Annotated in this window: 47 protein-coding genes and 1 pseudogene; 27 read left to right on the plus strand and 21 right to left on the minus strand. The window is 44.6% G+C overall.

All coding sequences use genetic code 11. From position 1 onward, the window contains the following. Window positions 1–38: 38 nt before the first annotated feature. The 3 genes from TW81_RS10740 to TW81_RS10745 form a co-directional block, all read right to left on the minus strand. A complete protein-coding gene (locus TW81_RS10740; protein ID WP_045955721.1) occupies window positions 39–2,399 on the minus strand; it encodes a Lon protease family protein in 2,361 nt (786 codons plus the stop codon). 365 nt (window positions 2,400–2,764) lie between these two features. Next, window positions 2,765–2,938 (minus strand): hypothetical protein, encoded by a 174-nt coding sequence (locus TW81_RS19275; protein ID WP_156980945.1) that lies wholly within the window; start codon window positions 2,936–2,938, stop codon window positions 2,765–2,767. A 107-nt stretch (window positions 2,939–3,045) separates the two neighbouring features. Next, the gene (locus TW81_RS10745; RefSeq protein ID WP_045955722.1) at window positions 3,046–3,945 is read right to left on the minus strand and encodes a LysR family transcriptional regulator; all 900 of its coding nucleotides are present in this window, start codon (window positions 3,943–3,945) and stop codon (window positions 3,046–3,048) included. Window positions 3,946–4,096: 151 nt separating this feature from the next. On the opposite strand from TW81_RS10745, the gene lldD reads away from it, so the two are divergent. The 3 genes from lldD to TW81_RS10760 all read left to right on the plus strand — a co-directional run bounded on the left by lldD (window position 4,097) and on the right by TW81_RS10760 (window position 8,943). Further along, window positions 4,097–5,236, plus strand: a complete 1,140-nt coding sequence (lldD, locus tag TW81_RS10750) for an FMN-dependent L-lactate dehydrogenase LldD (protein ID WP_045955723.1) — start codon at window positions 4,097–4,099, stop codon at window positions 5,234–5,236. A gap of 100 nt (window positions 5,237–5,336) precedes the next feature. Next, window positions 5,337–8,174: an FAD-binding and (Fe-S)-binding domain-containing protein gene (locus TW81_RS10755; protein ID WP_045955724.1), complete on the plus strand. Its 2,838-nt coding sequence runs from the start codon at window positions 5,337–5,339 to the stop codon at window positions 8,172–8,174. Between the two features lie 151 nt (window positions 8,175–8,325). Further along, window positions 8,326–8,943, plus strand: a complete 618-nt coding sequence (locus tag TW81_RS10760; RefSeq protein WP_045956017.1) for a PGAP1-like alpha/beta domain-containing protein — start codon at window positions 8,326–8,328, stop codon at window positions 8,941–8,943. Between the two features lie 55 nt (window positions 8,944–8,998). On the opposite strand, the gene TW81_RS10765 is transcribed toward TW81_RS10760, so the two are convergent. Further along, window positions 8,999–10,756 carry a sigma-54-dependent Fis family transcriptional regulator gene (locus TW81_RS10765; RefSeq protein ID WP_045956018.1) on the minus strand — a complete coding sequence of 586 codons (1,758 nt, stop codon included), beginning with the start codon at window positions 10,754–10,756 and terminating at the stop codon, window positions 8,999–9,001. Window positions 10,757–11,011: 255 nt separating this feature from the next. Here TW81_RS10765 and exaC point away from each other — a divergent pair, with 255 nt between their 5' ends. Then, window positions 11,012–12,532, plus strand: a complete 1,521-nt coding sequence (gene exaC, locus TW81_RS10770; RefSeq protein ID WP_045955725.1) for an acetaldehyde dehydrogenase ExaC — start codon at window positions 11,012–11,014, stop codon at window positions 12,530–12,532. A 105-nt stretch (window positions 12,533–12,637) separates the two neighbouring features. Here exaC and TW81_RS10775 read toward each other — a convergent pair whose 3' ends face one another. Together TW81_RS10775 and TW81_RS10780 are read right to left on the minus strand one after the other, a co-directional pair. Beyond that, window positions 12,638–13,402, minus strand: a complete 765-nt coding sequence (locus TW81_RS10775) for a sulfite exporter TauE/SafE family protein (RefSeq protein ID WP_045955726.1) — start codon at window positions 13,400–13,402, stop codon at window positions 12,638–12,640. 88 nt (window positions 13,403–13,490) lie between these two features. Beyond that, entirely contained in the window at window positions 13,491–14,321 is an 831-nt protein-coding gene (locus TW81_RS10780) for a DUF6279 family lipoprotein (RefSeq protein ID WP_045955727.1), read from the minus strand. A 199-nt stretch (window positions 14,322–14,520) separates the two neighbouring features. Here TW81_RS10780 and TW81_RS10785 point away from each other — a divergent pair, with 199 nt between their 5' ends. Continuing rightward, window positions 14,521–14,952: a DUF3010 family protein gene (locus TW81_RS10785; RefSeq protein ID WP_045955728.1), complete on the plus strand. Its 432-nt coding sequence runs from the start codon at window positions 14,521–14,523 to the stop codon at window positions 14,950–14,952. 58 nt (window positions 14,953–15,010) lie between these two features. Here the strand turns inward: TW81_RS10785 and choV are convergent, their stop codons facing one another. From choV to betI, 6 genes are read right to left on the minus strand one after another with little or no spacing between them, the layout of a single operon-like run. Beyond that, window positions 15,011–16,195 carry a choline ABC transporter ATP-binding protein gene (choV, locus tag TW81_RS10790; RefSeq protein ID WP_045955729.1) on the minus strand — a complete coding sequence of 395 codons (1,185 nt, stop codon included), beginning with the start codon at window positions 16,193–16,195 and terminating at the stop codon, window positions 15,011–15,013. A gap of 2 nt (window positions 16,196–16,197) precedes the next feature. Continuing rightward, complete coding sequence (choW, locus tag TW81_RS10795; protein WP_045955730.1) at window positions 16,198–17,040, minus strand: choline ABC transporter permease subunit; 843 nt, start codon at window positions 17,038–17,040, stop codon at window positions 16,198–16,200. A 52-nt stretch (window positions 17,041–17,092) separates the two neighbouring features. Beyond that, on the minus strand, window positions 17,093–18,031 hold the full coding sequence (locus TW81_RS10800) for a choline ABC transporter substrate-binding protein (RefSeq protein WP_045955731.1): 939 nt from the start codon (window positions 18,029–18,031) through the stop codon (window positions 17,093–17,095). A gap of 28 nt (window positions 18,032–18,059) precedes the next feature. Beyond that, complete coding sequence (gene betA / locus TW81_RS10805) at window positions 18,060–19,760, minus strand: choline dehydrogenase (protein WP_045955732.1); 1,701 nt, start codon at window positions 19,758–19,760, stop codon at window positions 18,060–18,062. A gap of 24 nt (window positions 19,761–19,784) precedes the next feature. Then, window positions 19,785–21,245: a betaine-aldehyde dehydrogenase gene (betB, locus tag TW81_RS10810; RefSeq protein WP_045955733.1), complete on the minus strand. Its 1,461-nt coding sequence runs from the start codon at window positions 21,243–21,245 to the stop codon at window positions 19,785–19,787. A gap of 20 nt (window positions 21,246–21,265) precedes the next feature. Further along, on the minus strand, window positions 21,266–21,862 hold the full coding sequence (gene betI, locus TW81_RS10815) for a transcriptional regulator BetI (protein WP_045955734.1): 597 nt from the start codon (window positions 21,860–21,862) through the stop codon (window positions 21,266–21,268). Window positions 21,863–22,699: 837 nt separating this feature from the next. Between betI and TW81_RS10820 the strand changes: the two genes are divergently transcribed. The 7 genes and pseudogenes from TW81_RS10820 to TW81_RS19280 form a co-directional block, all read left to right on the plus strand. Then, window positions 22,700–23,029: a hypothetical protein gene (locus TW81_RS10820; RefSeq protein ID WP_045955735.1), complete on the plus strand. Its 330-nt coding sequence runs from the start codon at window positions 22,700–22,702 to the stop codon at window positions 23,027–23,029. Next, complete coding sequence (locus TW81_RS10825; RefSeq protein ID WP_156980946.1) at window positions 23,029–23,226, plus strand: hypothetical protein; 198 nt, start codon at window positions 23,029–23,031, stop codon at window positions 23,224–23,226. The genes TW81_RS10820 and TW81_RS10825 overlap by 1 nt, the downstream gene beginning before the upstream one ends. Before the next feature lie 34 nt (window positions 23,227–23,260). Next, complete coding sequence (locus TW81_RS19440) at window positions 23,261–23,437, plus strand: hypothetical protein (RefSeq protein WP_204243997.1); 177 nt, start codon at window positions 23,261–23,263, stop codon at window positions 23,435–23,437. A gap of 37 nt (window positions 23,438–23,474) precedes the next feature. Further along, window positions 23,475–24,695 carry an AAA family ATPase gene (locus TW81_RS10830; protein WP_045955737.1) on the plus strand — a complete coding sequence of 407 codons (1,221 nt, stop codon included), beginning with the start codon at window positions 23,475–23,477 and terminating at the stop codon, window positions 24,693–24,695. A gap of 12 nt (window positions 24,696–24,707) precedes the next feature. Further along, window positions 24,708–25,382: an HNH endonuclease gene (locus TW81_RS18860; protein ID WP_052706185.1), complete on the plus strand. Its 675-nt coding sequence runs from the start codon at window positions 24,708–24,710 to the stop codon at window positions 25,380–25,382. Beyond that, window positions 25,379–26,170 (plus strand): hypothetical protein, encoded by a 792-nt coding sequence (locus TW81_RS10840; RefSeq protein WP_045955738.1) that lies wholly within the window; start codon window positions 25,379–25,381, stop codon window positions 26,168–26,170. The genes TW81_RS18860 and TW81_RS10840 overlap by 4 nt, the downstream gene beginning before the upstream one ends. A 6-nt stretch (window positions 26,171–26,176) precedes the next feature. Further along, a pseudogene (locus tag TW81_RS19280) lies at window positions 26,177–26,375 on the plus strand (site-specific integrase); the annotation flags it as partial. A gap of 202 nt (window positions 26,376–26,577) precedes the next feature. Here TW81_RS19280 and TW81_RS10850 read toward each other — a convergent pair. From TW81_RS10850 to TW81_RS10860, 3 genes are all read right to left on the minus strand, one after another. Further along, the gene (locus TW81_RS10850; RefSeq protein WP_045955740.1) at window positions 26,578–27,624 is read right to left on the minus strand and encodes a GMP reductase; all 1,047 of its coding nucleotides are present in this window, start codon (window positions 27,622–27,624) and stop codon (window positions 26,578–26,580) included. Window positions 27,625–28,088: 464 nt separating this feature from the next. After that, window positions 28,089–29,093: a porin gene (locus TW81_RS10855; protein ID WP_045955741.1), complete on the minus strand. Its 1,005-nt coding sequence runs from the start codon at window positions 29,091–29,093 to the stop codon at window positions 28,089–28,091. A 197-nt stretch (window positions 29,094–29,290) separates the two neighbouring features. Continuing rightward, window positions 29,291–29,731, minus strand: coding sequence for an Lrp/AsnC family transcriptional regulator (locus tag TW81_RS10860; RefSeq protein WP_045955742.1), 441 nt, complete (start codon window positions 29,729–29,731; stop codon window positions 29,291–29,293). A 143-nt stretch (window positions 29,732–29,874) separates the two neighbouring features. Here TW81_RS10860 and TW81_RS10865 point away from each other — a divergent pair, with 143 nt between their 5' ends. Continuing rightward, window positions 29,875–30,459 carry a LysE family translocator gene (locus TW81_RS10865; RefSeq protein WP_045955743.1) on the plus strand — a complete coding sequence of 195 codons (585 nt, stop codon included), beginning with the start codon at window positions 29,875–29,877 and terminating at the stop codon, window positions 30,457–30,459. A gap of 72 nt (window positions 30,460–30,531) precedes the next feature. On the opposite strand, the gene TW81_RS10870 is transcribed toward TW81_RS10865, so the two are convergent. Beyond that, complete coding sequence (locus TW81_RS10870; RefSeq protein WP_045955744.1) at window positions 30,532–31,407, minus strand: LysR family transcriptional regulator; 876 nt, start codon at window positions 31,405–31,407, stop codon at window positions 30,532–30,534. Between the two features lie 166 nt (window positions 31,408–31,573). Between TW81_RS10870 and TW81_RS10875 the strand changes: the two genes are divergently transcribed. The 4 genes from TW81_RS10875 (at window position 31,574) to TW81_RS10890 (ending at window position 41,643) form a co-directional block, all read left to right on the plus strand. After that, complete coding sequence (locus TW81_RS10875) at window positions 31,574–33,253, plus strand: RluA family pseudouridine synthase (protein WP_045955745.1); 1,680 nt, start codon at window positions 31,574–31,576, stop codon at window positions 33,251–33,253. Window positions 33,254–33,452: 199 nt separating this feature from the next. After that, the gene (locus tag TW81_RS10880) at window positions 33,453–35,534 is read left to right on the plus strand and encodes a putative bifunctional diguanylate cyclase/phosphodiesterase (RefSeq protein WP_045955746.1); all 2,082 of its coding nucleotides are present in this window, start codon (window positions 33,453–33,455) and stop codon (window positions 35,532–35,534) included. Continuing rightward, window positions 35,531–40,342, plus strand: a complete 4,812-nt coding sequence (locus TW81_RS10885) for a CHASE domain-containing protein (RefSeq protein WP_052706187.1) — start codon at window positions 35,531–35,533, stop codon at window positions 40,340–40,342. Before TW81_RS10880 ends, TW81_RS10885 begins: the two co-directional genes overlap by 4 nt. A 134-nt stretch (window positions 40,343–40,476) precedes the next feature. Then, complete coding sequence (locus TW81_RS10890) at window positions 40,477–41,643, plus strand: DEAD/DEAH box helicase (RefSeq protein WP_045955747.1); 1,167 nt, start codon at window positions 40,477–40,479, stop codon at window positions 41,641–41,643. Between the two features lie 91 nt (window positions 41,644–41,734). On the opposite strand, the gene TW81_RS10895 is transcribed toward TW81_RS10890, so the two are convergent. The 3 genes from TW81_RS10895 to TW81_RS10905 all read right to left on the minus strand — a co-directional run bounded on the left by TW81_RS10895 (window position 41,735) and on the right by TW81_RS10905 (window position 44,578). Then, the gene (locus TW81_RS10895; RefSeq protein ID WP_045955748.1) at window positions 41,735–43,069 is read right to left on the minus strand and encodes a diguanylate cyclase domain-containing protein; all 1,335 of its coding nucleotides are present in this window, start codon (window positions 43,067–43,069) and stop codon (window positions 41,735–41,737) included. A 26-nt stretch (window positions 43,070–43,095) separates the two neighbouring features. Beyond that, window positions 43,096–44,049 carry an ABC transporter substrate-binding protein gene (locus TW81_RS10900; protein WP_052706189.1) on the minus strand — a complete coding sequence of 318 codons (954 nt, stop codon included), beginning with the start codon at window positions 44,047–44,049 and terminating at the stop codon, window positions 43,096–43,098. Between the two features lie 130 nt (window positions 44,050–44,179). Then, window positions 44,180–44,578, minus strand: a complete 399-nt coding sequence (locus tag TW81_RS10905; protein ID WP_045955749.1) for a DUF2391 family protein — start codon at window positions 44,576–44,578, stop codon at window positions 44,180–44,182. A 170-nt stretch (window positions 44,579–44,748) separates the two neighbouring features. Here TW81_RS10905 and yqfB point away from each other — a divergent pair, with 170 nt between their 5' ends. The 5 genes from yqfB (at window position 44,749) to katG (ending at window position 51,224) form a co-directional block, all read left to right on the plus strand. Next, complete coding sequence (gene yqfB / locus TW81_RS10910; protein WP_045955750.1) at window positions 44,749–45,063, plus strand: N(4)-acetylcytidine aminohydrolase; 315 nt, start codon at window positions 44,749–44,751, stop codon at window positions 45,061–45,063. Window positions 45,064–45,204: 141 nt separating this feature from the next. Next, the gene (locus TW81_RS10915; RefSeq protein WP_045955751.1) at window positions 45,205–46,896 is read left to right on the plus strand and encodes a diguanylate cyclase; all 1,692 of its coding nucleotides are present in this window, start codon (window positions 45,205–45,207) and stop codon (window positions 46,894–46,896) included. A 94-nt stretch (window positions 46,897–46,990) separates the two neighbouring features. Then, window positions 46,991–47,575: a TetR/AcrR family transcriptional regulator gene (locus TW81_RS10920; protein WP_045955752.1), complete on the plus strand. Its 585-nt coding sequence runs from the start codon at window positions 46,991–46,993 to the stop codon at window positions 47,573–47,575. 84 nt (window positions 47,576–47,659) lie between these two features. Then, window positions 47,660–48,691 carry an NADP-dependent oxidoreductase gene (locus tag TW81_RS10925; RefSeq protein WP_045955753.1) on the plus strand — a complete coding sequence of 344 codons (1,032 nt, stop codon included), beginning with the start codon at window positions 47,660–47,662 and terminating at the stop codon, window positions 48,689–48,691. A gap of 355 nt (window positions 48,692–49,046) precedes the next feature. Continuing rightward, window positions 49,047–51,224 carry a catalase/peroxidase HPI gene (katG, locus tag TW81_RS10930; RefSeq protein WP_045955754.1) on the plus strand — a complete coding sequence of 726 codons (2,178 nt, stop codon included), beginning with the start codon at window positions 49,047–49,049 and terminating at the stop codon, window positions 51,222–51,224. 237 nt (window positions 51,225–51,461) lie between these two features. Here the strand turns inward: katG and TW81_RS10935 are convergent, their stop codons facing one another. Further along, window positions 51,462–52,340 (minus strand): NAD(P)-dependent oxidoreductase, encoded by an 879-nt coding sequence (locus TW81_RS10935; protein WP_045955755.1) that lies wholly within the window; start codon window positions 52,338–52,340, stop codon window positions 51,462–51,464. A 227-nt stretch (window positions 52,341–52,567) separates the two neighbouring features. Here TW81_RS10935 and TW81_RS10940 point away from each other — a divergent pair, with 227 nt between their 5' ends. Next, window positions 52,568–53,215, plus strand: coding sequence for an HAD family hydrolase (locus TW81_RS10940; protein ID WP_045955756.1), 648 nt, complete (start codon window positions 52,568–52,570; stop codon window positions 53,213–53,215). Window positions 53,216–53,380: 165 nt separating this feature from the next. Here TW81_RS10940 and TW81_RS18865 read toward each other — a convergent pair whose 3' ends face one another. Next, entirely contained in the window at window positions 53,381–54,166 is a 786-nt protein-coding gene (locus tag TW81_RS18865; protein ID WP_052706190.1) for a substrate-binding periplasmic protein, read from the minus strand. A gap of 324 nt (window positions 54,167–54,490) precedes the next feature. Between TW81_RS18865 and rimK the strand changes: the two genes are divergently transcribed. From rimK to TW81_RS10965, 4 genes are all read left to right on the plus strand, one after another. Next, on the plus strand, window positions 54,491–55,396 hold the full coding sequence (gene rimK / locus TW81_RS10950) for a 30S ribosomal protein S6--L-glutamate ligase (protein WP_045955757.1): 906 nt from the start codon (window positions 54,491–54,493) through the stop codon (window positions 55,394–55,396). Window positions 55,397–55,516: 120 nt separating this feature from the next. Beyond that, a complete protein-coding gene (locus tag TW81_RS10955) occupies window positions 55,517–55,978 on the plus strand; it encodes an ATP-dependent zinc protease family protein (protein WP_045955758.1) in 462 nt (153 codons plus the stop codon). Window positions 55,979–56,164: 186 nt separating this feature from the next. Beyond that, on the plus strand, window positions 56,165–57,100 hold the full coding sequence (locus tag TW81_RS10960; protein ID WP_045955759.1) for a zinc transporter ZntB: 936 nt from the start codon (window positions 56,165–56,167) through the stop codon (window positions 57,098–57,100). Further along, complete coding sequence (locus TW81_RS10965; RefSeq protein WP_045955760.1) at window positions 57,100–57,642, plus strand: mechanosensitive ion channel family protein; 543 nt, start codon at window positions 57,100–57,102, stop codon at window positions 57,640–57,642. The genes TW81_RS10960 and TW81_RS10965 overlap by 1 nt, the downstream gene beginning before the upstream one ends. The last annotated feature ends 29 nt before the right edge of the window (window positions 57,643–57,671 follow it).

Genomic DNA, 57,671 nt, shown 5'->3' on the forward strand with positions numbered 1-57,671 from the left:
TTAACTGACTGGCATTACCCATCTCTGGGGCTCTGAATCTATTTCCTTAAAGCATTGAGCTTGGCTTGCGCAATACCAAACACCGTATCAATCGGATAACTGCCTTCATCACTCGGGCTACCCGCGGGCTTACCAGTAAAGAGTTCTATCGCTTCTGTGACATGGTCAATCGCCCAGATATGGAATTCGCCCTTCTCAACCGCTTTTACTATGTCTGGTCTTAGCATAAGGTTATGCATGTTAGAGCGAGGAATAATCACCCCTTGCTCATTCGTCCTGCCTTTGATTTCACACACATCGAAGAAACCTTCAATCTTCTCATTTACCCCGCCAATTGGCTGCGATTCGCCAAACTGGTTCATCGAACCAGTAATAGCGACATCTTGACGATTAGGCTGTTTAGAGAACGCAGAAACCACAGCACAAAACTCGGCCATGCTCGCGCTATCGCCATCAACACCTCCGTACGACTGTTCAAAGGTAATGGTCGTACGCAATGGAACTTTCGCCGTTTTACCAAACACAGAAGACAAGTAAGCAGTTAGGATCATCACCCCTTTTGAGTGAATACTGCCGCCTAAATCGACACTGCGTTCAATATCGATAACCTCACCATCACCGTAACAGGTTGTCGCTGTAATTCGGTTTGGCGCCCCAAACATATATTCACTCGTGCTAAGAACTGATAATGCGTTAACCTGACCTATCGCTTCACCATGAGTATGAATCAGTGTTGTGCCGTTGATAAAACTCTCCATGACACTGTCTTTTAAGCGGCTTACCCGTAGCTCTTGGTTAGATAGTGCCTCTTCAACATGGCTGGCACGGATCATATTCGAATTCGCCTGACGAGCCACGTAGTTAGACTCGCGCAGAAGATTAGCAATGTTGGCTGAATGGAGCGATATTTTGTTTTGATCACCAGCTAATCGTGAGCTGTGTTCAATAATGCGCGCTATCGCCTTGCGGTCACAATGCAGCATGCCGTTGTCGTTAACTACGCTGGAAATGAAGCGTGCGTATTGCAGCTCTGAATCGCCATCACGTTTCATTTCATCTTCAAAATCCGCCGTGACGCGAAATAGTTCGCTAAACTCCGGGTCATAGTGCTGCAACAACTGATATGTGCGATAGTCACCAAACAAGATGATTTTTACATCAAGTGGAATCGCTTCTGGATCAAGCGAGACGGTCCCAGTCAGGGTTACTTCTTTCTCCAATGAGGTGAAGCTCAATTGACGCGCGCGCAAGGCTCGTTTTAAACCATCCCAAACATAAGGCTGTTCGAGTACTTTTTGCGCATCCATTAGCAACACGCCACCATTAGCCTTATGCAAACTTCCCGGACGAATCAGTGAAAAATCGGTAAATACCGTGCCCTTAAACGTCGCGGTTTCTATATAACCAAACAGCGTGTGATAATTCGGGTTCTCTTCAACCACGATAGGAAACTGATCATTTTTGCGGCTTACTAAAACGTTAATCTTATAGCGACGTGGTAGTTTCTTGTCGAGCGATGCAGTCGCCACCTCACCTTGCTCAGCACTTTGATCAAGGAAAATATCCGCATTTTCCACAATGTCCTGTTGCAGTTCAGTCAGATAGCTTTTAATCGCTGGATAGCGTGTATAGTCCTTCTTGAGTTGCTTAATAAAATGTGTGATTACGTCGAGTGTCACCTCATCATTAAGCTTTTTGATCTTTTCGGTGTATGCCTCTTCCCACTCGGTTAGCTGACGAACCATATTTCTCAATTGAACTTCTAGCGCGTCAATCGTTTCTCCGAAATACTCCTGCTCTTTTTTACTCAAAGCATCAAACGTTTCTTCCGTATGCAGTTCGTCGCCGTTCATGGCGACAAATTGGTAATCGCCCTGAGTGGTGATCGTCAGGCTAATCCCTTTTGATTTTGCTTCTTTGGTGATCGACTCAAGCTCTGCTTCTTGTTTGGTTGCCAGTTGATTTTTGAGTTTATCGGCACGGCTATAGTAGAGCTCATTATCAAAAGCCAAGGGCATTGCATTGACCAGTTTAGACATCAATTTCTCGATATCTTGTTTGAATTTGCTGCCAACGCCACACGGTAATTTGAGTACTTTGGGGGTTCTTATATCTTCAAAATTTGCCACATAGCACCAGTCAAACAACGAGCCTGCGTCATGTTTGTGGCGATTGAGGTAACGAAGGATCATGGTACGCTTACCTAGACCATTTTGGCCAATTGCGTATATGTTGTATCCCTTCTCTTTAATCGACATGGCAAATTCGACTGCCTTTTGAGCGCGTTCTTGCCCCACAATCTCATCGATAGGTGGCAACTCTTTTGTCGACTTGCTTTGTAGTTTTTCTAGTTCAGCTGGAAGATACAGCTGATTGGATTCAAGCCTTTGAATGGTCATCACTCTATCCTTATCGTTATTATTCTCTTAAAGCTAGTTTAGGCTAGATTTGTTTAAGTTTTAGTGACTTACAGCCAAATCATGTTTAAGCGGTCACTTTTTAGCCGTTTAAAGCAAGAATTTTAGGAGAATGGCCTCAAACTTGGCACCGAGGATAGCTGTTTGATTGAGGCGATGGCGTTACACTGATGCAGCACGGCTAGGCCCTAAGCGAACGTAGGTTTAGGGGTAACTATCAGGGTTTACTAGAAGAAAAGGCGTCAATCTAATGATTGGTATTCAAAATTGCGTTGTGGCGGCATATCAACTTAGACGAATAGCTGAAACGTGCCTAAGATTAATAGAGTTCGGTTTGGCCGCCGACTTTAATAGCCGACGCAAGGATGCGTCGGCGTTTTGTTTGTATTCGCTGCAAAATGAACGTTGGAAACAAAAGGAGGGTACTCATCTACCGCGGCGACAATTTTTGTGTTGGCCGATACCGCATTGACGCTCAACAGCAGCATACCGCCGACGTACAGCATCCGTGTTTTAAACATAGAATCACCTTGGCGCAACTTAATACCTTCTTTGATTAAGTTTAAGCCAGCAAAAAGATTCGGTGAGATAAATTTAGACTTCTCTTAGTGTCATCGAGTTTAGTGAGTTAAAAATAGTGCGATATTGCCAGATACCTCGCGCGAATATGTTCAATCAGCAATTTCACTTTATTCGGAGGTTGTCGAGTAAACGGGTAGACGGCATAAATACCTAACTTTTTGCCCACCTGTTCAGGAAATAAGTCCACCAGCTGTGCATTGCGTAAATCGTGGTAAACCAAACAGCGAGGAACATAAGCAATTCCATACCCACCTAGTGCGGCTTTGCGTAGGGCCGTGGCATTATCCGTCGAAAACGACCCCGTAACTTTGACGATATAGTTTCCCTGCTCGGCCTTAAATTCCCAATCGCTCGCGCCGGTTGTCTGGTAAGCATACTGGAGACAATTATGTCGCGTTAGATCGCTTGGTTCTTTTGGTTTTCCATTGCGTGCGATATAGGAGGGAGATGCACAAACGATCCACTGCGAGTCCAAAATATGCCGTGCGATTAAGCTAGAATCTTCCAGATAACCGGTTCTGATAACCAGATCATACCCACCATCAAAAAGATCAACGAAGCGGTTGTCCAGAGACATATCTACCGACAGTCCAGGGTGTAAATTACAAAATTCCGCTACCGCATCGGCTAAGATCAGATCACCAGATATCGTTGGTACCGACATTTTTATATGACCACTGACGTTCTCGCCAAAGCCTGAAACGGCATCCATCGCTTCCTGCGCGGCTTGCTTCACATTTTTGGCACCATGCATTAATGCCTTACCCGCTTCAGTTAAGGTTAATTTACGCGTGGTTCGATATAAAAGCTGAACACCAATTTGTTGTTCCAAACGGGCAATTCGTTTACTAACTACCGAATTTGTAAGGTTATTTATCTCTGCAACTCTACTAAAGCTCCCCAGTTCTACCACCTGAGAAAATAGAATTAAGTCATCTGCGCGCATTGATTGTGTCACTTTTAGAAATAATAAATTTCATTATTTCCCTATATCGGCAAAAAATAAAGCGCTAAATTAACCTTGAATTAACAATAAAACCACAATCATATAAACCTAGGGCTGCGCTACGCCCTCATTACAAACTGTAAGGCTGTCTATGATGATCTCTGCTCCTACTGACTATCGCGCCGCCGCCAAAGCGAAACTTCCACCGTTTCTTTTCCACTATATTGATGGCGGCTCATACGGTGAACATACGCTGAGAAAAAACACCGAAGATCTCGCACAGATCGCTCTGAAGCAACGTGTCTTGAACAACATGGCAGATTTGAGTTTAGGGACGGAAATTTTCGGCGAAAAGTTCGCTATGCCGATTGCCTTAGCGCCTGTTGGTCTAACTGGAATGTACGCGCGGAGAGGTGAAGTTCAAGCGGCAAAGGCTGCGGAGAACAAGGGTTTACCCTTTACTATGTCGACCGTATCTGTTTGCCCGATTGAAGAAGTAGCGCCAGCGATTAAGCGCCCAATGTGGTTTCAATTATACGTACTTAAAGACCGCGGCTTTATGAAAAACGTTCTGGAGCGAGCAAAAGCGGCAGGTGTGACGACGCTAGTATTTACCGTCGACATGCCTGTACCCGGAGCGCGCTATCGCGATGTACATTCGGGAATGAGTGGGCCCAATGCCGCTGCGCGCAGAATGCTCCAAGCGATGTGTCATCCTAACTGGGCAATTGACGTCGGCCTACTGGGTAAACCGCACGACTTGGGCAATATATCAACCTATCGTGGTGAGCCAACCCAGCTCGAAGATTACATAGGTTGGCTCGGTGCAAACTTCGATCCCTCAATTTCATGGAAAGATCTCGAATGGATTCGTGAGTTTTGGGATGGGCCAATGGTCATCAAGGGCATTTTGGATCAACAAGATGCAAAAGATGCCGTCACTTTTGGCGCCGATGGTATTGTCGTTTCTAACCATGGAGGCCGTCAGCTCGATGGCGTATTGTCGACAGCCAAAGCACTGCCTACCATTGCTGACGCGGTGAAAGGAGATCTTAAAATCTTTGTCGATTCAGGGATTCGAAGTGGATTAGATGTGGTTCGTATGCTGGCATTAGGCGCAGATTGCACACTGTTAGGTCGCTCATTTATTTATGCTTTAGCCGCACAAGGGCAAGCAGGCGTAGAGAACCTTCTCGACCTGTACGAAAAAGAGATCCGTGTTGCCATGACTCTCACCGGTGCGAAAAGCATTAGCGATTTAAGCCAAGACTCACTCGTCCACCTTAACTAATTTCCAATGGTGTCACAGCAATTCAATTCGATTTGTGACACCTTTTTACTGTCGGCCGCATTAAAACAACAATGCCGATAGCACGCACAAGGAAGCCACCATGTCTACTCAAGAACGAGACAAGCACTATCATCAACTCGAAGCTCTGCTCGCCGTTGAAATTGCTGCAGAAAGAATCATTATTGAGCCCGCCAAGCGCCTCGCCTATGGGACTGACGCCAGTTTCTATCGTTTGATTCCACACATCGTATTACGCCTTAAAAATCTTGACGAGGTAATTTATGCGATTCAATGTTGCCGCGAAATGAAGATCCCATTTACCTTTCGCGCCGCAGGAACCAGCTTGTCTGGGCAGGCCGTTTCTGATTCGGTTCTCATTACGTTAACCGACGACTGGCGTGGTCATGAAATCATCGATAATGGCAACAAGATTATTCTGCAACCCGGCGTTATCGGCGCGGATGCCAACAAGTACCTCGCGCCATTTAAGCGTAAAATTGGCCCTGATCCTGCTTCAATTAATACGTGTAAAATCGGCGGCATTGCAGCGAATAATGCCAGCGGAATGTGTTGTGGCACGGCGCAAAACTCCTATCGAACCATCGACAGTGTAAAAGTGGTGCTGAGCGATGGCACACTGTTAGATACTTCAAGCAAAGAGAGTATCGCCGCTTTCCGTGCCGCTCGGCCTGATATCGTAGAGGGCTTATCGGCCTTAGTTAAAGAAACACAAGGCAACCAACCACTTACGCAGCGGATTCGTCACAAATATCGTTTAAAAAATACCACCGGCTATTCATTAAACGCTCTAGTGGATTACAGCGATCCTATTGAAGTGTTAGAGCATCTTATGATCGGCTCTGAAGGCACACTGGGTTTCATTGCTGAAATTACTTACAACACGGTTATAGAGCATAATTTTAAAGCCTCTTCCCTGCTAGTCTTTGCGGATATTGAAGAAGCCTGTAGAGCCGTGACTACCTTATCAAAAACGCCCGTTGCCGCAGTTGAGTTGATGGACGGCAGAGCGCTGAGATCGGTAGCCGATAAATCTGGCATGCCAAGCTTTATTCAACATCTTAATTTAGAAGCGTGTGCGCTTTTAGTCGAAACACACGCAAGCGCACAAACTGACATTGATCAGCAATGCGATGCCATTATGGCGTCACTCTCAGACTACACCATTATCGAATCTGTCCCTTTTACGCTTGACCCTACAACAGTCGCCACACTTTGGGGCATCCGCAAAGGTATGTTCCCAGCGGTGGGTGCCGTTCGAGAAGTTGGCACCACTGTCATTATTGAAGATGTCGCTTTCCCAGTTGAAAATCTTGCTAACGGTGTTCGCGATCTTCAAGCGTTGTTTGACCAATATAACTACTCTGAAGCCATCATTTTTGGCCATGCCCTAGAAGGTAATTTGCACTTTGTGTTTACACAAGGTTTTGAATCACAGCCTGAGATCACCCGTTACGGAAATTTTATGGATGATGTTGCCGACTTAGTCGCGGTGAAATATCAAGGCTCACTCAAGGCAGAGCATGGCACCGGGCGTAATATGGCGCCCTATGTTGAACTTGAGTGGGGTAAAGACGGCTATCGATTAATGGAGAAGATCAAAGCGCTTTTTGACCCACAAGGATTGCTCAATCCCGGCGTTATTATCAATGACAACCCTCATGTACATATCGAGAACTTAAAACCAATGCCTGCCGCCGACTCTCTGGTCGATCGGTGCATAGAATGCGGTTTTTGCGAACCTGTCTGCCCTTCGCGAACCCTGACACTGTCCCCAAGACAACGTATAGTCTTATATCGTGAGTTGCAAAGGCGCAGAGCGTCAGGCGAGCAAACTCAAGCCTCGGAGCTTGAGCGTATATTTGAATACCAAGGTATTGATACTTGCGCTGCGACAGGGCTTTGTGCTGACCGTTGTCCGGTGGGCATAAACACAGGTGACCTAATCAAACAGTTACGCACCGCCAAGTACCAAAAATTCGTCCCGATTGCGAACTGGACCGCGGAGCATTTCGGCGCAACGACGGCCATAACGCGCGCAGCACTCAAAGCGAATCAAATCGCGGTTAACGTGATTGGCGAAAACGCCGTCTCTAAAATGACCAATGGGATACGCCACCTAACAGGTAATAAAACACCTATTTGGCTGGCAGAAACACCCCAATCAAACCAGCATAAAATTGATCGGGCGATGGAGTTATTAGTTCGCTCAGACAAGAAAGTGGTTTACCTGCCCTCTTGTGCTTCTCGCACTATGGGTCAGCAGAGCAATGCCAGCGACCAACGAAGTTTGACAGAGGTGACATTGTCACTAATAAAGAAAGCAGGTTATGAGATCATCATTCCCAAACAGCTCGAACAACAATGCTGTGGCATGCCATATGACAGCAAAGGAATGACGGATATTGCTCTGCGCAAAGCACAGCAATTGGAAGCGGTGCTGTGGCAAGCGAGTTATCAAGGAGAGTATCCTGTTTTGTTCGATACAAGCCCTTGTGCTAAGCGTAGTATCGATCAGTTTACTAAGCCGATGGAAATACTAGAGCCAACCGGATTCACTGCCAAATACTTAGTACCGAATTTATCTATCACTCCCAAGCAAGAAACAGTGATGCTACATGTCACTTGCAGCTCTCGTCGCATGGGATTAGAAAACGACATGCTGTCACTGGCAAAAGCCTGTGTCTCTGATGTTGTCGTTCCAGAGCACATTGCCTGCTGCGGATGGGCTGGCGACAAAGGCTTTACGACACCAGAGCTTAATCAAGCTGCAGTCCACCCGCTAAGAGAACAAGTACCACAAGGATGTAAACGCGGGTTCAGCAATAGTCGCACTTGCGAGATTGGCCTGTCAAATCACAGCGGGGTGCCGTATCAGTCTATTCTCTATCTGGTTGATGAGGTCAGTGCTCCGCTCTAATGAATAGATTGAAATTCGAAGACGCAATCCTCCAGACGAGAGCTTCACAGAGGTTGCCTCTTCGGGCCGTGCATCACACGTTGGGCGACAAGTCATGATTTTCATCCGCATTACAGGTTATATTGGCTCAAGGAAAATGTTGGAGAGTCGCTTGAAAATCATAATCTTACACGGGCTGTATATGCACGGGATGTTTTTGAAACCTCTAGGTTCAAGTCTGAGATCTCTTGGCTATCGGACTAAGATCGTCTCATACAACAGTGTTGCCATTGACGAGCAGCAAGTATTTTCTGCTATCGATCATGCCCTTTGTGACTCTATGCCGAATGTTCTCGTCGGTCACAGCTTAGGGGGATTAATTATTAAGCACTATTTGCAATCTCGTCAGCCAAGTTCGGACCTTGTTTCCCATGTCGTCACCATAGGCTCTCCAATACAAGGCGCGTCGATCGTGACGAGAATTCAAGAGTTAGGCATGGGGGTTATTTTGGGGAACTCACCTTCTTTTGGCTTAGCAGAACACGACAGCGAGTGGCTATTCCCACAACAACTCGGTTGCATAGCAGGCACACTGCCGCTAGGAGCGCGTTCGGTTCTGATGATGGAAAGTGAAGATAAGTCGGATGGCACCGTAACCGTCGATGAAACTAAAATTCAAGGCATGACGGATCATGTTGAGATAAAAACTAGCCACACAAGTTTGATCTATGCCTCTGCGGTTCCGCGGCAAATTGATCATTTTGTGCAAAACAACGCCTTCGACAAATAGCGTGAACCCCAACGCTACCCATTTTAGCTAAGAAACGTCACAAATTTTTTTGAGGTTAACTTTTTAGCAAACCGACTCGTTTTAGCTTGCGATAAACCGTATTTCGACTAATACCCAGAACACGTGAAACCTTGCTGACATTGCCATTGTGGGCGTGGTAGGTATCAATCAGCGTTGAGTTTAACGTGGTATTTAAATCTTGCTCGATATCATCTCTTGTATGTTCAGTCTGATCAGCTAGCGGTTTTGCAAAATGATCCGGAACATGCTCGATGCTTAACTCCTCAACATCGCTCGCAATTAGGCTGGTTACTTTTAAAAGGCTATCTAACTCTCTCAAGTTGCCCGGCCATTGATAATTGAGTAACAAACGCATTAGAGAAGGTGACAACTTTTGTTCGCTCAATTTGTGTTTCGCGTGAATAGAGCGTATCAATTCAATTTTGTCTTCTCGCTGATGAAGAGATGGCAAGGTAACCACTAAGCCATTCAGTCGATAGTAAAGATCTTGTCTAAAATGACCATCCGCGACGAGCTGGCTAAGATCTTGATGCGTTGCCGCTATCACTTGAATATCAACGGGATATTGCTGTGTTGACCCCACAGGCAATACTATTTTGTCTTGTAAAACAGATAACAATCGGCATTGTGCTTCTAAAGGCATTTCACCAATTTCATCTAAGAATAAGATACCCTTGTCTGCCTGTCTTACCCGACCTAAGTAACCTTGTTTATTCGCTCCAGTAAAGGCGCCTGCCGCGTATCCAAACAGCTCAGATTCAAGCAAGTCTTTTGGTAATGCGCCACAATTAACTGTCACAAGAGGTTGGTTGCTCCTAGCACTTCTTTTGTGTAGGGCCTTAACAAATTCACCTTTGCCAACGCCTGTTTCGCCCAAGATGAGTAAACTGATGCCACTGCCGATGATTTTGTTCGCCTGCTGCCACGCCTGCTCTACTTTATTGTCGCCAAAATGCAGCTCACTCGACGCACTGAGCCACTTTTTCGTTTTCGCCTTTTGGCCAATGTTGTACTTCTCAAACACAAGGGGAGCATGCTGTTGGGAGTGTAAAAGCGTTTCTATTTGCTCTCCAACCAACGCTACCTCTGGCATGAGTTGGCTGACGACTTGGTTATGAGCAACAATTTGACCATTTTCGTCTGCAATGACAATCCCTTGCCAACCACTTTTTAGCACCGACTCATTATGAGCAAGATTGATTTGTAGTGCTCCCTCTGGAATCTGGGTAAGCAAATAGTTTTCAACCAGTTGAACCATGTTTTGAACAAGCAACTGCGTGGTGACATCATGTTTACTTTGCTCACTGGTAACATCAAGAATCCCAACCAGTTCCCCCAAATGATTAAACAGAGGACTGGCCGAACAGCTAATGAAACGGTGATGTTTAATATAATGTTGTTCGCCAATAATAGAGATCGCTTTCTTTTCAAACAGTGCAGTCCCTATTGCGTTGGTACCTTTCAATCTTTCCTGCCAGCAAGCACCTGATTCTAAAGCAATCTCAGTAAGTTTTTCGCGAAACCTCTCTTGGCCCCAAGTGGCTAAAATCACGCCCTCTGCGTCAGTCAGAATCAAGCGACTATCACTACGTGCCAGAACTTGGCTAAATAGGGGTAACGCGCACTGTTTAACAGCCTCTATAACCCCTTGAGCTAGGTAGCGACGCTCTTTGAGCAAGGTGTTTGATACATTGATATCATCAGGCTTTTTGATCTGCTTTAAGCCCGCATTTGAACTTCTTTGCCATGAAGATGCTAACCAGCCCTCAGATTGTATTGTCTGTAGTTCCATACCTGTCCCAACTTTGAACATAAGCACTGTACCATTTTGGAACAGTTGAACATTTTGTTAACAACCCTTCCCCTTGCTTAACGCTTAAAACAACACCGCTCTCGCCTTGAATACTCTAGCGTCAGAAAATAATTACAACAAGATTTTAACATTTGGTCTGTGATTTGCGTTACCTATCAGGATGTCATTGGAACTGTTCACCTTTCGCTGAACTTTCCAAACACAACTTGAACGAGAAAATAATAAGGATATTTTATGATTTACGCACAACCAGGCTGTAAGGACTCTATCGTTAGTTTTAAGACACATTACGACAACTATATTGGTGGGGAATGGGTAAAACCTTCGACAGGCGAATATTTTGACAACACCTCTCCGATCAATGGTCAGCCATACTGTAAAGTAGCGCGCTCGAATGATGAGGATATCAATCTCGCGCTCGATGCTGCGCATAAAGTGAGAGCCAGTTGGGCAGCCACCAGCGTCACTGACCGTTCGAACATTTTGCTGAAAATAGCGGACAGAATAGAGCAACACATAGAAGAGCTCGCCGTCGCCGAAACCTGGGAAAATGGCAAACCTGTACGCGAAACACTCGCCGCAGACTTACCTTTGGTCGTCGACCATTTTCGCTACTTTGCAGGTTGTATCCGCGCCCAAGAAGGAAGCGCAGCGGAACTCGATGCCACGACCGCTAGTTACCATTTCCCAGAGCCAATTGGTGTCGTTGGACAGATCATACCTTGGAATTTTCCGATGTTGATGGCGGCATGGAAGCTTGCGCCAGCATTAGCTGCTGGCTGCTGCGTCGTTCTGAAACCAGCGGAACAAACACCTACCTCTATCCTACTGTTAATGGAAAAAATAGGCGATTTAATCCCTGCGGGGGTAGTCAATGTTGTCAACGGTTTCGGGAATGAGGCGGGCCAAGCGCTTGCCACCAGTAACCGAATCGCTAAACTCGCTTTTACTGGCTCAACTCAAGTCGGCAATCATATTCTTAAATGCGCGGCTGATAATCTAATCCCCTCAACCGTCGAGCTAGGTGGTAAATCTCCTAATATTTACTTCGCTGATATTTTTGACCACGAAGACGAATACCTCGACAAGTGTATTGAAGGCACTTTGCTTGGTTTCTTCAATCAGGGAGAGGTCTGCACTTGTCCGTCACGCGTGCTGGTTCATGAATCTATTTATGATGAATTTGTTGCTAAGTTGACTGAACGCGCCAAAGCGATCAAACAAGGTAACCCGCTTGACACTGATACCCAAGTCGGAGCTCAAGCATCACAAGAGCAGTTCGATAAGATTTTGAGTTACTTAGAAATTGGTCGACAAGAAGGAGCTAAAGTGGTGTTTGGTGGGGGTATATCAGAGCAGCCTGAATCACTTAACCGAGGTTATTACATCCAACCCACTATGTTGGAAGGACATAATAAGATGCGTATCTTCCAGGAAGAAATCTTTGGCCCGGTGATTGCTATCACTAAGTTCAAAGACGAAGCGGAAGCGCTGGAAATAGCAAATGACACTGAATATGGGTTAGGCGCTGGGGTTTGGACGCGTGATGCCAACCTAGCGTATCGTATGGGGCGTAACATTGAAGCGGGTCGTATATGGATAAACTGCTACCACGCCTACCCAGCACATGCCGCATTCGGCGGATATAAGAAGTCAGGTATTGGACGTGAAACGCATAAGATGATGCTGGATCATTACCAAAACACTAAGAACCTGTTGATCAGTTACGATGTTAATCCACTCGGCTTTTTCTAGCCTCTTTTAGAGCGCCGTTCGGCGCTCTTTTTCCAAGCTGACTTCGATAGCCCAAAGTTGGGTTCATGTAAATATCAATGTGTTAACACATCGTTCAACAACAGTTTATAGATAAACATCGACGAAAAAATACCCTGTCATTACCAAACTGGATAATGCGACAAATCCTTTGACATAGCGTTGCTCTACTTGCCTTGAAACTCTGGCTGCGACGTATCCACCGGATAAAGTGCCGAGCATAACTGCGCAGCCTCGCGTCCAATCGATAGAGCCTTCCAGTACAAACACCACAATAGCGATCAGGGAAACGCACGAAGAAATGAGCAGCTTAAGCCCGTTCATTTGATTGATATCGGTATAACCCGCCAACACTAGGTAGCTCAACACTACAACGCCAAGTCCTGCATTGAAGAAGCCTCCATAGGCGGAAACCAAGATTAACAGCAAAGAGATCGACACAATAGACCAGAAAGGATGTAAAGATGCCGTACGAGCTAATTTAGATGTCCATTGATTGATATGACTGCCAAACAAAAACAGCAAAGTTGCAAATAGTAACAGCCAAGGAATGGCATTGATGAACTGCTTCTCGGAAACACTCAGCAGCAGGTAAGCACCGACTCCACCACCAATTAGGCTAAAAATGATTATGGAATGTAAGGAATAAGCGGATTTTGCAATATCCTGACGAAATCCATATGTCCCGCTGATATAGCCAGCGCACACAGCAAAAGTATTGGTCGCGTTGGCTACTATAGGTGGGATGCCAACAAACATCAGCGTTGGGAAAGTGATGAAGCTTCCCCCGCCTGCAATGCTATTGAGTATTCCACCTAATACACCCGCGCCAAACAATAGAATCCATTCCATATTCTTGGCACCCTTGAATTGATGAGACTTAACTCTAACTCGCTAATTCTATTATATAAACCAAGAATTTTAACTTTTGTGGGCTGAGTTACTGAATATCCAGTGCAAGCTCTTTCCAGTCCTGAAGCTCACTTCGGTAGTAATCAGTCTGCTTCGGTGTCATGAGGTTGATCACCCGAACTAAATATTGATTTGCAACGTTCCGATTGTGTTCAATCTTTTCTTCTAGTTCAGGTGCATAAAAGCTGGTGGGATTAAACATCATAGTATGAAACTCTGGCTCAAATTTTTCAGTGTCTAAGCGATGAGAGAGCATCGAGTTAACTTCAATGCGCATTTGAGTTTGATGGTTGATCCAATCAAATGAGGTAATCTGTAACTCACTAACCCACGCATCCAGTAACGTTTCTTGTTGCTCTGTCAGACTGCCAATCCAAGTCTCTAGATTTTCTTCGATACGTTCTTTGTAACGCTGCTTTATTTCCTCTTCAGAAAGAGTCTGGTATTTCTTTTTATACTTGGTGTGCCGAACTCGAATACTGTTCATCAGTTCTTCGACTTGGCTATCGGACAGATCACGAGTAATGGCATTCAATTCAGGCGCAATGCGAGCAATTAAACGCTGAGAATGTTGCTGGAATTTTTGTTCTTGTTGCCTCAGTTGAGTCAAGGTTACTTTCGCGGGTTCAACTGCCATCAACTCATCAAGATGGCGAATATAATTAGGTATCTCTTCAGTGCGATGCCATTCGCTTAACACCGCCACCTTCCGGATCACAAATTCCTCTTGTGCCTCGTTCAGTTCGACATAGTCGTCTAGATATCGCAGTAACAACCAATCAATATTGTTATAGAAGAACTTGGTACTACAACCCGCCAAGGCCACACAAGCCATTAACACTACTGCTAGTTTTCTCATTGCTTCATCCTACGCAATACTCGCATGCATCACTCGTACAATAACGACATGATTCAACACGCCATCACCACCAATAACTTTAGCAACATTAGTACCAATACGTTTGCACAATCGTGAAAGATCTCAAAGTGAAACATATGCTGCATATGTCACTCCATCTCTATATAATGGCGCGGCTAAACAACAACTAGGTGAAAACATGAAAATTTGTGGTGTAGAGTTAAAAGGTAACGATGCGGTAATTTGTCTTCTTTCGCATGCTGAAGGTGTCGTTCACCTACCAGATTGCCGTGTCGCTAAACTCACGATCGGCAATGCTAACGACACACAGGAAGTGAGAAAATTCCAATTCTCTTTCGCCAAGTTGGTTGAAGACTATAAAATCGAAAAAGTCGTGATTCGCCAACGCCAAACTAAAGGCAAGTTTGCTGGCGGTGGCGTCGGATTTAAGCTTGAAGCCGCCATTCAATTGATTGAAGGTTTACAAATAGACGTTGTTGCTCCTGCAGACATCAAAGAAAGCCTGAAAAGAAACCCACTTGGCATTCAGTTTAAAGACACGGGTTTAAAACAGTATCAAGAACAAGCATTTACCACAGCTTACGCTTGTGCAATGATGCGCAGTAAGTAACGACATCCGCCGTGAATTAAAAACCCAGCCTTTGAGCTGGGTTTATTTTTATTGCGATTTAGGCAACTTTTCGTTCTTTAAAATTACCCAGCAATGCGTCATATAACTCGTTGTCAGTCAGCACGCCAACCAGTTGATTATCTTCTACCAACAATATTGGCTGATTGGTTCGCTGCTTAAGTTCGATTGCTTCTCGCATGCCAATTTCTGGACTGGCTTGAACAACAGTTGAACCGTTAATGTCACCGATATTGAGTTGGCTATCAGTCCAATCCAATAGCGTCTTATCTGAATCGACTAACACTAATCCATGAGAGTGTTGCTCAACCCACAGATCGTGCTGCGCACAAATCTGCCAACGGCCATCTTGATTGTTTAAATGCTCTCGCAGTTGCATCAGCGAGCGACCTTTTAGGACATTTATTGGATTGGTATGTGCTACGAAATCTTTTACATACTCAGTTTCAGGAGCCAATACGATTTGCTCCGGCTGACCGTGCTGGATCAATCGGCCCGACTCCATAATTGCAATATTGTTACCGATCTTAAGCGCTTCATCTAAGTCATGGCTAACAAACAAAATCGTCTTATTGAGTTTATTCTGCAACTGGATAAGTTCATCTTGCAATTGAGCACGAATCAGTGGATCAAGTGCAGAGAACGGCTCGTCCATTAGCAAGATATCCGTATCCATAGCAAACGCTCTTGCTAAGCCTACCCGTTGCTGCATACCGCCGGAGAGCTCATGTGGGTATTTAGATTCCCATTCAGCAAGGCCAACCATTTCCAGTTGCTCTCTTGCTTTAGTGCGCCTTTCCGCTTTACCAATACCTTGCATCTCCAAACCAAAAGCGACATTGTCTAACACGGTCAGCCAAGGCATAAGCGCAAACTTTTGGAACACCATTGAAACACGGTGAGTTCTTAGATGACGCAATGTGTCTTCATTACAGCTGGCAAGGTCTACAACCTGTTCACCGTCTTTAATCTCCAGTGAACCACGGCTAATCTCGTTTAATCCGTTGACCGCGCGCAGTAAACTTGATTTACCGGAACCAGATAATCCCATCAGAACACAGATTTCACCTTGCTTGACTGACAGCGAAACATTATCCACACCGACAACTTGCCCAGTTTGATCGATAATTTCTTGACGAGACATACCTTGGTCTAAAAGGCTCAGTGCTTGTTGTGGCTTTTCTCCAAACACAACATCTAGGTTTTTAATCGTAATTGCATCCATGGTTATGCCTCTTTTTGATTGGGATTTTTGCACAAACGGTCCAAAATGATCGCCACCAATACAATGGCAAGCCCCGCCTCAAAACCTTGAGAAATATTGACTGTGTTCAGTGCACGTACCACAGGTTTGCCTAGCCCATCAGCGCCAACCAAGGCCGCAATGACCACCATGGAAAGCGACAACATAATACATTGCGTCACGCCCGCCATAATACTTGGCATCGCCGCTGGTAACTCGACTTTAAACAGCAGTTTCATTCGACTTGCGCCGAATGCTTTACCCGCTTCTATCAGTTCCTCAGGCACCTTAGTGATACCGAGATAAGTCAGACGAATTGGCGCGGCTATGGCAAAAATGATCGTTGAGATCATGCCCGGTACAATGCCGAGACCAAATAGAACAAGAGTCGGAATCAAGTAGACAAATGTCGGCACCGTTTGCATCAAATCCAAAATGGGCCGCAATAGGGTGTACAACCAAGGACGATGCGCCGCCATTATGCCGATAGGAACACCAATTAATACGGAAATCGTTGTCGCTGCAAAGACGAGAACAAAGGTTTCCAGCATTTCTTGCCAATAGCCGAGGTTGAGGATAGTTAGCAGAGCACCAATGATAAACAGAACCAACGGAACACTGCGGTGAAGATACCAAGCGATAGCTGCTGTTAGAACAATCGGCAAAGCGGGTGGCATCCATTTAAATATATCGATAACAAAAAGAATCACGGTCTCTAAAAAGATTGAGATGGCATCGAAAAAGCCAGCCGCATTGAGCGTCAGCCAATCTACGCCAGCTTCCATCCATTCGCCCACTGGGATTTTGTTGTTTGTAATAAAATTCACTGTAAAACCTTACTGTTTAGGCGAGACGCACAAACCGTCTCGCCCTATTGCTTTATGCGTTTGAGTTGATGTAGCTATTAACCGCGCTTGCTGCATCGTCGCCTTTCAGTGTTTTCACACCATCCAGCCATGCTTCGACTTGCTCTGGGTTCTCTTTTAACCACTGCTGCGCTGCTTTTGAAGGCTTAACGTTTTGATTAAGAATCGCTTCCATCAGTTCATTTTCCATCTCTAAGCTAAACTCTAGATTTTTCAGCATTTGACCAACGTTTTTACACTCAGAAAGGTAATTTTCGCGTACATTGGTGTATACATTCGCACCACCGTAGTTTGGCCCAAAGAAGTCATCGCCACCGGCGAGGTAAGCCATCTCTACGTTGCTATTTATTGGATGTGGTGCCCAGCCAAGGTAGACAATCCATTGATTGCGGCGAACGGCACGAGTCACCTGCGACACCATGCCAGCTTCACTTGACTCCACTAAACTGAAGTCTTTAAGGCCAAATGCATCACTATCAATCATTGATTGGATTAGACGGTTGCCATCGTTGCCCGGCTCGATACCATAAATTTTGTCTTTGAATTTATCGGCATGTTTAACCAGATCAGCGAAGCTCTTTACGCCCGCATCATAAACATACTTAGGCACCGCGAGTGTGTATTTTGCCCCTTCTAGGTTTGCACGTACGGTTTCTACACTTCCCGCCTCACGGTATTTAGCGATATCTCCCTCCATGGTTGGCATCCAGTTGCCAAGGAAGATATCGATATCACCGTTCGCCATTGACGAATAAGTCACTGGTACAGAAAGCAGATCGGTTTTGGTTTTATAGCCCATTCCTTTCAGAAGCTCTGAAGTGACTGCGGTTGTGGCCGTGATATCTGTCCAACCAACATCGGCAAAACGAACGGTTTCACATTGGTTAGCGTAAGCATTCATCGCAAATGAGCTGATTGCGAGCGTAGTGAGCGTTTTTGTCATCATCGACATAACTTTATCCTTTTTGTGATTGCTGACTTTACTGAGCTGATTCCACAGCTCTTTTTGGTTTATTTATTCTTTGTTTTTGCTGCCAATCTGGCGCTAACCAAACTGGTTGATTATTCGCTTCAAGCAAGGGTTTACCGAGGATCATATCTGCGGCGCGTTCTGCCACCATGATGGTCGGTGCGTTTAAATTGCCATTGGGTATGGTTGGGAAAATAGAAGAGTCAACGACACGCAATCCTTCAACACCGCGAACACGACACTCTTGATCCAGCACGGACATCGAATCGTCATCGCTACCCATTTTGCAACTGCATGACGGGTGGTAAGCACTCTCAACATTCTGCTTAACCCACTCATCGATGGCTTCATCGCTGGTTATCTCAAGTCCGGGTTGGATCTCTTCGCCTCTGAACTTGTCCATCGCTGGCTGTTGCAGTATTTCGCGTGTAAGACGAATGCAGTCGCGCCAGTCCTGGCGATCTTGTTCGGTTGAGATGTAATTGAATTCAATTTTTGGTTTGTCTGTCGGACTCGAAGACGTTATCTCAATTGAGCCTCGGCTTTCTGGCTTATTCGGCCCAACATGCACTTGGAATCCATGACCATCAAACGCCGCCTGACCGTCGTATCGCATGGCCGCAGGCAAGAAGTGATATTGAATATTTGGCCACTTCAAACCTTTACGTGAGCGGATAAACGCGCAAGATTCAAAATGATTGGTCGCCCCCAAACCTTTTCGCGTTAAGATCCACTGGGTGCCGATCTTCGCCTTACTGACCAAACCTAGTTTGCTGTTGAGCGTGATCGGCAAAGTGCAGTGATATTGAAAGTAGACTTCAAGATGATCTTGCAAGTTCTGACCGACGCCCGGCAGTTCGTGCTTTACATCTACACCAGCCTTTTCAAGCACATTGCGAGGCCCAATACCAGATAGCTGAAGCAGTTGTGGTGAACCAATCGATCCCGCACTGGAAATCACTTCCCTTGTCGCAACGCATTGTTTAATCACGCCAGATTTTTCAAATTCAACCCCAACAGCTCGGCCTTTTTCAATCAAGATCTTACGTGCAGCGACCCCTTTAATCAGAGTAAGATTCGAGCGTTTTAATGCACGCCTTAAGTAGGCGTTAGACGTTGATGCACGTACGCCTCTGTCCACCGTCATATGCATTGGACCAAAACCTTCCTGCTGATAACCGTTGTAGTCATCTGTCTGAGGGTAACCAGCGTCTTTCCCCGCATCGATAAAGGCTTGATACAAAGGATTTAACTGCATGTCGTTACCCGCGCAGGTGCCAACAGGCCCATTTGCGCCGCGGTAGTCGTCTTCGCCGCCTATCCACGACTCTGCTCGTTTAAAATAGGGTAAACACGCTTGGTAGTTCCAACCTGTCGCACCCTGTTGCTCCCACTCGTCAAAGTCACACGCGTGACCACGAACATAAACCATGCCGTTGATTGATGAACTGCCGCCCAGCACTTTACCGCGAGGGCAATGTAGTTTACGCCCATCTAAGCCGTGCTCTTGCTGTGTCTCAAACTGCCACGCATACTTTTCGCTATTCATCGGATAAGAGAGTGCGGTTGGCATCTGAATGAAGATGCTCTTGTCTGTGCCACCCGCTTCCAATAAAAGCACTTGGTGTTTGCCGCATTCACTGAGTCTATCTGCCAGCGCACAACCAGCGGAACCTGCGCCAACAATAATAAAATCGTATTGTTTCTGCATCACGATACTCCGTATTGTTAGCGATTACGCGTAAGGGCTTTCATAGCCACCCAGCTCGACAAGTACACTCTTCGTTTGTGTGTAATGACGAAGTGTTTCTGGGCCATTTTCGCGGCCAATACCGGAATGTTTGTATCCACCAACTGGCATTTCTGCAGGCGAATCACCCCAAGTATTAACCCAACAGATGCCTGCCTCTAATTGATGTATAACACGATGCGCCCGTGAAATATTTTGCGTAAACACCCCAGCAGCAAGCCCGAAATCGGTATTGTTGGCACGCGCAATCACTTCTGACTCGTCATTGAACTTAAGAACCGACATTACAGGGCCAAAGATCTCACCTTGAACGTGGGGCATGTCATCTTCACAGTCGATGAATACCGTTGGAGCAACAAAGTTACCCTTATCAAGACCATTGTCAGTCACCTGATAGCCGCCAGTTAACAAAGTTGCGCCGCTCTTTTTCGCACCTTCAATCGCGCTCAGCACTTTGCTTAAGTGCTCGCGTGAAATTAAAGCGCCGATTTGTGTTTCCATGCACATAGGATCGCCGATGATCAACTTCTCAGCGCGCTGCTTAAGCTGTTCAACAAATGCATCATGAATGGACTCGTGAACAAAAACGCGCGTGCCATGGGTACAAACCTCACCTTGGGTGTAGAAATTGGCTACCATTGCAGCAGAGACGGCATCGTCGAGTTTAGCGTCATCAAATACGATCATTGGCGACTTACCACCCAGTTCCATCGTCACTTGTTTGAGCGTTTTGGCGCTATCGGCCATCACCAGTTTGCCAGTGCCAGACTCACCAGTGAACGACACTTTGGCAATTTCAGGATGCGCGGTCAGCATCTGACCAACACGGTGATCGCCTTGTAACACGTTGAATACGCCATCCGGTACGCCTGCTTGAGTAAAAATCTCGGCAAGTTTTATTGCCGTTAGCGGCGTTTCTTCAGATGGTTTAAAAATCATGACATTTCCGGCAGCAAGTGCAGGCGCCGATTTCCACATCGCAATTTGAATAGGATAGTTCCACGCACCAATGCCCGCACAAATCCCAAGTGGTTCGCGTCGTGTGTAAAAGAATTGGGTTTCACTGAGCGGTTGCTGCTCACCCTGCATAGATGGCGCAAGCCCAGCGAAGTACTCTATAACGTCCGCGCCTGTTGCTATGTCTACCGCTATCGCTTCTTGAAGAGGCTTGCCCGTGTCAGCAACTTCTAAAGCGGCAAGTTCATCATTGCGTTCGCGCAAAATAGCAACCGCTTTTAGTAGGATGCGGCTACGCTGAGTAGGTGACATGGCCGACCAAACTTTAAAACCTTTTTTGGCCGATTCAATCGCCTGCGTAAGATCAGCTGCACTAGCGTGACCGATTTCGGCCAGTACTTCTCCGGTGGCTGGATTAAGTGTGGTAAAGGTTTCATTTGATGTCGCTTGGCAAGCTTTGCCATTAATAAACTGTGATTTTATTTGCATGTGAAGTCTGACTTATGTGATTACTTTTGCGAGTAGAATGTAAGCTGTTTGTCGAGATAATCATTGATGATCAGTCGTGCCTTTACGGCATCTATTCCTTGCGGGTTGAGCGTTCCGCGTAGCCAGATTCCATCAATGAGTGCCGCGATGCCGTGAGCAATAATCTCGGCTTGTTCCTTATCAAACAGAGCTTTGAGTTCAATTTTCAAATGTGACAGTAGGCGTTTTTCATTAACCTGCTGAAGGCGCTTTAGCTCTGGGTCATGTACAGAGTAAGACCAGAAAGCCAACCAAGTTTTCGCAACCTTGTTTTCCGCCTGATAACCAACAAAATTGCCATCAATAATCGCGTTGATGCGCTGTTGGTGCGCATCTGAGGGTAGTGATTTGAGTTTCGACATCACGGTATTTGAAAGCTGGCGTAAAATTTCACGCATGGTCTCTTCTAACAGGCCATGCTTGCCGCCAAAATAGTGGTTGATGATACCCGTAGAGACTCCTGCCTCTTTTGCGATCAAAGCGATACTTGCCGCATGCAAACCCACCCTATCGATTACCGACATCGTTGCGTTAACAAGCTGCGGTTTACGAATACTCGGCATCCCTACCTTGGGCATTTTGGCTACCTCACATTTTTAATTGAACGATTAGTTAAATATAAAATGCCAAAAAATATCTTTGAACTCAAATCATTTCTCTAATGATAAATTGTCAATCCAGCACAGAAACGACAAAAACAACCTAAATACACAAGCAATTACTAGTACAACAAGCATAAGACCAACAAATAAACCAAAGGCAACAAGATAATGAATAACAGCTAATTATCAGTAACTTAAGTAACAAAGTCGAAAGTACAGACATCTCAATACCGTAGAGAAAAAAGGAATAGCCAAACCTAAAGTAGGCAAAAATCGACAACACTAATTAGCTTACTAATATTTATTGAACATATTATTTTTTCGGCGATAATCGTTAGGTTAAGAGGTCAAAAAACAACCAATTAGAGGTGGTAGCTTTATCAATCCAGATTCACCTGAGGCGTGACATAGGCGCTATATGCTGGCCGTTCACCAGTGAGTATGCAGGATCACTTTGACGTGTACTCGATGAGTTAGAGGAGGATATGGTGGTATTACTATTGGGCCAAAAGGTTATGTATTTATATCTTAGCACTGGACATTGTGATTTTGAGTTATCTACTCCTAGGAAATTGGGCCTCACAAACGAAATAATTAATCTGTAAGCTTCGGTTATAGTTCATAAAATTGGTAGTTAGGGATACTTGATATCAAATCCGAATGCTATGCTTATAAACTGTGAATATTGGTATGGATGGCACTCGTTTGTTCCAACCAGATTTAACAGATCTACCATTCAGGTCGATGAAATGGATGTGAATGTTGTGGGTCAGGTTGCCATGACACTAACAAAGAACTAAGTAGGAAAAGTAGATGTTTTGGATTGCAGTTCTAGCGGTTATTACCATTGGCACAGTTGCCGTGGCTTACATTAAACAGAAAGAAAAGATACTCTGGCAGGGTGAATGCCCCCCTACCACTTTTTCTTATCGCGACCAATCGGACCGACAACGTATTACAGTAACTCCTATTAAGATCCGCAAGATTGGTAATTACGTAGACTTAATAGCCCTAAATAGTTCAGGAAACGAAAAAGTTTACTTTAGCCAGTTGGTAGATTCGATGCTGAGCACCGAAGGCCACGAAAAGAAACACTTCGATGACCGGGTTAATGATGTGCTTTTGAGTAAGGAAACTGCGTAGTGATGGAAGAAAGAGGAATTCTCAAGAAAGAACTGGCTTCTAACTTCTTCACGCTTCATAACCTTAAACAAAAAGCGAGTAATGCGCCGGACATAATGAAGAGCATGCAAGATGCGGTTGCTTTGGCAAAAAGCGTCAACAGTGTTACAGAAACTTCAAACGCCAAATCAGACAAGACAGAGCAAACATCAAAATAGAACTTTTTATTTTGGCATCTTTGAGGAACTCGAATTGCTTGATCAGTTAGCGGAAATAACAGGCTTTAAAGCCAAATGGGCAAATCACCTAGAAGACCCTGTTAACTGGGTTGCGTTTATCCGCGAACACAACCTAAGCAAAGAACAACAACGATTTTGGCGAGATCACTTCAACTTACCACACACGTTTGATGGTGAGTTGGAGGTTTGAGAAATAGCACGTCACATAAATAAACTTAAGGAATAACATGTCGTCAACAGATTTGTATATCAGAAAGATACAACTTTCAGAGCACCCCTATATAAAACAAAGGGATATATGTATAGAAATACCCAACAATGAAAAACGTAACATCATCATCACGGGTAGAAATGGCTGTGGTAAAAGTACTTTACTTAGTTCGATTAAAGATAACCTTCGCTGTGCAGTAAACAAAAGATTGGCGAACCAGAGTCATTTTAAAAAAATTTGGGCAAATGCACAGCAAGCGTTTAATGAAATAAATCCCACTGACGCACAATACGCTGCAATTAAACAAGCGCTGATTAGAGCATTCAACAACCTAACAGTTAATGCCGGTGGGTTTGCTACTGTTGAAATTTCTCAACAAATTAATGGACAAAGTAATGCCGTCCTTGCCTATTTTGAAGCCAAGCGTCTTACAGACTTGATTAAGCCTGAAAATATTTCAGCACCAGTCGCAAACAGTGAGGAAATTGGTCGGCATACATCCGGTCAGAAATTCCTCCATCACCTTGTAAATCGTCGCTCGCAGCTAGCCTTTGCCTTGGAAGATGGTGAAAAAGAAGAAGCAGAAGAAATTAAAAAATGGTTTAACAGTTTGGACGATCTATTTAGTCGGCTGTTCGAAAAAGAAGTAAAACTAAAGTTTCTGCGCACACAGCTAGACTTTGTTCTTGAAACTTCGGATGGTGAATCTATTGATCTAAAAGCATTATCAGACGGCTATTCAGCCATCGTAAGCATGGTGACTGAAATCATTATGCGCATGGAAGCGATCACGTTTGGTGGGTTGGATGTTAGTGGTATCGTGTTAATTGATGAAGTTGAAACTCACTTACATGTAGCGCTTCAACGTGAAATTTTGCCATTCCTAACGACCATGTTTCCTAACATTCAGTTTGTTGTTACTACTCACTCACCGTTTGTACTTCAGTCAATCGATGACGCCATCATTTACGATTTGGAATCAAATCAAACCATAGATCAGTCAGAGGAGTTGTGGAAGTATTCTTATGAAGCCCTCGTAGACGGCTACTTTGAAGTCGATAAGTTTTCGGGGATTTTGAGAGATAAAATTCAGCGCTACAAAGAGCTAGTTGCTGATACATCGCTTGAACCTAAGCAAAAGAAAGAACTTCGACAACTAAAAAAAGAACTGGAAAGTGTTCCTACTTTCAAAAACGCCACCATTGAAACTGAGCTCAAACAACTGGGTTTAAAGTAAGGTGGTGTATCTGTGATTTATTTTCCAAAGACAACTAATCAAGAAATTATTAATGAACTCGCCAGACAAAAAAATCTCTCTTCTGGAAAGTATGACTTCGACGCCGTGTGGGAGCAGCTAAGTAAAGATTTCTTTAACAAGTGCTATATTTGCGGAGACACAACGACCTCTCCTCGTATAGAGCACTTTAGACCACATAACGGTGGAGCCGATAAAGAAAGGAAATTCGACTGGCATAACTTAATGTTAGCCTGTGAGCACTGTAACTCAATTAAATCAAATGATTACGAAAACCTTATTGATTGTACTGACGAACGCCCCGATCAACATCTTCGATTTGCAGTGTCCCCCGTTCCTCAGGTTGGACAACACAAGATAGTGATCGAGCAACTTCCTACGAGCGATATCCATATAGATACAAAAAATCTTCTAGATGAGGTTTATACAGGGACGACTAAATGCAAGCGAATTGGTGCATCAGTGTTAGTCGAGAACCTTTTAGAAGAGTTGAACGACTTTGATGACCTCATTCAAGAGTTTCAAGATGAAAAGAATATAGATCTGCTGAGTGATATCGGTTGGGAACTTAATAGAGAAAGTAAGTTTACTGCTTTCAAAAGGTGGATTATCAGAGATTCAGAGATATACAGACCTTTGTTTGAAGGACTGATTAAAGACAAGTTATGAACCCATTAAGTACCGCTACCGACAGTTCATTTACATCTACAGGAAAAGGGTTGCTGACAATATTTTCAGTAGGCCTAGTTAAAGTCGTAATTGGTGTTGAATTTATCAATACCCAGATAAGTATTCCATGGTTTCCTACAATAAATTTGGCGAATCTCCATAATCTCACTTACCTCTACATGGCATTCATGTTCTATGCAATACTGAGGTATCGACTACACAATGAAAGCTCATTTCGCACCATAGGAATAATTGCTTTATCCGATGGGTTGAAGAGTGGATGGATTGGACGTTGGTTTGTGTATCGTTATATTCTCAATGATAACGAAAATTACATGGTCAGAACGAATCTAACGTCTTCCGCAGGGAAAAGTAATGACTTAGTTCCTCCCACCTCAATAACAATTGTTAGCTTTGATGATGAATTTATGGCTTCAGAGTTCAATTTAATCGCAAGGGACTCTATACAAATCGACTCTGCAGTCGTAAAAATTGATATTGTCCATGGCATCGAACAAAAAGCTCTGAGCGACGAAAAATTGAAAAGAATGTGGGGTCACTTTTGGGACTGCACTCGTGAACAAGGAGAAAAAGCACGAGATTACACGTTCTATCAGACAATTACCCCGCCATCACGTACACTAAGTTTGTTACTCTCATTCATCTCCACGTTTTACCAAGTCAAACACATGAAAAAAGACCCCATGTGCTTAGACGTTTACTTGCCGTGGTTATTAAACCTAGGGTTATTAAGCTACCTTTGTGCCGCCTATTTATTACCAAATTAATCGCCAATGACTATACGTAACTTAAAAGACGGCAGCAAAAAACCTTGGTTATGTGAATGCTACCCAAATGGGCGTAGAGGTAAACGCGTCCGTAAACGTTTTGTGACCAAGGGCGAAGCCAGCGCTTATGAACTCTACTTGATGAAAGAAGTAGACGATAGCCTTGGATGGTCACCGCCGCCTTTCTCATTTGGTTGAGGTTTGGTTATACATTCTAGGCCACGCCGATATCAGCATGACAATGCGCTATGCTCACTTCGCGCCGGATCACTTATCAGAAGCAACTACCCATAACCCCACCGTCAACCTCTAGCTTGTCGCCACTTTGTCGCCACTTGGCAAATTTTTGGCAAAAAAGGAGCCGCAAAATGCGGCTCTCAATAATTCGTATTTTCCGAAGTGTTGGATTACTTCTCTTTACCGAATACGTTGTTCTCTTGCTCTTGTACACGGATGAAAGTCGTACGCTTAGTTAGCTCTTTAAGCTTTGCTGCGCCTACGTAGGTACAAGTTGAACGAACACCGCCAAGGATGTCTGAGATAGTGCCGTGAACAGAGCCGCGGAATGGCAACAGTACGGTTTTTCCTTCAGCAGCGCGGTACTTAGCGACACCACCTGAGTGCTTGTCCATTGCAGACTGTGAAGACATGCCGTAGAACTTCATGAATTTCTCGCCGTCTTGCTCGATCACTTCGCCGCCTGACTCTTCGTGACCCGCTAGCATGCCGCCGAGCATAACGAAATCAGCGCCTCCGCCGAATGCTTTCGCTACGTCACCTGCACATGAACAGCCACCGTCGCCGATGATCATGCCGCCAAGGCCGTGTGCTGCGTCACCACATTCAATGATGGCAGAAAGCTGAGGGTAACCAACGCCGGTTTTAACGCGAGTAGTACATACAGAACCAGGGCCGATACCTACTTTAACGATGTCCGCGCCCGCTAGGATTAGCTCTTCACACATATCACCCGTTACCACGTTACCTGCTGAGATAACTTTGTCTGGGAATGCCGCACGCACTTTTTCTACGTATTCAACAAGGTGCTCTGAATAACCGTTTGCGATATCAACACAGATGAAGATTAGCTCGTCGCTAAGGTCCATGATGTCTTTGGTTTTTTGGAAGTCAGCTTCTGACGTGCCTGTAGAAACCATCACGTTGTTTAATGTTGCTTTGTCCGCACCTTTAACAAAATCTGCCCAGTCTGCAACTGTGTAGTGTTTGTGTACTGCAGTCATCACTCCATGTTCCGCCAGTGCTTTCGCCATTGCGAAACTACCTACCGAATCCATATTTGCTGCGATTACCGGAGTGCCCGACCATTGACGACCACTATGCTTGAATGTAAAATCGCGGGTTAATTCAACTTGAGAGCGGCTTTTAAGAGTAGAACGCTTTGGGCGAAATAGTACATCTTTAAAACCTAACTTAAGTTCTTGTTCGATACGCATGATAAATTTTCCTGTAAGCAAATTTACGTGTCGTGCGTTTTCGGTAAACGTTGGCAGACGTTTTACTGAGTTTCGGACACAAAAAAACCGGAGCGTTGGCAGGCGCTCCGGTTTTCAGCATTATAGGCCGTGATTTCTTTCCCGCAAGTCTGATAATTTAATTTTTTTTGTGATACAGTTTGGTTAAGTTGCATACCTAAACCACTCCTTTCTATACAATTTTCACCACTTCCTTCTTAAAAACAGTCACTTAATTAACTTCGCACCAATCGTTTGCGCAAACCTTTTCGTCTCAAATGTGCGTAGCTGCTTAACAAACTACAATTAACTTCGTTATGTTTGTGCCTAAATCGGCGTTTTTTCACCCGCACTATGCTCGATTCAAGGTACAAATTTGCCAAAAATAAAAAAGGCCAAGCAAATTTGCTTGGCCAAGCGGACAGAATTTTCAGGCAATCCTGTATTTAGAAATCGTAGCGTGCACCAAAGCGAAGTGTATCTTCGCCTTGTGTCGCTAAACCTGTCGTTGCATCGATTTGTTTTTCTACGCCGTTAGAGAAGTAAGAACCGTACATGCGGAAGTTAGCGTTAAACTTGTAGTACAGCGCAAATTCTACGCCGTCTACGTCATCGTATTTAAAGCCGTCTGCTTCTTCGTTCTCTTGGTTTGTGTACACCAATGCAATTGATAACGGTTTTGTAATCTTATACGTAAATGCAAGTTCGTAAGCAGTGAATTTCTTATCATCAGTACCTGTTGCTTTGTCGTCTAGGTCACCAGCAGAGTATGTACCGCCAATGTACAAGTTTTCCCATGTGTAACCCAAACCACCGAGAACTTGAGAAGCGCTGCCTTTACCTTGGCCTTCATCATTGCCTGAAAACGCAAGACCCACATCTAAGCCAAATGGCGCTGAGTAAAGTCCAGCAAGACTGTAACCGTCTTTATCTTCGTCACTTTGCGCTTGGTATGTCGCCTGAAGTTGGAATGAATCTGCAAATTCGCCACGATAAGCAATAACACTATCACGCTTATCTTTGGAACCGCTGATCACTTGCTGCACACCAGAAAACTCACTGATATCTGTCATGTCTGAGACAATTACAGCAGCCATATCTTGTTTACCGAAAGAAAGCGCGTGACCATCAAAATCTAGACCAGCATACATGTAACGGTTTTTGAAGCCGTTATCGCTACTATTGATTTTTTGCTCACCTTCGTAGACACCAAACGCTGACATGCCTTCAGTAATCTCAGATTTACCCTTTAGATTAAAACGCGCTCGACTTGCATCATCCATTGTTCCTGCGACTTCTTCACCGTCTTCGTTACCGATGAAGTCACCACGAAACTCAACGCGACCGCCAACTTTAAATTCTGTACCGTCTGCTTTGTATACTGTTGCTGCTAGAGAAGAACCCGATACCATTGCCGCAAACACAGCTGACGCTAACACTGCTTTTTTCATCTTACTTACCTTTGTAATTTAAGTGAGCTTCTATGCTCGTACTGTTGATGCGTGATAAGTTAGATGTACAGAATGACGTTTTGATTACTAATCAGTGACGTTCCCGTGTCGGTTGTGTGTATAAATCATGACAATAAGTCAAATAAAATCAATTGGTTAAAGATAGAACAAGGTTAGGCTAAATTACATACAGCTTGCTAACGTTCGTCTTTGGGTGAATCCATCACCACCATAGTCGTAATAGATTGTACTTGGGCACATTCGCCGAGAACATCAGCATGAAACTTTTTGTAGCTTGCCAAATTTTTGGTTTCGACCCGCAACAGGTATTCGTTGGCACCAGTAATGTTGTGGCATTCGACCACTTCATTGACAAATCTGACATGCTGTTCAAATTCCAACTGGGCTTGTTTGCGATGGCTGGCCAATCCTATAGAGACATAAGCGATAAACCCTACCCCAAGCTGGTTGCTATCGAGAACAGCTCGGTAGCCTTTGATGACTTTGCGCTTTTCTAGATCTTGAACTCGCCTTAGCGTTGCCGAAGCCGACAAACCTATCCGTTCAGCTAAGTCGACATTAGAGATTCTTCCGTCAATTTTAAGTTCATGCAATATTCTTTCGTCAAACCTATCCATTTATCACCTTTATTGCGCAAATAAGTAAAGTCATTCGAATAAAAGCACATAATTGTGTCTCAATCCACCTAAGATAGTTTTAGACCGGTCAAGACTCACATTACAACGCATTTTATTGCCTTCACTTTGGTATAGGAAAATTCATGGAATTAGAACAACTCAGTGCTCTTGTTATTTTTGCTTTTGTCTCGACCTTTACCCCTGGTCCAAACAATCTGATGTTGATGACATCGGGAGCAAATGTTGGCTATATGAGAACGCTACCCCATATGTGTGGTGTCGCGTTTGGATTCGCGTTCATGGTGCTTCTTGTTGGATTAGGACTATCAGCAATATTTGATACCTACCCGATTACGCATCTGATCTTAAAGTACGTCAGCTTAGCCTACCTAGCTTATTTGGCGCTTAAGATTGCATTAAGTGGACGTGCCAAAGACGTAGACAATTTTCAGCCGATGACGTTTTTCGGCGCCGCAAGCTTTCAATGGGTGAATCCAAAGGGGTGGTCGATGGCATTAAGTTCGGTAACCTTGTACAGCAATGGTGGTGGTTGGATAGAGCTTTTGATTATCTCCGCGACCTTTCTGTTGGTCAACTTTCCGTCTGGAACATTTTGGATCCTTGCAGGCAGAGAGCTTCAACGTTGGCTAACCAGCTCTATTCGAATCCGCAGCTTTAATATTGCCATGGCTGTTTTATTAGTCGGCTCGACACTGCCGATGATCTAATTGGTTAGATAGTTTTTTAAAGACTCCATTGTGAAGCTACTTTGATCGTCAACTAAGCGGGTTCAACCTCGCTTAGTTTTCATCCAATTTCTCCGCCAAAAAATCGATAAGCAAGCGCACTTTAGGGGATAGATTGCGATTTTGTGGGTAGAGCGCCCAGATGCCTTCTCTTTCGTCGCGATACTCAGACAAAACTTCAACCAACTCGCCCGCTTCTAATGCTTCTTGCACATAATGATCTGGCAGTTGAACCAAACCTAAGCCTCTTTTCGCAGCATCAAGCAATGCATAGCCCGAATTGCAGTGTATTCTTCCCGATACCCGAATCGACTTGTCGCTTTTTGAATCTTTGAAGCGCCAATAGTCTACGGACCCAACTAAACATTGGTGGTAACTGAGTTCTGATAGCGTGTGCGGCTCACCGTACTTTTCGATATAGCTCGGACTGGCACAGACATAAAGCTGGCGACTTGACAATCGCTTCGCAACCAACGTCGAATCTCGCAACTTACCAAGACGTATCGCAACATCGACCCCGACTTCGATTAAATCGAGTTTTTGGTTCGTGAGCGCAAGATCTAAATCAACTTGCGGATAGCACTCCAAAAACTGATGCAATAACGGCGCTAGAGTTTGCTCGCCAAAAGTCACCGGCGCGGTCACCTTAAGTAAGCCTTTAGGTGTTGACTGCATTTGGGTAATCGCAAGCTCAGCGAGTTCTAACCCCTCAACAAGATGTTTACATTGCTGAAAATAAGTTTGTCCCGCTTCCGTTAATGAAACCTTACGTGTCGTTCTATGCAATAGTTTGACCGCAAGCCTTTCTTCAAGAGACGCCACTTTACGACTAATCTGCGCCACAGAGGTATCAAGCTTTTTAGCTGCCAAGGTAAATGACTGTGTTTCCGCCACACCGACAAACTCACTCACACCATCCCAATTCGCCATCTCATCACTTTTGTAATATTGAACCGTTTAATGGTTAGCATTATTACAAACAGGTAACAGTTATATCAATCAAAACGTCTCCGCTTTGGGTGAACATCAAAGCTAGAATTCCCGTCACAAACAGGTAAAATCACGGCCAATATTTATACCTGTAGTGAATACGTCTATGCACCACCCTGAAAATCTTTTCACCCGCTTTGAAAGCGATATCCAATCGTATCCACTACCAGAGAAGTTTACCTTTCCATTCTACTACCAACCGCATCCACTTTGCGTGCTGGCGGCGGAACAGTTGCAGCACCATTTACTCACACAACAAGCTTGGCATCATGATTTTGGCATCGACGGCAATTCGTCTGCTACAGGTAAGATGTTTGGCGTACTGCTCGTCGAGTCACCGAATAAAGAGATTGGCTATCTGTCTGCTTTTTCTGGAAAAATTGCCGAACAAAATTTGTTGCCCGGCTTCGTTCCGCCGGTGTTTGATATGCTCACTGAAGAGAGTTTTTTCCACGCCGATTTGGCTGAAATTACGCGACTCAATCTCGAAGTGAAGCAACAGCAATCCAACCCAAGATATATCCAGCTTAAAAAGACGTTAAAGGAACTAACCGCAGAATATTCCCTTGCTGAGCAGCAGCAACGTGACGCCATCATAGTAGGTCGGGCTAAACGTAAACAGCAACGTCAGCAAGCAGAAGCGGGTTTAGACAAACATCAACTTGACGCCCTGCTGATTGAGCTGAGTAAAGAGAGTGTGGCAGAGAAGAATGTTCTTAAGTATCTAAAGTTAGAGTGGCAAGATAAAATTGATGCTGTAGAGACAGAGCTGGGTGCGCTAACGTCTACGCTCGACACACTAAAAGAGCAACGCAAACAGTTGTCAAATGCGCTACAAAACAAGCTATTTGAGCAGTATCGTTTCTTGAATATTCGCGGTGAGCAACGTTCACTCCGATCAATTTTCGCGCCAACCACGTCACCAACTCCACCAGCAGGCGCAGGCGAATGTGCCGCGCCAAAGCTGCTCCATTATGCGTTTAAACATGGTTTTAAGCCGTTAGCACTTGCTGAGTTTTGGTGGGGAGTCTCGCCTAAATCCGAAATTCGTCAGCACGGAAAGTTTTATCCATCGTGCAACAGTAAATGCCAGCCTATTCTCGGGCACATGCTTGAAGGTATGGCTGTCGACGACAATCCTTTAGAAGAAAATTGGGCTGAAGACAAAGAGCTAGAAATCTTGTTCGAAGATGAAGCAATGGTGGTCGTGAATAAGCCATCGGGTTTGCTGTCCGTACCAGGTAAGACAATCACCGACTCCGCTTACACTCGGCTTCAACAGCGCTACCCGAATGCAGAGGGACCATTTGTTATTCATAGACTCGATATGGCGACGTCTGGTTTGTTGGTATTCGCATTGACCAAACGTGCCAACAAAAGCCTGCAAAAACAATTTATCTCGCGCGGTGTACAAAAGCGTTACGTTGCCCTATTAGAGGGTGCCGTATCTGACCTTAGTGGTGAAATTAACCTTCCCATGCGTGGCGATCCGGTTGGCCGACCTCGTCAATTGGTTTGCTTTGAACATGGCAAACCAGCGCATACTTACTGGGAAAAGATTGCAACTGTAGAGGGTAAAAGCAAACTCTACCTCTACCCTAAAACTGGGCGTACCCACCAGTTACGTGTACATTGCGCACATCATTTGGGGCTTAATTTGGCTATGGTTGGCGACACGCTATATGGTGAAAAAGCGGATCGTTTGCACCTCCACGCCGAACGTTTGGAGCTTAGCCATCCATACTCGCACGAGCGATTGGTGTTCCAAATTGATGCAGAGTTCTGACACAACCTTCATAGATGCAAGCGGTCAATTCGACTCAGTTTTTTGCGATTAGTCACTAAACCAAAAGTAAAACGCTAGGCATAAAATTATGAGGGATGAATCACAAAAAAACAGCCGAAAAATATTGGATTCAGATCAAACTTTCTACCTATGAGCTATTGTGCATAGAGACAATGTTTATAAGTGAGGAAGTTTGCGCATGTTTTCTTCTAGTAATAACCCCAATAAGATTTTGGTGGTAGACGATGATGCGAGGCAAATTACCTTACTGCACAAAGTGCTTAGAACCCAAGGGAAGATCTATTTCGAGCAAGATGGCAGAAAAGCATTTGAACGTGTGATTGAAATTTGCCCAGATGTGATTTTGCTTGATATAGATATGCCCGGAACCAACGGTTACCAAGTCCTTGATAGACTACAACATGACGATCGCACTCACCAAATCCCAGTTATATTTATCACCTCATTTGATTCATTTGAAGACCAGCTTCGTGGTCTCAATAGCGGCGCAGTTGATTTTATTGCTAAGCCCCTAAGACCAGAGCTTGTTGCTGCTAGGGTCAAAACTCACATTCAACTTCGCACACATCAACGAGAACTTGCCGAAATATCACAACATGCTCGTATTACTCTTGATTCTACGGGTGACTCTGTGATCACCACCGACATTGACGGCTGCATTACCTATATGAACCCAGCGGCCGAGCTGATTACCGGAGTCTCATTTAGCGAAGCAAATGGACAAGAAATAGAGTCAGTGATGCCGCTACGAATCGGTGAACGTGATTTTACGCATATCAACCCCATTCGTTTAGCAATAAAAGAGAAAAGAACGGTTGGTATGGCGCTCAATTGTCAACTCAAGCAGAAAAATGGCAACTGGATATCAGTTGAAGATAGTGCATCACCGCTACTTTCGGAATCAGGGGAAGTGAAAGGGGCTGTAATCGTATTCTCTGATATCAATGAGTCTCATGCTATGGCGCTGAGAATGTCTTATGCGTTGCAGCACGATCAATTGACTAATTTGCCAAATAGATTTCTATTGCTGGACCGACTTAAAATGGAAATCACGCAGTGCCAAAGTTCCAATAATATTATTGGTTTAGTTTTAGTTGATATAGACAACTTTAAATATATTAATGAAGAGTATGGTTTTCAGTTCGGGGATTCACTACTGCAGAAGATCGCGAAACGGATACACAATCAACTGACCAACAATGAGACGTTAAGTCGTCACAATGCAGATGAATTCATGCTCCTAGTGCCCAATATACAAGATCCTAACGAGCTGAGTAGTCTAGCAATGCGTATCCAAGAGGAAATTAATCAATACGCTGAACTGCATACAGAGCTGCATAATTTTTCAATCACAATGGGCGTCAGTATCTATCCTAACGATGCAGACAACGCCCAGCAGTTAATGCTCAATGCTGACGCTGCCATGCACAGAGCGAAAAAAGATCGTTCCTACGAAGGTATCTGTTTCTATTCTGATAGCCTTGAATCAAAATTCTTATCTCGTAATCACGTTTATGTTCAGTTGAAAAACGCCATCGCCAATAACAAGGTCGTCGCGTTGTACCAACCTATTGTGAGATCCGATACCCACCAAATTGAAGCGGTTGAAGTACTCATGCGTATTGAAGACCAGCAAGGTGATATTCTAACGCCAGACAAATTCATTGATATTGCAGAAGAAACACGCTTAATCATTCCACTCGGTGAACAATTAATTGATATCGCACTTAAGCAGTTACATCAGTGGAAATCAGCTGGCTTTAACTTGAGAATCTGTTTGAACATTTCTCCACTTCAGTTTCTTGATCCTAACTTCGTGCCCTATCTACTAAAAAAAATCCATGATCATAGTCTGCTACCAAGCTCCGTTGAACTTGAAGTCACGGAAAGTTTAATGTTGCAAAGCCTAGATAAAGTCACGCGTGATATGACCCACTTACGCCAATTGGGGATCACCATCTCAATCGACGATTTTGGCACTGGCTATTCCTGCTTAAGCTACCTTAAAGACCTACCCGTTGATGTCCTCAAAATCGACCGCTCATTCATTGCTCAGTTAGAGAAAAAAGATTCCGATGAGCTGCTGGTCACTACAATCGCCAATCTTGCAAATAATATGGGATTAAGTTCCGTTGCAGAAGGGATCGAGACAGAAAGGCAGTCGAAGAGATTACAGGAACTTGGCGTCCCCTTTTTGCAAGGGTATTACTTTTCTCCTCCAGTACCTCATTCTGAAATTGAGAAAAAACTCTTATTATGACAAGTGCTAAAACTCGAATAATTCAGTGGTCACCACTGATATCGGGTCTGTTGATTACCGCCTGCACTGTTTGGATGCTCAACGCACAGAATCAACTAAAAAGTCATGCGTATGCCACTGATTTAGCGACAAAAGCGGAACAATCGATTCTGAAAAGATTTCAACTTTATGAATATGGGTTACGAGGATTGCGAGGCGCGGTCATTACCGCAGGAATAGAGAAAATCAATCGCCAACAGTTCGAACGCTATATTAATAGTCGCAATATAGAACTCGAATTTCCCGGCGCAAATGGCTTTGGAATGATTACCAAAGTGAGCAGAGACCAAGAAAAAGATTTTGTTGAAAAGCTTACGAATGATGGCTCCCCTAGTTTTTCGATTCGCTACCTCAATCCCAATCCAGCAGATAGATTTGTTATTCAGTATATCTACCCTCAAGACGTTAACCGCCAAGCCATCGGATTAGACATAGCATCTGAAGTTAATCGCCGTAAAGCCGCGTTAGATTCTGCGCGCTACAATAGAGTACAACTCACAGCGCCAATTACTCTTGTTCAAGCCAACGGGAAAGTGAGCGGTGGTACGCTGGTATTACTGCCTATATTCGATCCAACCCAGCCAGTGGAAACAGTTGAAGAGAGAGAGCAAGCCGTACAAGGCTGGGCCTATGCACCACTTATTGTCGAGCAGGTATTGGCGACCATTAGCACCGAGCTTGACGACGCACACCTCGGTTTGAAAGTAGATAACGAGACAACCGATTTTTTTACTACTAACAACCCTGCTACGACACCATCGTATAAATATGAGGTTATTCGACATCTAAACGTACTTGGCCAAAAATGGACAATGACCTTAGTCCCAGACCAAGGTGCTGTGGTGGATTCACAGCTATGGAATATTAAATACGTGCTGCTTATCGGCCTTGTGCTTACACTCACCGGCCAACTGGGGCTAAATATACTGCTTGCTGAGAAAAGTGAGCACGCGACCAGTGATGGCGACGAGACGATGGGTTTAAAAAGTGTCAACGCCTATTTGCGCAGCCAGCAGTTTCAACGAGCTTTTATCACCTCCACAGTAATTTCTTTGTTGTTAGTCGCTGGGTACAGCTACTTTGTCACGGTCAACCATTTAGACAAAATCAAGGAGGAACTTGATGACTCCAGTCATCTGATTGTGAACAAATTTCAGCAAGTCGCTCAACGATATAATGAAGATATACTTTTTTTAGCCAAATCACCTGTGCTCACGGATCTAATCCAAGCTCAAGAACAAGGAGCGAACGCAGAGGAAATCGCCGTTTTAAAACAAAATATTACTCGTTTTTTTTCAAGCTACTTACGTGCAGATTTACAAGCTTTTCAGGTTCGACTCATCACACCACAATTAGGTTGGCGCGAATATATCAGGGTCGAACGGCAATTTGACTCAGTAAAAGAGACTCCCCATTCTAAACTACAAAGTAAGTATGCAGAGCCCTATATTCCATCTACGCTAAGCTTAGACGAAAAACAAGTATACCAATCTGATATCAATCTAAATCGCGAGTACGGGATCATTGAAGAGCCCCAACGTCCCACGTGGCGTTTCTCGACACAAGTAAATCGCAAAGATGGCTCTGTATTCGGCATAGTTATCATCAACTTGGATGCAAAGAACCTTTTTGAAACAGTGAAAGAGGATCTTCATAGTCAGGTCATTCCCTTAATCACCAACACAAATGGCTATTTTTTGCTTCACCCTATTCCCTCTTACAATTTCTCATTTAATCACGGAAGCGCTATTAATTGGTCGGTAGAATTCAGCTCAACAAGCTGGTGGAACCCACTTAGAGTCAATGATATAGAAAGCCTTGATAGTTCTAGCGGCTGGGTGTGGTCAAAACATCAATCCTTTCTTTTATCTCCCCATGCAGATAACCGTGCTGTCAATGTCTACGCCACGATACGTCAGTTCCCAGTGTTGGAAAAAATCCTCATTCAAATCGCTATCTTTATCGCCATTTTGCTTCTTTTTGTTGGCTCTAGTTTTGCTGTTCAATATTGGCTCTGGTATTCGGCGCGAGTAAATAGCAGAGAGTCTTGGCTTGACGAACAGCAAAAGCAACAAGCGAAAGAGAAGCTTCGTTTCAAAGCTCTGCTAGAGTCTACACCCGATGCCATGTTGATTGCTGACGAATCAGGCACTATCTCCATGGTGAATAAACAGGCCGAGGTGATTTTTGGTTATAGTCGAGAACAGCTCGAAGGGAGTAATATCAACAAACTGGTACCGAGCAAATACAGAAACCATCACCAGTCTCATGTTGACGGATACATGCGCAACCCCAAAAGTCGCTTGATGGGATACAACCAAGCTTCGCTGTATGCACTAAAAGCGGACGGAACAGAAATACCGGTAGAAGTTAGCCTCAATACGGTCATTTTAGACAACACTAAGCTCGTTTGTGCGTCGTGCCGTAATATACAAGAAAGAATTCATCGTGAAGAGCAGTTATCACTCGCTTTGCAGCAGGCTAAGTTTGCCACCAAAGCAAAGTCTTCGTTCTTAGCTAACACAAGCCATGAAATTAGAACGCCACTCAATGCCATTCTTGGTCTCGCCCATGTGTTAACCGTGCAAGATCTCACCGAACCACAGCGTAGGCTGGTCAACAAAATTCAGGTCTCGGGTAAATCGTTACTTGGCATCGTGAACGATGTGCTTGACCTGTCTAAGATTGAAGCCAATGAACTTCAACTTGAAAACACCCCGTTTAACTTCAAGTCTCTTTTGGACGAAGTTATGAGTATCTTTGATGTTCATGCTGAGCAAAAACGCCTTCAATTTAATCTAGAACTGGATCCCAACCTACCTGATCACCTTGTCTCAGATGATGTGAGAATAAAACAGATTTTAGTCAACCTGCTCAGTAACGCGTTTAAATTTACCAACGTTGGCAAAATCACCTTAACTGTAATCCCCATTCATTGCTCCCCACACCTTGGTGAAGATTATAACGTTATACGCTTTTGTGTCGAAGATACTGGAATAGGGATTTCTGAGCAGGCACGAACTCGCCTATTTAAACCATTCAATCAAGCAGATAACAGCACAGCACGCAAGTACGGAGGAACCGGACTCGGGTTGTCCATTGTTCATAATCTAGTCGATTTACTGAACGGCACCATTGAAGTTGAAAGTGAAGAAGGTAAAGGCAGTCGCTTTATCATCGATCTACCGCTAAAAGTGGGCAGCGATCAAGACACCACTCTATTCAATGAAGAGGATGCTGCGCTGTTCGTCATCATAGCTGAAGACTCACCCGACGATCTTGCCCTACTTCAGCAAATGACACGTTCCCTTGGGTGGCGCTCTGAAGTGGTGCAAGGTGCCTCTGAGCTGTACGATATGTACGTTAAGCGCATCGAACAGCACCAGCGTATTCCAGATGCCATGATTGTCGATTGGAATCTAAACGAAGAAGACAGCCTAGTCACCCTCGCTAATCTTGTTGATAGAGTTGGCCGAGAAAAATTGCCTGTTATCATGATGACATCGTCTTTCGACATCGAGCACATAAAGCAACTCGACACGCGTAAACTCGTCGATTGTTATCTCTCCAAGCCATTCAATATTTCACTGCTGTTTGATAGTTTCAACCGCATGCTTAGTGACCACAACTCTGCAGTCAATCCTATGTTTGTCGATTCGATAAACGCACTGTGGCTGCCAGAGGTTAAAGTGTTGGTTGTCGATGATGTCGCAACCAATCTAGAAGTGGCTGAACACATTCTGGTTCAAAACGGCGCTCTAGTCGATGTAGCTGAAAACGGCAAACAAGCACTGGAAACACTGAAAAGCTCCCCTGATAAATATGACGTGGTACTAATGGATGTTCAAATGCCAATCATGGATGGCTTAGAGGCTACAAAGTTAGCGCGCTTGGAAACGACGCTGAAAGATGTCCCCATCATCGCATTGACTGCGGGTGCGTTAGTAGAGGAGAAAAAGCGCGCACTATCTAGCGGGATGGATGATTTCATTACCAAACCGTTAGACCCGCCGAAACTGATTAATGTCATCCGCAAATGGGCTCAAACGTACCGCGGAAAAGAAGTCGAGATTAAAGGAAAACAGCAAGAAATCGTACAAGATGACAACTGGCCAATCATTGATGGCCTAGATATTAAACAAGCCCAACAGTTGTTACTCGGAGATAAAGATCTATTTGTTAAAACCTTAGCACACTTAGTGAGCGGCCATAGCAACCTTATTGATCAACCTATCAAAGAAGTAAACCATAAAGAAAATGAGCCTTTGTGCTTAGAAGTCGCCAAGCAAACTCACAAGCTCAAAAGTGTCTCAGGTATGATTGGAGCGACCGTTATTCAGCAACTTGCGGCAGAGAGTGAAATCGCGTTGAGAGCGCTTGACCCCGTTGCCGAAACACTGCTGGCTAGACTAGCGAAGGAGCTACAATCATTAGTCGAGGCCAGTGAAGCCACGCTAGCGCAGTGGAAACACGAGCAATCTGTTAACTTAGATAGTTATCCAAAGTCAGACCTCACCACGGAAGATATTAATAAGATGATTGAGCTGTTGGAGGAACAAGACTTAAGTGCGATCGATGAAATTGAACATCATAGCCGAAGTCTCTATGAATTAATGGGCGAAGAACGCTATGAGCAGTTAAACTCTGCGATGACCGAACTAAAATACACTATGGCATTAGAAATACTGGCATCAATTCGGGATCGCAATCTAGCGCAGCCACACAAGCGAAATAAGCAGCAGCATTCCAGCGCTGATAGTAACGTCTAACAGGGCAGGATTTGCTGCATGGTAATTGTATTTCCGTAGACAAACAAAGCTAATTATCTTCCCGGGCTTCGTGCTACACTCTGCTTCATTATATGGGCGGTAGCCCTGAACTCATCTAGATCCAGAGTGTAAGCATGTCTTTCTCGAAACTCGGCTTAAGCCAACCTATCACTGACGCTATTTCTCAACTTGGCTACCAACAGCCAACCAATATCCAAACCAAGGCGATTCCTGTCGTGCTACGTGGTGAAGATCTGATTGCAGCCGCACAAACCGGTACGGGTAAAACAGCAAGCTTTGTACTACCAATTCTGGAAAAACTTAGCCACGGTGAAACTCAAAGGAAAAAGCGCATTCGTGCTTTGATTCTGACACCAACCCGCGAGTTAGCAGTTCAAGTTGAGCAAAAAATCCAAGATTATGGTCAACATTTATCATTAAAATCATTGGCTATGTATGGTGGCGTTGATGAACAAGCACAAAAACAAGCATTGATTGAAGGTGTCGATATTCTCGTTGCCACACCCGGTAGGCTGATTGACATGTATGGAAAACGTGCAGTCCATTTTGACGAAGTCGAGATTTTGGTGCTGGATGAAGCCGATCGCATGCTGGATATGGGCTTTATCGAGGATATTGATAAAATCCTTGATCGTTTACCGCGTGACATCCAAAACCTGCTGTTTTCAGCGACACTTTCAAACAAAGTCCGTGACCTCGCTAAAACTGCGGTTCATGACCCCTATGAGATATCGATTGCGGCGAATCAAGCGTCGAAGAAAAACATCGAACAATGGCTAATCACCGTTGATAAAGATAAAAAGTCCGCGTTGCTGAGCCACCTAATTAAAGAAAACGACTGGGATCAGGCGCTGATCTTTATTGAAACGAAACATGGTGCCGCCAAGCTCGCCTCACAACTAGAGAAACGTGGCATTACTGCAGAAGCGTTTCATAGCGGCAGAAGCCAAGCCGTCCGTTCCAAATTACTCGCGGATTTCAAAGCGGGTAAAATCAAATATATGATTGCGACGGGGGTTGGCGCGCGAGGTATAGATATCGAAGGTCTAGCCCGAGTGATCAATTATGACTTGCCGTTCCCAGCGGATGAATACGTTCATCGTATTGGCCGTACAGGCCGCGCCGACGCACAAGGTGAAGCGATTTCGTTTGTCTCGAAAGATAACTTTAAAAACTTATGCATGATAGAAGCTCGGTTAGGTCATTTGATTGAACGTCGCGTTATTGAAGGGTTTGAGCCACGTAAAGTTGTGCCTATGAACAAACGATTAAATCCGTAACCAACTGATTTAAAATAAATATATTACTTTATCGTAAATACAAGCGAACTGGTGGAAGAAAAATCAAACCCATTTTTTTTCTCCAATTCGCTTATTCATCCGCTAATTTCACGTTTAACTTATCTTCAATAAACACAAAATTATTTCCCGGACGCTGCTTCGCTTCATACATTGCTTGGTCAGCGAGTTTAATTAATTCCTTGTGCGTTGCCGCACTGGTTGGATAAATTGCGATGCCGACACTAATACCGACATTAAAACTCGTCACGCCAATCGTAATAGGGTGATCCATATTAGTGATAATTTGATTCGCTTTTGCCCACACTGACTCGCGGTCTTCAAGTAAATCTAAACAAACGACAAATTCATCACCACCAAACCGGCTGACAATGTCCGTCTTTCTTGTACTGTGCAACAATCGCTCAGACACTTTTACCAGCACCTCATCGCCAATATCGTGACCATAGGTATCATTGATATTTTTAAACTTATCCAAATCCAAAAATAGCACAGCGACAATTAACCCAGTTCTTTCTGCTTTCTCTAACGCAGTCTCTAATCGTGCTTCCATCGATCTTCGGTTAAACAGTGCGGTCAACGAATCGTGCTCTGACAGGTATTCCAATTCTTGAGTCTGTTTTTCTAGCTCAAGGGTCTGTTTACTGACTTCATTTTCCAACTGTGATTTGGTGTAAACATTTTGCTCAAGCTCGTGACTCATTGTATTAAAGGTTTCACCCAATGTACTAAATTCGTAATCAAGGTGCTCACAATCAATACGATGGGAAAAGCGTCGTTGTTTGATGTTATTTATCGCAATTGATATGGCTCGCGCGCCAGTGCGAAAACTCCTCAACAGTACAAATGCCGTCAGGCTCATACCGACCGAGAACACAATGAATATCACTGCTAGGTAGATCATCGTCTCTTCAATTTGGCGATTGGTCTGTGAAAGCTCTAATTCATGTTCGCTAGAAATATACTCATACATATTTTGAATCAGCATATTGTAACGCCCCGTTAAGACGGCATGCCTTTGGACAACAAATTCCTCTTTCACCTTTAAACTATGCGGGTTCATTTGAAACTGTTTGTCGTCAGAGATAAGTTCAATCAGTTGATTATTTAAACGATTGAGCTTTGACATTGTATTGGTCGGCAATTGAGATGAAGCGAGAATTTGGGACAGTCTTTTTTGCTGTTCGATTAAGTTACCGAAGCTCTTATCATCTTTATACTCTAGATAAAGCCACAGTTCCCCTTGCAGTGCACTAACTTCTGATTGAATATCGAGTAAGTGCATTTGATTCTGAGTAGCAATAACGTGCCTTGAGTACAAACTAAACATCGACCAAGACGACACGACTGTCATCAAGACACCAACGCCAAGCAAAGCACACATTTTAGCTGTGAGCGAAAGCTTCATCCAACTTGGCTCCTAGTCTACTTTGCTTAACGGTTGGGCTCGACCAGTGTCCGAACATCAATAGGCTCTCCTTTGAGTATATTCCGTTCTGACGCCCATCTGGCTTGAAGTTGCAAATTTGATAGCAAACTATAGTCTTTACTCAATTCAAAGACATAGTCATTCCAGACCCAATTAACTTGTTGCGGTCGAACACCTAGCTCTTGGCTGATCAAACTAATGCTCTCTACCGGGTGGGACTCTATCCATCGAATCGAGTCGGATAAAGCTGCTAATAAGGCTTGTTCTTGTTTAATTGGGATAAGCCGAGGCATCTTAGTCAGGAGGTTAAATGATAATTGATAGATTCCTTCAGTACCTAAGTTAATCACAGTTGAGGTGGAAGACAACGAGGCTTTATATCCATAAGGTTCCCATACCGAAATAGCATCGACCTGATAGGAGAGTAATGCGTTAACCAGCTCTTCAGGCTGTAAATAAACTCTTTCGACATCTAAACCTTGCAGCGCATTGGAAATAAGCAGCAAGTCAAAATAGAATTCACTGGCACTCGATTTGACGATGCCAACTTTTTTACCACTTAAATCCGCTACCCTGTCAACATCATTCGGCTCCAATGCCAATAATTTAAGGTCATTACTTGATCGGACAAAGCTCGACAAAATTGAAACGTTACTGTGATGGTAACTATTAAACAGCGCGACGGTTTCAGAGGCAGTGGCATAATCGACGGCGTCGGTTTGGAGTAGCTCAGCACATTTAACCCCACCGTGACACGGGACGATTTCAACATCAAGCCCATGTTTTGCAAAAATACCTTGCTGCTGCGCGACAAACAGAGGGGTACTCAATGGCGTTAGAGACACGGCGATTTTTATGTTAGTACTCGCTGGTTCGGCAGTCAATGCCCCGCTTGCTAAATACCACCAGCCGCCGACGACCGCTATGGAAAATACAGCCAAAGCTACCACTACTTTCATTCCATGCTCCTTCAAGCGCGGCAAAAACCAAGATAGACAACGAATTGAATATAATCATACTATAAACAATAGATTGCAATCAGTGATTTGACCTGTCTGATAGCGTATTTAAATGTGCAAGACAAAGAAATTATTCTTTATCAAAACTGTCGACAATAATTGCCCCCATCGATGCAGGCATAGCAATAATAATGACTCTTTTTAATGCCACTATGGGGAGATCCAATAACGGTAATTTATCGATACTGAATAATACCAATGCGACAACACAGGCAGTCATAAAATAAGCGATAAATATTCGATAAATAAATTCACCTTTGCGCTGCGAGATATTGCGCTGGAATACACTTTCGTAGGTATATAGTGTGAGGAATGTAATCGACAGAGCAAATAATAATAGTAGGTTCAACCAAGGTAGACTTTCACCAAGCCGCCACGCCTCCTCAGAAAACGAAATCGGCACCGCTAACGCAAAGGCGCCAACAAAAATCTGACCTGCATCTTCAACATTAAAGCTCTGCTTACTCACGTACTCGCCTCTTTAATAAATTCTAGAAAATACATCTCGTCACTAAGTGATATAACGGCCTAACACTAAATTGGCACACAAAACGAACTCAAGCAAATAGGAGTAAGTGCGAATACTGCGAGTTCATAGTATTGTTACATCAACATAATTAAGCATTGAGAGATAATTTGATGGCCCCACCGAGCAAAATTACGTTTTTTGAGTTTCTTACCCCCCTGATTACGTCAGGTCAAAAGACCATCACCATCCGTGACGAGTCTGAATCACACTATGTGCCAGGAACTCAGGTCGAGGTGTTCACTCTAGAAACTGACATTAAGGTATGTGACATTAAAATCTTAGCTGTAAAACCGCTTCATTTTGATGACATCAACGAATTCCATGCCCAACAAGAAGCCATTGAACTACCGAAGCTCAAACGGTTGATCCGCGAAATCTACCCTAATACGAACACTCTATTTGAGATTAGCTATGAGTTAAGTTAGCCGCTATTTCCTCTGATTACATCGCAAGGTCACTCGCTTAGAAATCAGACCTTGCTCCCAAAACATCCACTTAGCTCCCACTCCCCATAGATGCAGCTAGACTTTATTTAAGCCTAGTATGTCAGATCACGTGGGGTATCAATGCCGTCTTCTCTTCAACGATTCCAATACCTACCTATTGTAACATTGGCCCTGTCGATGCTGATAGGTGGCTACGTGTTTCACAATACTATGCTCAACTGGACCAATCGGATTGTGAGTGGGTATATGTCAGGCTTACTTGACGATGTTGCCTACCAGATCCATGAGCATAAGCTGGACCTGTATAGCATGACACCGGAATCGGTTGATGACTTTATCGACAACTTATCTCAATCTCGAATTGGTCAGCGTTTTACCGTTATCCATAGTAGTGGCAAGGTGCTCGGCGATTCACAACTCCCCAAGCGAGAAATTGAATTACTTGATGATCATAGCCAACGTACCGAGATCGCGAGTGCGCTAAATTCGGGGTTTGGCATCTCCAAGCGGTATAGTGAATCGCTCAATCAAGACCTACTCTACGTAGCTAAACTGCTCAAGTTACCACCAGCTGAATATGATCATGACACAAAATATGTGATTCGCATGGCGATGCCCCTGACGACACTTGCGGCAATGACCAACGATTTAGAACACATTATCTACGCATTAATGTTTGCCTCGTTCGTTGTTATCATCGCGTCCTCTTGGTTTAGCCATCGCAAAATGTACGCGCTGGTGAATTACGAACGACAACAACAAGAGCGACGTATAGAGAAAAGTACCCGCGAGATCGCTCTACTTCATCAACTGGCAAACATGCTCGCGGCCTGTAACAGTATTAAGGAAGCTCAAGTGGTTGTTGCCGATATTATCCCTAGGTTGCTGGGTGATATTAATGGTTGTGTCTCAATTATGCGTGAATCGCGTAATCAACTCGAAGTGAAACTGGACTGGGGTGGAGAGTGGCCATCCAGTAAGGTGTACACCCCGAACGATTGCTGGGCTCTACGCAAAGGCAAATTTCACCTATCTCATGAAAAACACCACAATCTAGTTTGCAATCATATGAGTGACTTGGAAGAAGATGGTTCGACACTCTGTATTCCCCTCACGGCTCACGGCAATACCGTCGGTATGTTCCACCTCTATTTCGGCGACCAATCTCTGCACGTCAGTGAAGAAATCAAGTTGCTCGCTTTCACGCTGGCTGAACACCTTGGTTTGGGTCTGGCTAATTTGAGTCTGCAAGAAAAACTCCGTTCACAGGCCATGCGCGATCCCCTTACTGGATTATTCAATCGACGCTATTTCGAGGAAGTGTTTGATAAAGAGTGGTCGAAGGCTGAGCATGACCATCAACCTCTCTCACTACTGATGCTCGACCTCGATCACTTTAAGCGTTTCAATGACAACTTTGGCCATGACGCAGGCGATTACGTTCTTAAAGCGATCTCAAGCTTGTTAAACCGAATCATTGATGAAAACCAAGTAGCTTGTCGCTTAGGCGGTGAAGAGCTGGCGATTATCTGTCCTGACACGTCAAGTCACACTGCTTTAAGCTTGGCGAAGCATATCGTTGACTCAGTAAGAGAATTACATCTCGATCTGAAGGGTTTATCACTCGGTCAGCTTGGTGTATCAATTGGCGTAACCACATTCCCTGACTTTGATGCATCTACAGAAGAATTAATTAAAGCCGCAGATACCGCTTTGTATCAAGCCAAACAGCAAGGGCGAAGCCAAGCGGTGCACTCGCATATCAGCGAGGAAACAGCGAACGTATCGGACATCATGCCACTCAAATCTTAACCTAAGTAGGCAAAGTCTAATGGGCTGTCGGTAATGAATTTCTGATCTGCCCTCACACTAGACGACTGGTCTATTTTTAATTATATTGTTCGCCATGAACATAAAAACAAATGACACACGCCAGCATATACTCGACGTAGGTTATGAATTGGTAGTAACAAAAGGCTTTACCGCGGTAGGTTTGTCACAGCTACTCAAAGCAGCAGACGTGCCCAAAGGCTCCTTTTATCATTACTTCAAGTCTAAAGAGCAGTTCGGCGAAGCTTTGATAGAAAATTACTTTAAAACTTATCTTGCCCGCATCAACCTTGTTTTTAACTCTGAGCAAGGCTCTGCTTATCAGCGACTAATGGGTTACTTCCAACGTTGGCTTGAAGTAGAAAATGGCGTATGCAACGCCAATCGCTGCCTAGTGGTTAAGTTAAGTGCTGAAGTGTCTGATCTGTCTGAACCAATGAGATTAGCGCTTGCCAATGGTGCTGAGTGCATCATTGATGCTATTGCGCAATGTATTCAATCTGGGGTGAATGATGGATCCATTTCGGTACCAGACACACAGGCGGTAGCTACCCAGTTATACCAACAATGGCTTGGGGCCAGCTTGCTTAACAAACTGCTCCAAGACCAATCTCATCTTGAGCGCAGCCTAGACACCACTCATAAGCTTCTAAGCGCATAAATTACACATTCCCGCTATGCTTGATCAGCTGCGGGAATTTTTTGAAACACCAACTAGACGACTGGTCTAATAACAGGACAGATGATGACTAATAACTTAAATCGACAAATCGTACTTGCTTCACGCCCAACAGGCGCACCTGTCGCCGAGAACTTCCGCTTACAAGAGAGTGTAAAACCAACACCAGATCAGGGTGAGATGTTACTGCGTAGCGTCTATTTATCACTCGACCCTTACATGCGTGGTCGCATGAGTGACGCCAAGTCCTACGCAGAACCAGTGGCATTGAACGACGTTATGGTCGGCGGAACAGTATGCCAAGTAGAAACGTCGAATCATCCAGATTTTGTCGCTGGCGAATGGGTTCTGGCATACACTGGCTGGCAAGACTACGGAATTTCAAATGGCGAAGGTCTCATCAAATTGGGCCAGAACCCGACGCACCCTTCTTATGCATTGGGCGTTATGGGCATGCCCGGTTTTACCGCTTATATGGGGCTGCTGGATATCGGCCAGCCTAAAGAAGGAGATACGTTAGTTGTCGCCGCAGCAACTGGCGCTGTGGGTTCTATGGTTGGTCAAATTGGCAAACTCAAGGGATGCCGTGTGATTGGGGTTGCTGGGGGTGAAGAAAAATGCCGTTTTGCAAAAGAGCAATTGGGTTTCGACGAATGTGTAGATCACAAAGCCGATGACTTTGCCGAACAACTCGCTAAGGCTTGTGATCAGGGAATCGACATCTACTTTGAAAACGTTGGCGGAAAGGTGTTTGACGCTGTCATGCCACTGCTTAACACAGGTGCACGTATCCCACTGTGTGGTTTAATCTCCCAGTACAATGCAACTGAACTCCCGCAAGGGCCAGACAGAATGTCACTACTGATGGGTCAGCTACTGGTCAAACGAATCAAGATGCAAGGCTTTATCATTTTTGATGACTACGCCGACCGCTATGGAGAGTTCGCCGCCGACATGAGCCAATGGTTGGCAACAGGCAAAATCCACTATCGTGAGCATTTAGTCGAAGGGTTTGAACAGGCTCCAGAAGCCTTTATCGGCCTATTAGAAGGGAAAAACTTTGGTAAGCTCGTCGTACAGACTAACCAACCACTGTAACGTGCGTTAGACAAGCTGCACCGCCTTAAGTAATCAAGATCTAAGCGCATCAACTGGCAAAAAGCGTAACAACTTGAAATTGAGTTCTACTAACTGCCTTACTCTCCACCAACTAAGAGCTGCCTAGTCTATAGGCAGCTCAGTTGTTCATATCTTAACAATGCGCTTACACACTTTGAGTGTTAGATAGAAAATATCTATCAATAGCATAGCTACAACCCATTTTATCTCTGCGCCTTCGCCAACTATGCTCAGTGTTAAAGCAATACCACACCTTAACGATAAGAACTATCCGATTGCCAAGTGCGTACATGATGTTGGTAATCGAAGCTACGTGACACAAAGGAGCAACAACATGGAACATAATAAGATGTCTACTGGTGGTCAGTGCCCAATCATGCACGGTGGTGCAACCTCTTCCAACTCATCGAACGTCGCTTGGTGGCCAAATGCGCTCAACCTCGACATTCTTCACCAACACGATCAGAAATCTAACCCAATGGGCGCAGATTTTAACTATCGCGAAGCACTTAAAACTCTTGATGTTGCCTCACTTAAAGATGATCTGAAAGCACTAATGACAGATAGCCAAGAGTGGTGGCCGGCTGATTGGGGACACTACGGTGGCCTGATGATTCGTATGGCATGGCACTCAGCGGGCTCTTATCGTACTGGCGATGGCCGTGGCGGTGCAGATACCGGCAATCAACGATTTGCTCCTCTCAACTCTTGGCCTGACAACGCTAACCTAGACAAAGCACGTCGCTTGCTTTGGCCTATCAAACAAAAATACGGTAACAAGATTAGTTGGGCCGATCTGATGATCCTTGCAGGCAATATGGCCTATGAATCGATGGGACTGCAAACTTTTGGCTTTGCCTTTGGCCGAGAAGATATCTGGCATCCTGAAAAAGACATTTACTGGGGTGCAGAGCAGGAATGGCTTGCTGCGAGTGGTGGTGAAAACAGCCGCTACTCAGGTGAGCGTGATTTAGAAAACCCACTAGCTGCGGTGATGATGGGGCTTATCTACGTCAACCCTGAGGGGGTCGATGGCAACCCAGACCCTCTCAAAACTGCGCAAGATATGCGTGTCACATTTGAACGAATGGGTATGAATGATGAAGAAACCGTCGCTTTGACTGCTGGCGGCCATACCGTCGGTAAAGCACACGGTAACGGCGATGCGGCAAAACTCGGCGCAGAACCTGAGCGAGCGGAACTTGAAGAGCAAGGTCTGGGTTGGAACAATCATACCTCACGCGGTGTTGGCCGCGACACAGTGACCAGTGGCATTGAAGGCGCTTGGACGACTCACCCAACCCAATGGGATGATGGTTATTTCCACTTACTGCTCAATTATGATTGGGAGCTTACCAAAAGCCCAGCCGGAGCATGGCAGTGGGAGCCAACCAATATTGCTGAACATGATATGCCAGTCGATGTTGAAGACCCAAGTATTCGCCTAAATCCAATGATGACAGACGCAGATATGGCGCTCAAAGTAGATCCTGAATACCGCAAGATTTCAGAGCGATTCCATCAGGATCCTGCGTACTTCTCTGATACCTTTGCACGAGCTTGGTTTAAGCTGACCCACCGCGATATGGGCCCGAGATCTCGCTACTTTGGACCTGATGTACCAGCAGAAGAATTGATTTGGCAAGACCCGATCCCGGCTGGACGCAGTGATTACGATATTGACGCAGTGAAAGCAAAAATTGCCGCAAGTGGCTTGAGTATAGGGGACATGGTTTCAACCGCTTGGGACAGCGCCCGTACTTTCCGCAATTCGGATAAACGTGGCGGTGCCAACGGTGCGCGCATTCGTCTTGCACCACAAAACCAGTGGCAAGGTAATGAGCCAGAAAAATTGGCCAAAATTCTTTCTGTTCTAGAAAAGATTGCTGGTGAATGTGGGGTCAGTGTTGCCGATACCATTGTACTCGCGGGTAATCTTGCTATCGAGCAAGCGGCAAAAGCAGCAGGCGTTGAAATTTCGGTTCCGTTTGCCCCTGGCCGCGGTGATGCATCAGCAGATCAAACCGACGTTGAATCGTTCGACGTGCTTGAACCCATTGCAGACGGCTTCCGCAATTGGCAGAAACAGCACTACGCAGTAAGCCCTGAAGAGTTGATGTTAGATCATGCTCAGTTACTTGGCCTGACTGCTCCAGAGATGACGGTGTTGATTGGCGGAATGCGTGTGCTAGGGACTAACCACTCAGCAACGACTCACGGCGTATTTACCGATAACGTTGGCGTACTCAGCAATGACTTCTTCGTTAACTTAACGGATATGCGTTACACCTGGAAACCAACGGGGCGTAATTCGTATTCCATCATCGAGCGTAGTAGTGGTAACGAAAAGTGGACGGCAACACGCGTCGACCTAGTGTTCGGTTCAAACTCAATCTTACGCGCTTACGCTGAGGTCTATGCTCAAGACGATAACAAAGAGAAGTTTATCCGCGACTTTGTTAACGCTTGGACCAAAGTAATGAACGCAGATCGTTTCGATGTGAAGCAATAGCGAGATAGCCTCTACTGGACAGTTAATCCAGTAGAGGCTATACATCAAATATTAGTGTCCTAGTCAACTTGGCAAAATAATCAAAGTTGCACTAGGTTTAAAGAAGTAACCAAACTTAAGAACTGAGGCGCATATCGCGCCTCACAATCGACATAACAAGTGTTACTAATAAGGAGAGTTGGTTATGAAAGGCTTCGATTTTTTCAAGTTGTTTGATACCAAAGAACTGTTCATTTATTACTGATGTTTCGCAACCGCTTTCATCAGTACCGATGTGTCCATACGTCCGAAGCCATCTTGCTGCAGTTCGGCGTATTGTTCATCAACCTGTTTCGTTAATGGTAAGTTCAACCCGACGCGCTCAGCTTCCTTAAGACAGAAACCAAGATCTTTGCGCATCCAGTCAATGGCAAAGCCAAAGTCAAACTTATCTTGTGACATTGTCACGGCGCGATTTTCCATTTGCCAAGAGCCCGCAGCGCCATGCTTTAATGTTTCGACCACCTGTTCAATATCCAGACCTGTTTTTTGCGCCAGTAATAAGGCTTCACTTAAGCCTTGAAGGATGCCGCCAATACAAATCTGGTTCACCATCTTACAGCGTTGTCCTTGACCATTTTCGCCCAGTAGAGACATCTGCTTAGCATACACGTTCATCACGGGCGCGACTTGTTGAAAAACTTCCTGCTCACCACCACACATAATGGTCAGCACTCCATTTTCGGCTCCTGCTTGCCCTCCGGAAACAGGGGCGTCAATAAAGTCGTTACCATTCTCTTTAGCTGCGACGGCAAGTTCGACAGCAAGTTCTGCCGAAGTGGTAGTATGATCAACGAGAATAGCTCCCGGTTTCAGGCCCGCGAGCACACCCTCTTCACCGTATATTACGCTGCGCACGTCATCGTCATTACCTACACAGACAAATACAATGTCACAACCTTGGGCAGCGAGCTTTGGCGTGTCGCATGCAATACCTTGATATTCCTGCGCCCACTTTTCGGCTTTTGCTTTGGTACGATTGAAGACTTGGGTCGAGTGCCCCGCTTTACTTAAGTAGCCCGCCATTGGATAGCCCATAACTCCCAAACCAATAAAAGCGACGTTGTGCTGACTCATGTAGATTCCTTTGCATATATTGTGGTAAGTACGACAGTCTACTAAACAATACGACCAAGGTTTACTAGTAATTGAAGCTTTAGATCGTCATTGAGGCCGTCGTTACGCAAAAGCCGTGCGCTAAGAAACCGAACAACCAAGCCACTCGATAGCCCGTTGGAATTTTTACTCTGCGTTGTTTGTATGCCAGAATACGCACTCAAGCCAATATGGATTATGCCGTACCTATGAAATTTAAAGCTGCCATCTTTGATATGGATGGCCTGTTACTCGATACAGAACGCGTATGTATGCGTGTTTTCAAGCAAGCTTGTGAAAACGTCAACTTGCCTTTTTATGAAGATAACTACCTGTCAATTATCGGTAAAAACTCTGCTGGTATTGAAAAAGTTTTTCGTAAAACTTACGGAGATGACTTAGAAAAGCTCCAAACTGAGTGGCGCAAGAACTACGATGCAATCGTGAAACACCAAGCGATTCCAGTCAAACACGGTGTTATCGAATTGCTCGAATGGCTCAAAGCACACAATATTCCAACAGCCGTTGCCACTTCCACTCACCGCGAAGTTGCACTCATCAAACTCGAACTGGCCGGACTTTCACAATACTTCGATAGTTTTACTTGCGGCTGCGAAGTGAAAAATGGCAAACCAGACCCAGAGATTTACTTGCTCGCAGCTGAGCGACTTGGCGTTCCAGCCGAACAATGCCTTGCATTTGAAGACTCAAATAATGGGGTACGTAGTGCAACTGCAGCCAAGATGACAACATTCCAAATACCCGACTTGGTTGCCCCGTGTGACGAAGTAAAAGCGCTGGGTCATAACATATTTCCATCACTCCAAGACGCACTTATTTACCTAAAAAACGCTTAGGTTGGATTCGAACTGTTGGTCTGTTGCTAGCATGCTGTAGGCCGACAGATACAGCGTTCTGGTTTCCTTAAAAACAAGTACACCCGATCAAGTTGCATTCAACGAAAAGGATCGGGTAAAAACTCAAAACAACGTCTTGGAATCACTACCACAGTTCTCGGTCGACTACCTCTCTGGTGTTAAGTATTTCTTCATGCTGTGCGCCATCACCTCATCTCTAACTTCACTTGTCACCTGCCATACTCGTCTCACCAACTCGGGGTTTTCGTCAGTAAATTTATGGCCAAAGATCAGATAGTAGTCCTTAGTGGATATTGGCGGAGTCACTCTTTCAATATTGGTTAAATTGTTTTCATCGATGTAACTGTTGGCAATGTTACTTTGAATCGCGATAGCAGCCAGTCGTTTCTTGCTTAACATCTCGAACAGCTTGCCTGTACTTTCTATCTCGATTGTATTGACTTGATTTTCTTTTAGTTTCTTTGCGATCGAAAAACCACCATGAGCACCAATCGGCACATCACCTATAGACTGTAACGCTACGCCATCCCAAGCTAACGTTTGATCTTTGAGCTTATAAAAAAAGTAATCTAGCGTTGCGATACGCATAGTGCTGTCAGCGTGTTGGCTGTCCATAGGGTAATTGGCGTATTGCGCGCGTTCAGTGCTGTACGAAAAAATAAAACCGCCATCCACTTGATTCGCTCTGATTTGACTGAGCACTCTTTTCCCGGGCAGCCGTACGTATTCAACGTTGATATTTAGCTGTTCGGCCACTTGCTTGATGACATCAATTGACAAACCTGGTGGCGTGGAAACCGACTCCCCATTCCCCATCTGAAACGGGAACGATTCAACATCTGAATACGCTAGCGTGATTGTCTTCGTGGGTTGGGCATATGAACTACTTGAGCTTAACGAGAGAAACAATATGAAGAAGAGATAGCGCATTAAGCCTTGCCCTAATTTAGGTTAATATTACTTTTATCAGTATAGTGTGCTGGTCGTGAGTACGAAATTGTTTAGCCTTCAATCTGCTGTGATACTTTCAACCTGATGGACACTATCCAACGCCTAAGTCTTTACTAGGGGTTTGCCTAGCTAGCTTACATCCAATTTAACAATCGTAACATCTTGTTACTTATTGTCTAACCAAAAGTTTTTTCTCAGTACAAATCGTTTACCTGCTCTATATTTACTTATAAGTATTTAAGTGAAACTGATAACACATCCATTGATTTTTGTATCTATCCGCTAACCGTATGAGGAAACACTGTGCATATAGCTATTCTTTCTCGAAATGAAAATCTCTATTCCACTCGTCGCTTGAAGGAAGCTGGCGAGGCTCATGGGCACCAAATTGACATCATAGATACCCTGCATTGTTATATGGATATCACCAGCAGTAGTCCAAAAGTTCGCTACCAAGGCAAAGACCTCCCTGCCTATGATGCTGTGATCCCACGTATTGGCTCCTCCATCACTTTCTATGGCACCGCCGTCGTGCGTCAATTTGAAATGATGGGCACGTTCTGCGTCAACGAATCTGTCGCGATCAGTCGTTCACGAGACAAACTTCGCTCATTGCAACTTTTATCTCGAAAAGGGATCGGCCTACCTCGCACGGGTTTTGCGAGCAAGCCCGATAAAATTCAAGATGTGATTAAAAATGTTGGTGGCGCGCCTTTGGTGATTAAGCTACTCGAAGGAACTCAAGGCATCGGCGTGGTACTGGCAGAAACGAACAAAGCGGCTGAAAGCGTCATCGAGGCGTTTATGGGATTAAAAGCCAACATTCTGGTTCAAGAGTTTATCAAAGAAGCCGGTGGTGCCGACATTCGATGCTTCGTTGTCGGCGGCAAAGTCATCGCCGCGATGAAACGTCAGGCCGAAGAAGGCGAATTTCGCTCCAACCTGCACCGCGGTGGCAGCGCGCAGCTCGTGCGCCTTAGCAAAGATGAACGACTCACCGCCATTAATGCGGCCAAAGCAATGGGACTGAACCTATGTGGGGTAGATATTTTACGCTCAAACCGCGGGCCTGTGGTGATGGAAGTAAACTCATCTCCGGGCTTAGAGGGCATTGAAACCGCTACAAACAAAGACGTCGCTGGCATGATTTTCGACTTTATCGAAAAGAACGCCAAACCCAATGCGACAAAGACACGCGGTAAAGGTTAATGTACATCCATTTGGGCATCGCCAGCCATCCGTAGCCCATTTCCGTTAGGATGAGCTGGCGATAAGGTTGCGTTCTAAAACCATTATGCCGAACCAATTAACCCACTCAGGCGATACTCCATGGACAAATTCATCATTGGCAATTTAGAGCTTGGACATCTACCCGATTTGGGTATTTTTGATTTGCCAGTTCGAATCGACACAGGGGCGAAAACCTCCTCGTTGCACGTTGATAACATTAAAAAAGTTTCTAAAAACGGTAAGTTACACGTTAATTTCGATTTACACCCGGACATCTACCATTTAGAAGAAACGGTTCGCTGTTCTGCTCTAGTCGTTGATCTGCGTAAAGTGAAATCTTCCAATGGAAAATCCGAAGATCGATACGTCATCGAAACAACGTTTGGACTTGGCGACCACACATGGCCAATACAAATCACGCTGACCAATCGTCAGGAAATGAGCTATATGATGCTACTGGGTAGAGAAGGAATGGGCGAGCGCTTGTATGTTGATCCCAGTCGTTCTTTTGTTGTGCAGGGAAATCCTGTAAAAGATACCGCAAACAGTGATAAGGCGTAACCTTAACCCATATTGGCAGAGTCATAGCGCTCGCTCAGTGAAGGCTATTTTCAATAGTCGGCATAATTGATGAAAATTTAATAGCTTAAATATACAGAAGCGGTTATATAGTTGATTCGATAGATAAAACACTTTAATCGAGTTTCAAACCTCCTTTAGGCGAGAACAAAAACTTGGAGCACCGCCATGAACAACTTTTTGATTTCTAGTTGGGATTTCTCGTCAGGTAAAGCCGTGCCGGCTGCAAACACGTCGAACGAAATAAGCGCCGAACATTGGTATCACTGTCAGCGCGATGCTGTAGGAATTCGTGAATGGCTTGAAAAGCATCCGCTACCTGAGGCGGTCATCGACTCTTTGTTGGCCGATGATACACGACCACGCTTTGAACAATATGGTTCAGACTGTTTTCTTATCATTCTACGCGGCATTAACCTAAACGAAGGTGCGCAGCCAGACGATATGCTGAGTTTGCGCATTATGTGGTATAAGGGCGCATTGATTTCGACACGCAAAGTTCCGTCAAAAGCGGTGTCTATGCTGATTGAACAGTTGCAACAAGGCAAAGGGCCAGACAATTTATCCGCTCTGCTGGTTGCCATTGCCAGTGGGATCAGCGAAAGAATCTCAACGTTTCTTGCGCCGATTGATGAACAACTCAATGAAATTGATGTACCCAAAGCGAGCGATTTGCAGACACTGAACGCCCTTCACTCACGTTTGCTTCGCTTGCGTCGTTATTTAAAGCCACAAAGGTATGCGTTGGAAGATCTGTTAAGTGCTGACCTGCCCGCTTTAAGCTCTCAGGTTCATCATATTAAAAACTGTTTAGATACAGTGACCAGAATTAACGAGTCAATTGAGTTTTTCTTGGATCAAATAAATCACCTGCTGGCGCATATCAACCAAGAGCAAGCTGAAACAATGAACCGCAATACTTACCTATTTTCGGTGGTAGCGGGCATCTTCTTACCCGCTGGTTTCTTTACTGGTTTACTCGGAGTCAACATTGGTGGCATTCCCGGTATCGATAATCCATTCGCCTTTGTCATTTTCTGCGTCGGTTTACTTGCCGTTATTGCGTTAGAAGTCGTTATTTTAAAGAAATTGAGATTTATTTAATGAAAGAGCTAATGTTTCAATCACAGTTAGTCAATCAAGTATTGATAGGTATTGCACTGCTTAGTGCTTACATCTTACTGCGTCGGATTGGTAAGAGAGCGATTCTCTCTTTAGCTGAAAAGAAACAAGTGTCATCGCAACGTTCGCTTTTTGTCATCAAAGCCTTTAACGTATCAACGTTTTTTGTGTTTATCTCTCTGTTTACTTTGCTTCTCGGTTTAGGCTACGGGGATATATCTCTTTTCTTGTCGTCCATTTTTGCCGTGTTAGGTGTTGCTCTATTTGCGCAATGGTCGATACTCAGCAACCTGACCGCCAGTTTCTTGATTTTCTTTGTCTTCCCTTACCGTATCGGCGACAAAATCAAGGTGTGCGATAAAGATGAAGATGTCAGCGGTGTCATCATAGATATCACTATGTTTCATGTCATTTTACGTCACGAAAACAGCAATATGATCACCTACCCCAATAACCTTATTCTACAAAAAGGCGTGATCAAACTTTTGGCTACACCCTCTAGCGAAGCCAATGAATCTCAATAACAAACCCTGTTTATTACGCTAGAGCTATA

It is taken from the genome of Vibrio galatheae (assembly GCF_000967545.1).
In the GTDB taxonomy this organism is placed as follows: domain Bacteria; phylum Pseudomonadota; class Gammaproteobacteria; order Enterobacterales; family Vibrionaceae; genus Vibrio; species Vibrio galatheae.

Bases quoted from the DNA above. Each gene is read 5' to 3' on its own strand.
- TW81_RS10740 (WP_045955721.1), bottom strand. From the start codon at position 2,399: ATGACCATTCAAAGGCTTGAATCCAATCAGCTGTATCTTCCAGCTGAA.
- TW81_RS19275 (WP_156980945.1), bottom strand. From the start codon at position 2,938: ATGTTTAAAACACGGATGCTGTACGTCGGCGGTATGCTGCTGTTGAGC.
- TW81_RS10745 (WP_045955722.1), bottom strand. From the start codon at position 3,945: ATGCGCGCAGATGACTTAATTCTATTTTCTCAGGTGGTAGAACTGGGG.
- lldD (WP_045955723.1), top strand. From the start codon at position 4,097: ATGATGATCTCTGCTCCTACTGACTATCGCGCCGCCGCCAAAGCGAAA.
- TW81_RS10755 (WP_045955724.1), top strand. From the start codon at position 5,337: ATGTCTACTCAAGAACGAGACAAGCACTATCATCAACTCGAAGCTCTG.
- TW81_RS10765 (WP_045956018.1), bottom strand. From the start codon at position 10,756: ATGGAACTACAGACAATACAATCTGAGGGCTGGTTAGCATCTTCATGG.
- exaC (WP_045955725.1), top strand. From the start codon at position 11,012: ATGATTTACGCACAACCAGGCTGTAAGGACTCTATCGTTAGTTTTAAG.
- TW81_RS10775 (WP_045955726.1), bottom strand. From the start codon at position 13,402: ATGGAATGGATTCTATTGTTTGGCGCGGGTGTATTAGGTGGAATACTC.
- TW81_RS10780 (WP_045955727.1), bottom strand. From the start codon at position 14,321: ATGAGAAAACTAGCAGTAGTGTTAATGGCTTGTGTGGCCTTGGCGGGT.
- TW81_RS10785 (WP_045955728.1), top strand. From the start codon at position 14,521: ATGAAAATTTGTGGTGTAGAGTTAAAAGGTAACGATGCGGTAATTTGT.
- choV (WP_045955729.1), bottom strand. From the start codon at position 16,195: ATGGATGCAATTACGATTAAAAACCTAGATGTTGTGTTTGGAGAAAAG.
- TW81_RS10800 (WP_045955731.1), bottom strand. From the start codon at position 18,031: ATGTCGATGATGACAAAAACGCTCACTACGCTCGCAATCAGCTCATTT.
- betA (WP_045955732.1), bottom strand. From the start codon at position 19,760: ATGCAGAAACAATACGATTTTATTATTGTTGGCGCAGGTTCCGCTGGT.
- betB (WP_045955733.1), bottom strand. From the start codon at position 21,245: ATGCAAATAAAATCACAGTTTATTAATGGCAAAGCTTGCCAAGCGACA.
- betI (WP_045955734.1), bottom strand. From the start codon at position 21,862: ATGCCCAAGGTAGGGATGCCGAGTATTCGTAAACCGCAGCTTGTTAAC.
- TW81_RS10820 (WP_045955735.1), top strand. From the start codon at position 22,700: ATGTTTTGGATTGCAGTTCTAGCGGTTATTACCATTGGCACAGTTGCC.
- TW81_RS10830 (WP_045955737.1), top strand. From the start codon at position 23,475: ATGTCGTCAACAGATTTGTATATCAGAAAGATACAACTTTCAGAGCAC.
- TW81_RS10840 (WP_045955738.1), top strand. From the start codon at position 25,379: ATGAACCCATTAAGTACCGCTACCGACAGTTCATTTACATCTACAGGA.
- TW81_RS10850 (WP_045955740.1), bottom strand. From the start codon at position 27,624: ATGCGTATCGAACAAGAACTTAAGTTAGGTTTTAAAGATGTACTATTT.
- TW81_RS10855 (WP_045955741.1), bottom strand. From the start codon at position 29,093: ATGAAAAAAGCAGTGTTAGCGTCAGCTGTGTTTGCGGCAATGGTATCG.
- TW81_RS10860 (WP_045955742.1), bottom strand. From the start codon at position 29,731: ATGGATAGGTTTGACGAAAGAATATTGCATGAACTTAAAATTGACGGA.
- TW81_RS10865 (WP_045955743.1), top strand. From the start codon at position 29,875: ATGGAATTAGAACAACTCAGTGCTCTTGTTATTTTTGCTTTTGTCTCG.
- TW81_RS10870 (WP_045955744.1), bottom strand. From the start codon at position 31,407: ATGGCGAATTGGGATGGTGTGAGTGAGTTTGTCGGTGTGGCGGAAACA.
- TW81_RS10875 (WP_045955745.1), top strand. From the start codon at position 31,574: ATGCACCACCCTGAAAATCTTTTCACCCGCTTTGAAAGCGATATCCAA.
- TW81_RS10880 (WP_045955746.1), top strand. From the start codon at position 33,453: ATGTTTTCTTCTAGTAATAACCCCAATAAGATTTTGGTGGTAGACGAT.
- TW81_RS10885 (WP_052706187.1), top strand. From the start codon at position 35,531: ATGACAAGTGCTAAAACTCGAATAATTCAGTGGTCACCACTGATATCG.
- TW81_RS10890 (WP_045955747.1), top strand. From the start codon at position 40,477: ATGTCTTTCTCGAAACTCGGCTTAAGCCAACCTATCACTGACGCTATT.
- TW81_RS10895 (WP_045955748.1), bottom strand. From the start codon at position 43,069: ATGAAGCTTTCGCTCACAGCTAAAATGTGTGCTTTGCTTGGCGTTGGT.
- TW81_RS10900 (WP_052706189.1), bottom strand. From the start codon at position 44,049: ATGAAAGTAGTGGTAGCTTTGGCTGTATTTTCCATAGCGGTCGTCGGC.
- yqfB (WP_045955750.1), top strand. From the start codon at position 44,749: ATGGCCCCACCGAGCAAAATTACGTTTTTTGAGTTTCTTACCCCCCTG.
- TW81_RS10915 (WP_045955751.1), top strand. From the start codon at position 45,205: ATGCCGTCTTCTCTTCAACGATTCCAATACCTACCTATTGTAACATTG.
- TW81_RS10920 (WP_045955752.1), top strand. From the start codon at position 46,991: ATGAACATAAAAACAAATGACACACGCCAGCATATACTCGACGTAGGT.
- TW81_RS10925 (WP_045955753.1), top strand. From the start codon at position 47,660: ATGACTAATAACTTAAATCGACAAATCGTACTTGCTTCACGCCCAACA.
- katG (WP_045955754.1), top strand. From the start codon at position 49,047: ATGGAACATAATAAGATGTCTACTGGTGGTCAGTGCCCAATCATGCAC.
- TW81_RS10935 (WP_045955755.1), bottom strand. From the start codon at position 52,340: ATGAGTCAGCACAACGTCGCTTTTATTGGTTTGGGAGTTATGGGCTAT.
- TW81_RS10940 (WP_045955756.1), top strand. From the start codon at position 52,568: ATGAAATTTAAAGCTGCCATCTTTGATATGGATGGCCTGTTACTCGAT.
- TW81_RS18865 (WP_052706190.1), bottom strand. From the start codon at position 54,166: ATGCGCTATCTCTTCTTCATATTGTTTCTCTCGTTAAGCTCAAGTAGT.
- TW81_RS10955 (WP_045955758.1), top strand. From the start codon at position 55,517: ATGGACAAATTCATCATTGGCAATTTAGAGCTTGGACATCTACCCGAT.
- TW81_RS10960 (WP_045955759.1), top strand. From the start codon at position 56,165: ATGAACAACTTTTTGATTTCTAGTTGGGATTTCTCGTCAGGTAAAGCC.
- TW81_RS10965 (WP_045955760.1), top strand. From the start codon at position 57,100: ATGAAAGAGCTAATGTTTCAATCACAGTTAGTCAATCAAGTATTGATA.